Origin of the sequence: uncultured Bradyrhizobium sp., from assembly GCF_936928535.1 — a bacterium.
Taxonomy (GTDB): Bacteria; Pseudomonadota; Alphaproteobacteria; order Rhizobiales; family Xanthobacteraceae; genus Bradyrhizobium.
In genome coordinates, this window is record NZ_CAKZHY010000120.1 from 1 (window position 1) to 56,428 (window position 56,428).

Here is a 56,428-nt window from a genome sequence, read left to right on the forward strand (position 1 = left end):
GCCCCGGGTGGCCGCAACCCCACCGCCGCGTCCGGCCCCGCCGCCACCGCGTCCCGCGGCTCCGGCTCCAAAAAAATGCCCGCCGAACCAGCCAAGGTGCTAGCGGGCAGGGCGGAAATCCCGGAAAGGGCCTTGTCGAGGCGGTAAAAGCCCCGAAAGGCCCTTATTTCCTTGCTTCTGGCCGAAATGGCGCTATATAGCGCGCCATCTCACACGGAAGCATGGCTCACAAGGCCGTCCGGTGGCAGCCGGGGCGACATCGCTCCGTTTTGCTCACACGCTTCCGGAGGAACCAACCGGAGAATTAAAACGATGGCACTGCCCGATTTCACTATGCGTCAGCTGCTCGAAGCTGGCGTGCACTTTGGTCACCAGTCGCACCGCTGGAATCCGAAAATGGCTCCGTTCATTTTCGGCACCCGTAACAACATCCACATCGTCGACCTCGCCCAGACCGTGCCGATGCTGCACGGCGCCCTTCAGGCCGTCAGCGACACGGTTGCCAAGGGCGGCCGCATCCTGTTCGTCGGCACCAAGCGCCAGGCGCAGGACGGCGTCGCCGACGCTGCCAAGCGCTGCGCGCAGTATTTCGTCAATTCGCGCTGGCTCGGCGGCACGCTGACCAACTGGAAGACGATCTCGGCCTCGATCAAGCGTCTGCGTCATCTCGACGAAGTGCTGGCCAGCGGCGACGCCAGTTCCTACACCAAGAAGGAGCGCCTGACGCTTCAGCGCGAGCGCGACAAGCTCGACCGCTCGCTCGGTGGCATCAAGGACATGGGCGGTCTTCCCGACATGATCTTCGTGATCGACACCAACAAGGAAGACATCGCGATCCAGGAAGCCCAGCGGCTCAACATCCCGGTCGCCGCGATCGTCGATACCAACTCCGATCCGAAGGGCATCACCTATGTGGTGCCGGGCAATGACGACGCCGGCCGCGCGATCTCGCTGTATTGCGACCTGATCGCCCGTGCTGCGATCGACGGCATTTCGCGCGCCCAGGGCGATTCCGGCATCGACATCGGTGCCTCGGCCCGTCCGGTCGCCGAAGAGCTGCCCTCGACCGCCGGATTCCAGGGCCTTGCCGGTCCGCGCGGCACTGCCGACGACCTCAAGAAGCTCCCGGGCGTGTCGGGTGCGATCGAGAAGAAGTTCAACGACCTCGGCATCTTCCACTATTGGCAGCTCGCCGAGCTCGACCACGACACCGCGCACAAGATCGGCGAAGAAGTCGGTCTGCCGAGCCGTGCGGACGCCTGGGTGGCCAAGGCCAAGGCGCTGACCGCGGAAGCGGAATAGTCAAAACGGCGGTGGGTTGGCCGGACCGGATCCGGCCACCATTTCATTCAGTTGACGCGAATTCCTGAGATGGACCGCGGCGGGGCAATTGGAGCCGCGCCGCGGCAAACCGGCAGGCAAGAAGGATTTTCAAATGGCAACGATCACAGCTGCGATGGTCAAGGATCTGCGCGAGTCGACCGGCGCAGGCATGATGGACTGCAAGGCCGCACTGACCGAGAACGACGGCAACATGGAAGCGGCGCAGGACTGGCTGCGCAAGAAGGGCCTGTCGAAGGCCGCCAAGAAGTCCGGCCGCGTCGCGGCCGAGGGCCTCATCGGTGCGCTCACCAAGGCCAACAAGGGCGTCGTGGTCGAGGTCAACTCCGAGACCGACTTCGTCGCGCGTAACGGCCAGTTCCAGGGCCTGGTCAAGATGGTCGCCCAGGTCGCGTTCGACGCTGGCGCCGACGTCGAGAAGATCAAGGCCGCCAAGGTCGGCGACGTCACGGTGGAAGCCGCGATCAATGACGCGATCGCCACCATCGGCGAGAACATGACGCTTCGCCGCGCCGCTTCCCTCGAAGTGAGCCAGGGCTTGGTGTCGAGCTACGTCCACGGCGCAGTCGTCGACGGCGCCGGCAAGATGGGCGTGATCGTGGCGCTCGAATCGGTCGGCAAGGCCGACGAGCTCGCAGCTCTCGGTCGCCAGATCGCGATGCATGTCGCAGCCGCCAACCCGCTTGCGCTCGACCCGTCCGGTCTCGATCCGGCCGTCGTCAAGCGCGAGAAGGACGTGCTCGCCGACAAATATCGCCAGCAGGGCAAGCCGGAGAACGTGATCGAGAAGATCGTCGAGTCCGGCCTGAAGACCTACTACAAGGAAGTCTGCCTGCTCGAGCAGGCCTTCATCCACGACACCGGCAAGTCGGTGGCGCAGGCGGTGAAGGAAGCCGAAGGCAAGGTCGGCGGCGCGGTGAAGATTGCCGGCTTCGTGCGCTATGCTCTCGGTGAGGGCATCGAGAAGCAGGAATCGGACTTCGCGGCCGAGGTCGCGGCGGCCAGCGGCAAGAAGTAAGCGCTGGAACACCTCCTTCCGGCGTGCCGCCGGAAGCGGCGCCCGGACAAGGAAAGTGCTCATGACTGATCCGGTCTATCGTCGCGTCGTGATCAAGCTGTCCGGCGAGTATCTCGCAGGGCAGCAAGGCTTTGGCATCGATCAGCCGACCATGGACCGGGTTGCGGACGATCTGATCGCTGCCCGCCAGCTCGGATGCGAGGTGGCGGTCGTGATCGGCGGCGGCAATATCTTTCGCGGCGTCGAGGTCTCCTCGCGCGGCGTGTCGCGCACGACCGGCGACACCATGGGCATGCTTGCGACCATGATGAATTGCCTGGCGCTGGAAGCCACGATCGAGCGCAAGGGCACGCCGGCGCGTACGCTGTCGGCGTTTGTCATGCCCGAGATTTCCGAGCTGTTCACGCGCACCGCGGCGCACAAATACCTCTCGGAGGGGCGAATCATCGTGCTCGGTGGCGGCACCGGCAACCCGTACTTCACCACAGACACGACGGCCGTGCTGCGCGCCGCCGAGATCGGCGCCGAGGCGGTGCTGAAGGCCACCAATGTCGACGGGGTCTACTCGGCCGATCCGAAGCAGGATCCTTCGGCCAAGCGATTCGACCGGCTGACGCATTCGCAGGCGATCGAGGGCGGCTACAAGGTGATGGATGCGACCGCCTTCGCACTTGCCCGTGAGACGTCCCTGCCTATCATCGTATTTTCGATCGCGGAGCCCGGTTCGATCGGCGCGATTCTGCGCGGCATCGGCCACGGGACTGTTGTCGCAGGCTGACGGCTCGTCTGGGCGCCCCAAAGCAGGGGCGCGGGTCGGGTCGCCGGACTATTGAAGGAGAAACGTGATGGCCACGGGTAATTTCGACCTCAACGAAGTGAAGCGCCGCATGCAGGGCGCGGTCGCATCGCTCAAGCACGAACTTGGCGGCCTGCGGACGGGCCGTGCATCGGCCTCGATGCTCGATCCGGTGCAGGTCGACGCCTATGGCAGTCATATGCCCCTCAATCAGCTCGCCACCGTCAGCGTGCCGGAGCCGCGCCTGATCTCGGTGCAGGTCTGGGACAAGTCGATGGTCAAGGCCGTCGAGAAGGCGATCGTCGACTCCAATCTCGGCCTGTCGCCGGCAACCGAAGGCCAGGTGCTGCGCCTGCGCATCCCCGAACTCAACGAGGAGCGTCGCAAGGAGCTGGTCAAGGTCGCGCACAAATACGCCGAAGCCGCCAAGGTCGCGGCGCGCCACGTCCGCCGCGACGGCCTCGATGTCCTCAAGAAGCTCGAGAAGAATCACGAGATGTCGGAGGACGACCAGAAGCGTCACGCCGACGAGGTGCAGAAGGCCACCGACGGCACCATCACCGAGATCGACCAGCTGCTGGCCGCCAAGGAAAAAGAAATCCTCACCGTCTAAGGCCGTTTTTCATGTCCAACGCCGCCGCGCCCGCAACGGACGGACCTGATCGGTCCGATGTGCCTGCGCATGTCGCCATCATCATGGATGGCAACGGGCGTTGGGCGGCCGCGCGCGGTCTGCCGCGGGCCGAAGGCCATCGCCGCGGCGTCGAAGCGCTGCGGCGGGTGGTGCGTGCCTCGCACGAGCTTGGCATCCGCTATCTCACCATCTTCTCGTTCTCGTCCGAGAACTGGTCGCGCCCGGCAAGCGAGATCGGCGATCTCTTCGGCCTGCTCAGACGCTTCATCCGCAACGACCTCGCGAGCCTGCACCGCGACGGCGTCAAGGTGCGCATCATCGGCGAGCGCGCCGGGCTCGAGGGCGACATCTGTGCACTGCTGAACGAGGCCGAGGAACTGACGCGCGACAACACCCGTCTCACGCTGGTCGTCGCCTTCAATTACGGCTCGCGGCAGGAGATCGCGAAGGCCGCGCAGAAGCTCGCCCGCGAAGTCGCTGCCGGCACGCGCGACCCTGACACGATCGATGCCGACGCGCTCGGCGCCCATCTCGATGCGCCCGACATTCCCGATCCCGATCTCATCATCCGCACGAGCGGCGAGCAGCGACTCTCCAACTTCCTGATGTGGCAGGCCGCCTATAGCGAGCTCGTCTTCGTGCCGGTCCACTGGCCGGATTTCGACAAGGCTGCGCTCGAAAGCGCGGTCGCCGAATTCGCCAGGCGCGAGCGCCGTTTCGGCGGCCTCGTCGCGAAATCAGCCTCGTGAGCGAACCCGACGCCGCACCGGCGGGCACGGCGCCTGCCCCGAGCAATCTGGTGATGCGAGTTCTCGCGGCACTGGTGCTCGCGCCGATCGCGCTTGCGCTCGCCTATGCGGGCGGCTGGCTGTGGGCACTTCTCGTCATCCTGATATCGATCGGGCTGTTCACGGAATGGCTGACGGTGGTGGGCGCAGCCTCGACCGCTCTGACCGGGGTGGGGACGATCGTCATTGCCATGATGGGCTTGTGCGTTGCCGCCGGCGCGCTCAAGACCGCCATCATCGTGGGCTGTGTCGGCGGCGCGATCGTGACGCTGATCGCGCGCGGCAAGTTCATTTGGACCGCGAGCGGATTTGCCTATGCTGCGGCGGCGCTGCTGGCCTCGATCCTGGTGCGCAAGGACCTGTTGCACGGCTTCGCCGCGCTGATGTTTGTACTGCTGGTGGTATGGGCGACCGATATCGGCGGCTATTTTGCCGGCCGCGGGATCGGTGGACCGAAGCTCTGGCCGCGCGTCAGCCCGAAGAAGACCTGGGCCGGCGCGTTGGGCGGCTTTGTGGCCAGCCTTGCCGTTGCGGGCGGCTTTGCCGCCTTCGGCATCGGAAAGGCGGTTCCGCTTTTAGCCATCAGCGCTGTCCTGTCGGTGGTCTCGCAAGGCGGCGACCTGTTCGAATCCGCCGTGAAAAGGCGCTTCGGCGTCAAGGATTCCAGTCACTTAATTCCCGGCCATGGCGGGCTATTGGACCGCCTGGACGGCTTTGTCGCTGCCATCCTGGTGGCATGGATTATCGGCTTTCTCCGCCATGGTGTGCATAGCGCCGGAAGCGGTCTTATGGTTTGGTGAGGATATGAGCGCAGTCCCATTGCGTAACAACAGGCTTGCTGCGACCGACATCCGCAGCGTCACGGTGCTCGGCGCCACCGGCTCGATCGGCGACAGCACGATGGATCTGCTGCGCGCTTCGCCCGAGCGCTATCGCGTCGAGGCGTTGACGGCGAACAGCAACGTCGAAGCGCTGGCAAAACTCGCGAAGGAATTTTCCGCGCGCTTCGTTGCGATCGCAGACAGCACCAAGCTCGCCGATCTGAAGGCCGCACTTGCGGGCACGAGCACGGAATGCGGTGCCGGCGAAAGCGCTGTCATCGAGGCCGGTGCGCGTCCGGCCGATTGGGTGATGGCGGCAGTGAGCGGCGCGGCGGGGTTGAAGCCGGCTTTGGCCGCTGTCGATCGCGGCGCGCATGTTGCGCTGGCCAACAAGGAATGCCTCGTCTGCGCCGGTGATTTCTTCATGCAGCGCGCGGCGAAAGCGGGCGCCTGCATTCTGCCTGCCGACTCTGAGCACAACGCACTGTTCCAGGCGCTGGCATCGGGCAATCGCGACGAGCTGGTTCGCGTCATCATCACTGCATCGGGCGGCCCGTTCCGGACCTGGAAGCCCGCGGACATCGAGAAGGCGACGCTCGAGCAGGCCCTGAAGCATCCGAATTGGAGCATGGGGCAGAAGATCACGATCGACTCCGCCTCGATGATGAACAAGGGCCTCGAGGTGATCGAGGCGTCCTATCTGTTCGCCCTGACGCCCGACGAGATCGACGTGCTGGTGCATCCGCAGTCGATCATCCACGGCATGGTCGAGTTTTCGGACCGCTCGGTCATGGCCCAGCTCGGCTCGCCCGACATGCGCACGCCGATCGCCCATTGTCTCGGCTGGCCCGACCGGATCAAGGGACCGGCGGCCAAGCTCGATCTGGCCAAGATCGGCCAGCTGACCTTCGAGACTCCGGACTTCGAGCGGTTCCCCGGGCTTCGCCTGGCTTTCGATTCGCTCCGGAGCGGGAAGGGGGCGACCACCGTCTACAACGCCGCCAACGAGGTTGCAGTCGCGGCCTTCATCGCCGGCAAGATCCGCTTTGGCGCCATCGCCCGCCTGGTCGAGGCGACGCTGGAGGACTGGATCCGGGGCGGCAACCAGGGCCCCATGACGTCAGCGGATGATGCAATAAACGTTGACCATGTTGCGCGAAATAAAGCTGCCGCCCTATTGCCTCAAATTGCCTTAAAGGCATCCTAGACAGTTCGGGGCCAGGGCCTTGCGGCGCTGGATGAGGGAATTCGATGATCGACTTTTTTACCCATAGTTTCAACACGTTGAGCCATGGGCTCCTCGGCTACGTCGTTCCCTTCCTGTTCGTTCTGACCATCGTCGTGTTCTTCCATGAGCTCGGCCATTTTCTGGTCGCGCGCTGGGCTGGCGTTCGGGTGTTGACCTTCTCGCTGGGGTTCGGACCCGAGCTGGTCGGGTTCAACGACCGCCACGGCACGCGGTGGAAGATCTCGGCGATCCCGCTCGGCGGTTACGTCAAGTTCTTCGGTGACGAGAGCGAGGCCTCGACGCCGTCGGCCGCGACGCTGGAGGCGATGACGGCGGAAGAGCGAGCCGGCAGCTTCCACCACAAGAAGGTCGGTCCGCGCGCCGCCATCGTTGCCGCCGGACCGATTGCCAATTTCATCCTCGGCGCGCTGATCTTCGCAGGCATGGCGCTGTATTACGGCAAGCCGAGCACGATCGCCCGCGTCGACGGCGTCGTCGCCGACGGCGCTGCGGCCGCCGCCGGCTTCAAGATCGGCGACGTCGTCGTGCAGATCGACGGCAAGCCGATCGAGAGCTTTGCCGACATGCAGAGGATCGTCGCGACGAGCGCCGGTTCAGCACTGGTTTTCGAGGTGAAGCGGGATGGCGGCCTCGTGTCCCTGACGGCGACGCCGGCGCTGCTCGAGCGCAAGGATCCGTTCGGCAACAGCCACCGGGTCGGCGTGCTCGGCGTCGAACACAAATCGCAGGCCGGCGAGGTCTCGACCACGCCCGTCAGTTTCGGTGAGGCGCTCAAGATCGGGGTCGAGCAGGTCTGGTTCATCATCACCAGCACCTTCAAGTTCCTGGGCTCGCTGTTCGTCGGGCAGGGCAATCCGAACGAGGTCAGCGGCGTCCTTGGCATCGCCAAGATGTCGGGACAGGCAGCCAGCGCCGGGTTCCAGTTCGTGATCAACCTGTGCGCGGTGCTGTCGGTCTCGATTGGCCTTCTGAACCTGTTCCCGATTCCGTTGCTCGATGGCGGTCACCTTCTGTTCTACACGGCCGAAGTTGTCCGTGGCCGCCCGCTGTCCGAGCGGACTCAGGAGATGGGGTTCCGAATCGGGCTTGGTCTTGTGCTGATGCTGATGGTCTTTGCGACCTACAACGACATCTTGCGGATGGCCGCTTCGTGATCGGGGCTTTTTTGTGGCGTTGCTGATGAGCAACGTCTTGGAATGAAATTGAAATTACCCTGTCAGCTGCCGTTTGCGATGTCGGGGAAATTGGCTACAAGCGGCTAGAACTTGGGGAATCTCCCAGACCGGCTTTGGGGTTGGGTCTGGTAAGTTGATAAGGGCGCGTTGCGCATGAAGTTTGGACTGCGACTCCGGGGGGGCTTGCTCGCAACCCTGATCATGTTCGGCGCGCCGGCGGTTGCCCCGGTTGGGGCTGTTTTGGTGTCTTCGTCTGCGTTCGCCCAGACCGTGCAGTCGATTTCCGTCGAAGGAAATCGCCGCGTCGAGGTGGAGACGATCCGGTCCTATTTCAAACCTGGCCCCGGTGGGCGCCTCGATCAGGGCGCCATCGATGACGGCCTCAAGGCGCTGATCGAGACCGGCCTGTTCCAGGACGTGAAGATCAACCGCGGCGCCGGCGGTCAGATCATCGTCTCCGTGGTGGAAAACCCCGTGATCGGTCGCATTGCCTTCGAGGGCAACAAGAAGATCAAGGACGAGCAGCTCACCGCCGAAGTGCAGTCCAAGGCCCGCGGTACGTTCTCCCGCGCCATGGTGCAGTCGGACACGCTGCGAATCGCCGAGATCTATCGCCATTCCGGCCGCTATGACGTGACCGTCGTCCCTGAAATCATCGAGCAGCCGAACAACCGCGTCGATCTCGTCTTCACGATCAACGAAGGTGCCAAGACCGGCGTCAAGTCGATCGAATTCGTCGGCAACAATGCGTTCTCGTCCTACCGCCTGCGTGACGTCATCAAGACGCGCGAAACCAATCTGCTGAGCTTCCTCGGCAGCGGCGACGTTTACGATCCCGATCGCGTCGAGGCCGACCGCGACCTGATTCGCCGCTTCTACCTGAAGAACGGCTTCGCCGACGTTCAGGTCGTCGCCGCGCTCACCGAATACGATCCCGACAAGAAGGGCTTCAACGTCACCTTCAAGATCGAGGAAGGCCAGCAGTACCGCGTCGGCACCGTCGATTTCCGCACCAGCATCCCGAATTTCGACGCGAGCACGTTGCGCTCATTCTCGCGCGTCAATGTCGGTTCGCTCTACAATGTCGAAGCGGTCGAGAAGTCGGTCGAGGAGATGCAGATCGAGGCCTCGCGCCGCGGCTATGCCTTCGCGGTGGTGCGTCCCGGCGGCGATCGCAATTTCGATGCGCACACCGTCGCCGTCGTGTTCAACATCGACGAGGGTCCGCGCACCTATATCGAGCGCATCAACATCCGCGGCAACACCCGCACTCGTGACTACGTGATCCGCCGCGAGTTCGACATCTCCGAGGGCGACGCCTACAACCGTGCGCTGGTCGACCGCGCCGAGCGTCGCCTGAAGAACCTCGACTACTTCAAGACCGTGAAGATCACGACCGAGCCGGGCTCGTCCAGCGACCGTGTGATCCTGGTCGTCGATCTCGAAGAGAAGTCGACCGGCGATTTCTCGGTCTCGGGCGGTTACTCCACGACGGACGGTGCGCTCGCCGAAGTCTCGGTCTCCGAGCGCAACCTGCTCGGCCGCGGCCTGTTCGCCAAGGCGTCGGTCACCTACGGCCAGTATGCGCGCGGCTATTCGCTCTCGTTCGTCGAGCCATATCTGCTCGACTATCGCGTCGCGCTGGGCCTCGACCTTTATCAGCGCCAGCAGCTGGCCAACAGCTACATCTCCTACGGCACCAAGACGCTCGGCTTCTCGCCGCGTCTCGGCTTCGCTTTGCGCGAGGACCTGTCGCTGCAGCTGCGCTACTCGATCTATCAGCAGGAAATCTCGCTGCCGTCCTATCTGGCGAACTGTAACAACATTCCGACCTCAGGGGCGTTTAACCCGAGCCCGGCCTATGCTGCCGTCAACGGCATTGACCTGAGCTCGACAGGTGGCCTCGGCTGCTACATCGACGGCGAAGCCTCTCTGCCCGTCCGCAAGGAGCTTGCGAACGGCAAGACGCTGACCTCGGCGCTCGGCTACACGCTGACCTACAACACCCTCGACAACAACAAGAACCCCACCGACGGTCTGCTCGTCGACTTCAGGCAGGACTTCGCCGGCGTCGGCGGCGACGTCTCCTACCTGAAGACCGCCCTGGATGCGAAGTACTACCAGTCGCTGGTGTCCGACCTCGTCGGCCTCGTCCATCTCCAGGGCGGTGTGCTGAACAAGATCGGCAGCAAAGACCTGCGCATGCTCGATCACTTCCAGATGGGTCCGAACCTCGTCCGTGGCTTCGCGCCGAACGGCATCGGTCCGCGCGACATCAACCCGTACGACACGCAGGACGCGCTCGGCGGCACCAAGTACTGGGGCGCTTCGCTCGAATTGCAGATGCCGTTCTGGTTCCTGCCGAAGGAAGTGGGTCTGAAGGGCGCAGTCTATGCCGACGCCGGTGGTCTCTACGACTACCAGGGCCCGACGACCTGGGCGCTGACCGGCGAAAATACGACGACCAAGAACTCGAACTGTATTCCGTCGACCATCAATCCGAACTCGACCGGAACCTGTACCGGCCTCGTCTATGACGACAGCAAGGTCGTCAGATCGTCGGTTGGTGTCGGCTTGATCTGGGCGTCGCCGTTCGGTCCGCTGCGCTTCGACTACGCAGTGCCACTCACCAAGGGCAAGTATGACCGTACGCAGGAATTCCGGTTCGGCGGCGGCACCTCGTTCTAATTCGATCAGCAGGGCATGACCTGGTCCCTCGGGAATTCCTTCTCGGAATTCCTTGGGGCCGGCGGCCAAAAAGATCGTGCTCAATCCATGAGATAAGGCATGATGCGGCCTGACCGCTTCATGCCGAAGCCGGACCGCGACGGGGTGGAATGGCGCAGCCGACCTTCTTCAAGAAACCGCCTGCTACAGCGCTGGCCGACATCGCCACGCTGACCAAGGCGCAACTGGTCGACCCCGAGAGGGGCGGTCATGTCATCACGGGTCTCGCTTCGCTCGACGAAGCCGGTCCGATGCATCTGGCGTTCTTCGACAACCTCAAATACGCCGATCAGCTCAAGGCGACCAAGGCTGGCGCCTGCCTGGTGAGCACGCGCTTCGAGGCGCAGGTGCCCGCGCATACGGCCGTGCTGCGGGTGGCGCAGCCGTTCCGGGCCTTCGTCAGGATCGCCCGGGAATGGCACGCGGACGCATTGCGCCCGCAGTCCTGGTCCGGCAATACCGGCATTGCGCCATCGGCCATCATCGACCCGTCGGCACGGCTGGAGGACGACGTCATCGTCGAGCCGTTGACCGTCATCGGTCCTGATGTGGAGATCGGCAGCGGCACCGTGATCGGGGCGGGCGTGGTGCTCGGTCCGGGCGTCAAGATCGGCCGGGACTGCAATGTCGGCGCACGCACGGCGATCCAGTGCGCGCTGATCGGCAACAACGTGCTGATCTACCCCGGCTGCTCGATCGGCCAGGACGGCTACGGCTTCATCTTCTTCGGCCCCGAGGGCCACCTGAAAGTGCCCCAGACCGGTCGGGTGCTGATCCAGAACAATGTGGAAGTCGGTGCCGGCACCACCATCGATCGCGGCTCCCTGCGCGACACCGTGATCGGGGAGGGGACCAAAATCGACAATCAGGTCCAGATCGGCCACAATGTCACGATCGGTCGGAATTGCCTGCTGGCGGCCCAGATCGGGCTCGCGGGCAGCCTGACCATCGGCGACAACGTGGCGCTGGGAGCGAAGGTTGGTATCAACAATCACCTCAAGATCGGCGATGGAGCCCAGGTGACCGCCATGAGCGCGGTCAAGGACGACATTCCGCCGGGAGGGCGTTGGGGCGGGCACTTCGCCAAGCCGACCAAACAATGGTTCAAGGAGATCATCGCGGTGGAGCGTCTGGTACGCGACAGCAAGACCGATCCGAAGGATGAGGGACGGGAATGACGGAGGAATCACCGATCAAGTTTGCGCTGGTGGATATCAATGCGATCCTCCAGACCCTGCCGCATCGGTTTCCGATGCTGCTGATCGACCGGGTGATCAACATCCGCGCCGATTACAGCGGCATCGGCATCAAGAACGTCACTTTCAACGAGCCGGCCTTCCAGGGACATTTCCCCGAGCGCCCGGTTTATCCCGGCGTCATGATGATCGAGGCGATGGCGCAGACCGCAGGCGTGATCGGCATCAAGTCGGTCGAGGGCACCGAGAAGCCGCGTGCGGTCTATTTCCTCACCATCGACAAGTGCAAGTTTCGCAAGCCCGTGCTTCCAGGCGATACCATCGAGTATCACATGCGCTCGCTCGGCCGCCGCAAGGCCATGTGGTGGTTTCACGGGGACGCCAAGGTCAATGGGCAGGTCGTCGCTGAAGCCGATGTCGGAGCCATGCTGACCGACTGAGCCGGGCGCGCCGTCGTTCAAGTGTTGGATGAGGTCGTTGACGCGAGCTGCGCGGCTTGTTCAGCCAACCTCTGAAACACGCCGAGATCATACGTCACTGGACAGATCGGGCGCAGTCGCGCTAACCAGCGGAAAGCCGAGCAAGTTCAAAGCATAGTCAGACCTTCTTCATGAGTAAGATCGACCCCACCGCGCGGGTGGAAGACGGCGCCGTGATCGGCGAAGGCACCGAGATCGGGCCCTTTTGCATGATCGGCCGCAATGCCCGGATCGGGGCCAATTGCAAGCTGATCGGACAGGTCACAATCATCGGCCACACCACGGTCGGGGACGCCTGCGTGATCTCGCCGTTCGCGGTGCTCGGCGGCGCGCCGCAGGATCTCAGCTACAGGGGGGAGCCGACCACGCTCGACATCGGGTCCGGCAACGTTATCCGCGAAGGCGCCACGATGAACGTCGGCACCGTCAAGGGCGGCGGCAAGACGCGCGTCGGCAACGACGGCTACTTCATGAACAACAGCCATGTCGGCCACGACTGCGTGGTCGGCAGCAACGCGATCTTCGCGACCTCGGCGACGCTCGGCGGGCATTGCGAGATCGGCGACGCCGTCTACATCGGCGGGCTGTCCGCGGTGCACCAGTTCACCCGCATCGGCAACTATGTGATGGTCGGCGGCCTCTCGGGCGTGCGCGACGACATCATCCCCTATGGCCTCGCCAACGGCCAGTATGCGGTGCTCGAGAGTCTCAATCTGATCGGCATGAAGCGGCGCAAGTTCACCAGGCAGCGGCTTGCGACCGTGCGTGCGTTCTACCAGAAGCTCTTCCACGGCTCCGGCACGTTCGCCGAGCGGCTGGAGGCGGTGCAGCCGCTCACAAGCGAGGATCCCGCGATCGCCGAGATCCTCGGCTTCATCGGCAAGGGCAAGCGCCCGCTCTGTCTTCCCACCATCGAAAAGTGATGCTGCGATGGCCGCGGACATGACATCGGCGGCTCCTGCGATTTCATCACCGGTCGGCGTGGTCGCCGGCGGCGGCGCCATGCCGTTCGCGGTTGCCGACTCGCTCGCCGCGCGCGGGATCACGCCGGTGCTGTTTCCGTTGCGCGGCGCGTGCGATCCGGCGCAGGTCGAAAAATTCCGCCATCGCTGGATCTCGGTCGGCCAGCTCGGCCGCGCCATGCGGCTGTTCCGCGAGGAGGGCTGCCGCGACCTGATCTTCATCGGCACCTTGGTGCGGCCCTCGCTCACGGAGATCCGCTTCGACATCAAGACGCTGCGATTGCTCGGCAACGTCATCCGTGCCTTCCGCGGCGGCGACGATCATCTGCTGTCCGGCGTCGGGCGAATTCTCGAGCAGGACGGCTTTCGCATGGTCGGGATCAAGGACGTTGCGCCCGACCTCCTGATGCCCGAGGGCTGCATCAGCCGGGCCTGGCCGGCGGACAATGCCAAGGGCGACATCGAGCGCGGGCGCGCGGTGCTGACCGCGCTCGGGCCGTTCGATATCGGGCAGGCCACCGTCGTGATCGACGGCCATGTGGTGGCGGTCGAGGACATCGAGGGCACCGATGCGCTGCTGGCGCGCGTGGCGCGCCTGCGCGAAGAAGGTCGCATCCGCGCGGCCACAGGGCGCGGTGTGCTGGTGAAGGCGCCGAAGAGCGGCCAGGACCTGCGCTTCGACCTGCCGACGATCGGCCCGCGCACCATCGAGGGCGTCGCGAAGGCCGGCCTTGCCGGCGTCGCTGTTATCGCCGGCAACACCATCGCCGCCGAGCCGCAGGCGATGATCGCGCTTGCCGACGCCAAATATCTCTTCATCGTTGGTCTCTCAGCGTGATGCAGGTTCGCGATCCCATCAGGAAGATCTTCCTGATCGCCACGGAGGAGTCCGGCGACCGGTTGGGCTCGGCGCTGATGAAGGTGCTGCGTCAGCGGCTCGGCGACGGCGTGGAGTTCGAAGGCGTCGGCGGCCTCACCATGGCGCGCGAGGGGCTCGAGACGCTGTTTCCGATCGAGGAGCTCTCGATCGTCGGCCTTGCCGCGGTGGTGCAGCAGCTGCCAAAAATCCTGCGGCTGATCCGCGAGACCTCGGACGCCGTCACCGAGGCCGCGCCGGACGCGCTTGTCATCATCGACAGTCCCGATTTCACCCATCGGGTCGCCCGCCGTGTCCGCGCGAAGAACCCGTCAATCCCTGTGATCGACTATGTCTCGCCCTCGGTCTGGGCCTGGCGGCCGGGGCGGGCGCGCGCCATGCTCGGCTATGTCGATCATGTGCTCGGCCTGCTGCCGTTCGAGCCGGAGGAATATCGCAAGCTGGGCGGGCCACCTTGCAGCTATGTCGGCCATCCCCTGACCGAGCAACTGGGCTCGCTCCGGCCAAACGCCGATGAGCAGAAGCGCCGCGCCGGCGAGCCGCCGGTGCTGCTGGTTCTGCCGGGGAGCCGCCGCAGCGAGATCCGTCATCACCTCGATGTGTTCGGCGCGGCGATCGGCCGGTTGCAATCCAGCGGCGTCGCATTCGAATTGATACTGCCGACCATGCCGCATCTCGAAGCCACCATTCGCGCGGGCGTCGCGAACTGGCCCGTCAAGCCTCAAATCGCGATCGGCGAAACCGAAAAGCGCGCCGCGTTCCGGATCGCGCGCGCGGCGCTGGCAAAATCAGGCACGGTGACGCTCGAACTGGCCCTGTCTGGCATTCCGATGGTGACGGCCTATCGCGTCGGTGCGATGGAGGCCTTCGTCCTGCGACGCGCGATCCAGGTGTCGTCGGTGATCCTCGCCAATCTCGTCATCGGCAAGGATGTGATCCCCGAATTCCTGCAGGAAGACTGCACGTCGGAGAAGCTCGCCGGCGCTCTGTCCGAGGTGCTGAGCGACACGCCGATGCGCCGGCAGCAGGTCGAAGCCTTCGCGCAGCTCGACGCCATTATGTCGACCGGCAACACATCGCCGAGCGCGCTCGCTGCCGATATCGTGCTCGCGACGATGCGGAAGGGGCGGCGCTAAGCCAAGCCGCCGTCCACCCGGAAACACTGGCAGCTGATGCGCTGACTGGCGTCGGAGGCAAGGTACAGCGCCATGCCGGCGATATCCTCGGGCGTCACCGCATCGGGTATGGCCTGGCGCGTGCGCATCTCTTTGATGAGAGTCTCGTCCGGATACCACAGCCTGCGCTGCCGTTCGGTGATCACCATCCCCGGCGCAATCGCGTTGACGCGGATGCGGTCCGGACCGAACTTGCGGCCGAGCGAATTGGTGAAGCCGACGATGGCTGCCTTGGCCGCGGCGTAGACCGGCAACCCCGGAGCGCCGCGCATCCAGGCGATCGAGGACATGTTGATGATCGAGCCGCCGCCGCGCGCCTGCATCTGCGGCACCACGGCCTGCGCGGCGAAGAAGACGTGCTTGAAATTGACGCCCATCGTCCAATCGAATTCCGTCGGCGTCACATCGGCCAGCAGCTGGCGCTGGTCATTGGCGGCGTTGTTGACGAGGACCGCGGCATCGCCAAGCGATGCGTGGACCTTGGCCAGCGCGGCGCGCAAGGCGTCGATGTCCATGAGGTCGCAAGGCACGAACAGTGGCGCTGTGCCGGAGGTCTTCGCAATCTCTTGCGCCAGCGCTTCGCCGGCCTGCGTGTCGATGTCGAGAAAAGCGACGCGAGAGCCCTGAGCGGCGAAGGCGCGCACGAAGGCGGCGCCGATGCCGCTGGCGCCTCCTGTAATCACCACCACGCGATTGGCGAGGTCGGCATAAGTCGACTGGGTCATGCGATCAGTCGCTCCGTCTCGGGGTCGAACAGGCAAATGCGCCTGATATCGAGGGCAAAGGAGGTTGTGGCACCCGGCGTCGGGCGGATGTCCGGCGAGATGCGCGCTTGAGCGGGCTCGCCGCCAAGCCGCAGCAGGACGATGGTCTCGGCGCCCGTGGGCTCGACGAGCTCGACGGGTGCGGTGACGATGACGGGCGGGCCCACGGCTCCGGAGAACACACGGTCGCCCTCAGCGATGCATTCGGGCCTGATCCCGAGCACCACGTCGCGGCCGACATAGGAGGCCGCCGCGTCGTAGCCCTGCAGGCGAAGCCGGACCTCGTCCGGCCGGCCCGCGCCGATCACCACGACGGGTCCGCCGCTATCTGCCTCGAGACGGGCCGGCATCGTGTTCATCGGCGGTGAGCCCATGAAGCGGGCGACGAAGATGTTGGCGGGATAGCGGTACACGGTGTCGGGGTCGGCGAATTGCTGCACCACGCCGCGATGCATCACGGCGATGCGGGTCGCCATCGTCATCGCCTCGATCTGGTCGTGGGTGACATAGATGATAGTGGCGCCGATGCGCTGGTGCAGCCGCTTGATCTCCATGCGCATCTCGACGCGCAGCTTGGCATCGAGATTGGAGAGCGGCTCGTCGAACAGGAAGAGCAAGGGATCGCGCACCAGGGCGCGTCCCATTGCCACGCGCTGGCGCTGGCCGCCCGACAATTGCGAAGGCTTGCGGCCGAGCAGCGGCTCGATCTGGAGCAGTCTTGCGACGTTTGCCAGCGCCTTCTCTTGCTCGGCCTTGGCAACGCCCCGGCATTCCATGCCGAAGGTGATGTTCTGGCGCACCGTCATTGAGGGATAGAGCGCATAGGACTGGAACACCATGGCGATGTCGCGGTCCTTGGGCGGAACGTCATTGACGACGCGGCCGCCGATCTCGATGGTGCCGTCGCTCGCGCGATCGAGCCCGGCGACGATGTTGAGCAGCGTGGACTTGCCGCAGCCGGACGGTCCGACCAGCACGGTGAATTCGCCGCTCTCGATGTCGAGGTCGATGCCTTTCAGCACCTCCAGGTTGGCGTAGCGCTTCGACAGGGCGCGAATGCTCAGTGCTGCCATGACATATCCATCATTTCACGGCCCCGGCAGTAAGGCCGCGTACGAAATACCTGCCGCCGAAAAGATAGATCAGCAAAGTGGGCAGGGCTGCGATGATCACCGCGGCGCTCTGCACGCCTTGCTTGGGGATATCTGCGACCGGAGTAGACAGTGCGATGAGCGCGGCAGTCACGGGCTGCTGCTGGCCGGTCGTGAAGGTTACGCCGTAGAGGAATTCGTTCCAGATATGGGTGAACTGCCAGATCACGGTGACGATCAGGATGGGTGCCGAGAGCGGCAGGATGATGCGCCAGAAGATGCGGAAGAAACCGGCGCCATCGATGCGTGCGGCTCTGATCAGCTCGTGCGGAATGGCGACATAGTAGTTTCGGCAGAACAGCACCGTGAAGGAGAGCCCCTGGATCGTGTGGATCAGCACGAGACCCGACAGCGTGTTGATGAGCCCGATGTCCCGCAACACGATGGTCCAGGGCAAGAGGCGCATCTGCTGGGGCAGGAAGAGGCCGAGGGTGACGATGCCGTAGATCCAGTTGTCGCCGCGAAATCGCCAGAGCGACACGGCGTAACCGGCGACGGCACCGAGCAGGGTCGAGAAGATCGTCGCCGGGATCGTGATAAGCGCTGAGTTCAACATGTACGGCCGGATGCCGGCGCAGGTCTCGGCAACGCAGAAGCCGCTCCAGGCCATGGCGTAATTGCCAAAGGCCCAGTGTTGCGGCCAGCCGATCATCGAGCTCTGCGCGATCTCCTCATTGGTCCGGAGCGAGTTCAGGACGACGACGACCAGCGGCGCAAGGTAGGCGGCCGCGAACAAGGTCACGATCAGATAGATGAGAGCCCGGCTTGGGGCGAAGCTTCGGTCACGCATGGGCTGCCCGCCGTTGCCGGACATAGCGCCACGCCGCATAGGGCAGCAGCACTGCAAGAAGGATGAGCAACATCAGAACCGCCGCCGCCGCGCCCCGCCCGAGCTGGCTGCGTTGGAACATCAAATCGTAAACGACAAGGGCCGGCAGCTGGGTCGCGATTCCCGGTCCGCCATTGGTGAGTGCGCGGACGAGGTCGAACGCCGAGATCGCAAACTGCAACTGGACAACGATGACCGTGACGGTGATCGGCCAAAGCGTCGGCAGAATGACGCGCCAATAGGTTCGGATCGGCCCGGCACCGTCGATCTGTGCCGCCTTGATGATATCGGAATCGACGGAGCGGAGGCCAGCCAGGAAGAGGGCCATGGCAAAGCCCGAGGATTGCCAGATTGCTGCGATGACAATGGTCCAGATCGCCATGTCGCGGTTGACCAGCCAGTCGAAGTGGAAGGAGGTCCAGCCGAGATCATGGGCAAGCTTCTCGATGCCGATGCCGGGATTCAGCAGCCAGCTCCACACCGTGCCGGTGACGACGAAGGACACGGCCAGGGGATACAGGAAGATGGTCCGCAGCACGTTCTCGCCGCGAATGCGCTGATCGAGCAGGATCGCAAGCAGGAGGCCGGTCGTCAAACTGAGCAGCACGAAAGCGATGCCGAAGAGCAGCAGATTGTCGAAGGCGATCTGCCAGTTTCGCGACGCCAGGACCGAATTGTAGTTGTGCAAACCGACCCAGCCCGAGACGGGAATAAGGGTGGAGGGCGTGAACGAAATCCAGATGGTCCAGATCGAAAACGAAATGAGGTGCGCTGCCGATAGCAGCAGCGGCACCCAGATCATCAGAAATTCGGGCAGCCGGCGCACCATCTCTGATGTCGCCGACCGGCCCGGCCGTGTTGCTATCGAGACGATTTCGGTCAACGTGCGCCCTCGACGGCCTCGGCGAGGCGGCTGACGGCCTCATCCGGCTTGATCGTCTTGTTCTTCACATATTCGGTGATGACGTCGATTATCGCGGCGGTCAGGCCGTTTTCCTGGGCCATGTTGTGCGCGAGGCTCAGGACGGCCTGGTTGTTGCCCATGGCATTCTTCAGTGCGGCCGCGGTTGTCCGTTGACCATCCGACCAGCCCTCGCCGGTCAAATCGACATCGGTACGCACGGGGATCGATCCCGTGATCTGCGAATACATGGTCTGGATCGCCGGATCCATCACGAGCTGCGCCATCAGCATCTGGCCGGCCTGGAGATCGGCCTCCTTGCGCTGCCAGAAGATGAAGGCATCGGCATTCAACAGGAAGACAGGCTTGCTGTTGTCGCTGGGACCGGGGGTGATGACATAGTCGTCAAACTTGAAACCGGCATTTTTCAACACGCCCTGCGCCCAGCCGCCCATGATCAGCATGCCCATGTCGCCGTCGACGAAGCGCTTCAAATTGGTGGCATAGGGTTGGACGCCGACATTGGGATCACACCAGTCGGAGATCTTGCGCGTCTGGGCGAACGCTGCCTTCATCTCGGGGCCCTCCAGCGCCTTTTTGTCGAGATTCATGCAGGCGGCGCGGTATGCTGTCGGACTGATGCCGGCCAGCGACGCCTCGAATTTCTGCCCATCGTCGGCGCGGGTGCCGCCGTTGGCGATGGGATAGGCCATTCCTGCCGATTTCATTTTCTCGGCGAGTTCGTTGAAGTCAGCCCAGGTGACGGGGACCTTGTCGGCCTTGGCCTTGTCCATGCCACGCTTGGACAGAAACAGCATGTTGGTGCTGTAGATTTGCAACGGCAGTGCGATCCATTTGCCTGCCGGCTTGTGCAATTTCGCAAGGTCCGGCGCGACGACCTTCTCGTAGCCGGCAGCCGCAACCACGGCGTCGAGATCGACGGTCGGAGCAATCTTCGACCAGGCGGCGATCTCGGGGCCCTTGAGCTGCGAGCAGGCCGGGGGATCGCCGGCGATGATCTGCGCACGCAGCTTGTTCATCATGTCCGTGGTGAAGCCGGGGACGGGCGAGTGCTGCCAGATGCCGCCTTTCTCCTCGAATTTCTTGCCGAGCGCGGTGATGGCAGCACCGTCGCTGCCTGCGGACCATTGCGAGATTGCGGTGAGGCGCGGCTTGACCGCGCCTTCCGCGCGGGCAAAGGCCGGCAGCGCCAGTGCAGCAGCAGATCCAGCGAGCAGACGGCGCCTTGTTGTTGTGATCGGCATGGCTAGTTCCTCCCGGGTGTGAAGTTGTTTGCGCCGTTTTGGCGCTGATGTTGGCGTGCGCGAGCCGCACGCGGCTGAGGTCTTGTCAGGCGGCCTCCGTCGATGCGGCGGGCATGCCACCAGATCTCGCCAGGCAGAAGGCAGCGAAGGCGAGAGCGGCCTGTGGGTCGTTGCCGGTCGAGGGTGGCACGAAGGCGAGCGACACTTGTGCCAGCTTCCGGCCGCCGAGCAGGCAGGAATCGATGCCGTCGCCAACGGCTTTTCGATCGTCTTCCGCAAGAAGCGATGGCCAGCCGCTGACGACAACGCCGCGGCAGGGCTTGACGTTCAAAGTGTTGCCGATGGCGAGACCCAGCCGGAACAGCCGCTGGCGCAATTCCTGGCGCAGCCGCGCCGTGAGGGGGATCGTTGTCATCCCATCGGAGCCAAGCTGGAGCAACTCCGCTTCGCTCATGGGCAGCAGTTCGGCCAGCGCCGGCAACGACGTGTAGGCTTCGACGCAGCCATGATGTCCGCAGCGACATTGCGGGCCGTCGGTTCCAAACACCATGTGGCCGAGTTCGACCGGCTCGAGTGCGTCGTCCTCGATCGGATCATCGATCCAGGCACCTGCGACACCCTGGCCGACAAAGACGAACAGATGCGCGTCGGTGAACGGATAGTTTTCGGTGCGGCAGCGATGAAAGGTGGCGTGCGCCACCACCGAATTGGTGAAAGTAACCGGGACGCCTTCAAACATTTCGCCGAACATGTCGCCGATCTGTTCGATGTCACAGGGAATGATCGGATTGACCGATACGCTGAGACGACCGAGGCCCGGAACGGTCACGCCAATTTGTGCGAGCCTGATGCGGCGGCGGCGCGTCCAGTCGCGCAGCAGATTCAGAGCGTCGCGGAAGACCCGGCCAACGGATTCGACGGTCGGCTTCCGCGGCAGCGGCACACGCTCGATGTAATGCAACTCGCCCGGCAAATTGCCAACGCCGACGCTGAGCCATTCTCCTGTCAGCTCGAGGGCGGCAAGCGCCACCGTGCGATCGAGCGACACCAGGCCGGTCGGGCCGCCGACATAAGGGGCAGGGCGCCTGACTTCCTCGATCAGGCCCTCGGCCTTCAGGTCGAACAGGATGCGCGAGAGGCTCGGCTCGGACAGACGCACGGCTTTCGCCAGCGGCGGCCGGAACGAGCCGCCGGACTGCAGCAGATGAGTCAAAATGGCAGCGCGCGTCTGCCGCCGACTTCTCGGCTGCTCCGGCATTTCCATCCCTATCGTCATTCTTACTTAGTGTAAGAATTTGCCTGCGGAGCGTTTCAACTGTCAAGCTCTCGAAGGTAGCATACGCCGACTTGTTGTTGTGCGGAGCAACACGGTGCGTGGTTGGTCTCAACGGCGGGCAAACAAAAACGGCGCCATCTTGCGATGGCGCCGTTCCGTTGGACGCTCCGGTCCGATCTTACTTGCGATCCTTGATCGCGATGTAGTCGCGGCGGGTGGTGCCGGTGTAGAGCTGGCGCGGACGACCGATCTTCTGGTGCGGGTCCTCGATCATCTCGCTCCACTGGCTAATCCAGCCGACGGTGCGGGCGACCGCGAACAGAACGGTGAACATCGAGACCGGGAACCCCATCGCCTTCAGCGTGATGCCCGAATAGAAGTCGACGTTCGGGTACAGCTTGCGGTCGATGAAGTACTGGTCGCTCAGCGCGATCTTCTCGAGCTCGAGCGCGACCTTCAGCATCGGATCGTCGCCATGGCCGGTCTCCTTGAGCACGGCGTGACACATCTTCTGCATGATCTTGGCGCGCGGATCGTAGTTCTTGTAGACGCGGTGGCCGAAGCCCATCAAGCGGACTTCGGAGTTCTTGTCCTTCACCTTGGCGATGAACTCGGGGATCTTGTCCACCGAGCCGATCTCGGCGAGCATCGCGAGCGCAGCTTCGTTGGCGCCGCCATGCGCCGGGCCCCAGAGGCAGGCGATACCGGCGGCGATGCAGGCGAACGGGTTAGCGCCGGAGGAGCCGGCGATACGCACCGTCGAGGTCGAAGCGTTCTGCTCGTGGTCGGCATGCAGGATGAAGATCTTGTCCAGTGCGTCAGCAAGCACCGGGTTGATCTTGTAGTCCTCGCACGGCACGGCGAAGCACATGTGCAGGAAGTTCTCGGCGAACTTCAGCGAGTTTTTCGGATACATGAAGGGCTGGCCGATGGTGTATTTGTAGGCCATCGCCGCCAGCGTCGGGATCTTCGCGATCATGCGCATGGAGGCGATCATGCGCTGCTTGGGATCGTTGATGTCGGTCGAGTCGTGATAGAACGCGGCGAGCGCGCCGACCGAGGCCACCATGACAGCCATCGGATGGGCGTCGCGGCGGAAGCCCTGGAAGAAGCGGGCCATCTGCTCGTGCACCATCGTGTGATGGATCACGCGGTCGTCGAAATCCTTCTTCTGCGCGGCGGTCGGCAGGTTTCCGTAGAGCAGCAGGTAGCAGGTCTCGAGGAAGTCGCCGTTCTCGGCGAGCTGCTCGATCGGATAGCCGCGGTATTCCAGCACGCCCGCATCACCGTCGATATAGGTGATCTTGGACTGGCAGCTCGCGGTCGAGGTGAAGCCGGGATCGTAGGTGAACAGGCCCGACTGGCCGTAGAGCTTGCCGATGTCGACGACGTCTGGCCCGACGCTGCCGCTGAGGATCGGGAGATCGTAGTTCTTGTTTCCGACCGTCAGCGTCGCGGTCTTTGGGCTTTCTTTTGCGTCCATCGTTGGTCCCCGATGTGTGGTGAAACGGGCCGGAGCCGGAGGCCCCCAAGGGAGAAGATGGGGCAGGCCGGATGTTCCAGAATGTACGGGGAGATGGGTATATTATTGCTGTGTGCGCTGCAAGATCATGGCAGCCATGGTCAGCTCATGGCCTACTTAGGTCGTAGATTGATCCTTAAGCCGGGCGAGGCTTTCCTGGCATCCGAGCACGTCCAAAACCTCAAATATACCAGGCGACGTGGTGCGGCCGGTCAGCGCCGCCCGCAGCGGCTGGGCGACCGCGCCGAGCTTGAGGCCGTTTTCCTCGGCAAAGGCGCGCAGCGCAGCTTCGGTGGCAGCGCCGCTCCAGGTCTCGACTTTCTCCAGCGCGGAATGAAGCTGGCCGATCAGCCTGCGATTGTCAGGCGTCAGCAGACCCGCCGCCTTCGGGTCGAGCTGCAGGGGACGGTCGGCGAAGATGAAATAGGCGCCGTCGATCAGCTCGAGCAACGTCTTGGCGCGCTCCTTGAGGGACGGCATGGCCTTGAGCAGCTGGGCGCGCGTGGTGTCATTTAACTTGGCCTTAATCTCGTCGCGCGCGGGCACGACGTGGTCGAGCACGTCCTCGAACATCTTCACGAGCGATTGATCGTCGGCGTGGCGGATGTAATGGCCGTTGAGGTTCTCCAGCTTGGCGAAGTCGAAGCGGGCAGCGGCGCGGCCGACATTGGCAAGGTCGAACGCTGCGATCATCTCCTCTGTCGAGAAGATCTCCTGATCGCCATGGCTCCAGCCGAGCCGGACGAGGTAATTGCGGAGCGCGGCCGGGAGGTATCCCATGGCACGGTAGGCGTCGACCCCGAGCGCACCGTGGCGCTTGGATAGTTTCGAGCCGTCCGGGCCATGGATCAGCGGGATGTGGGACATGTTCGGGAGCGACCAGCCCATCGCATCGTAGATCTGCTTCTGGCGGGCGGCGTTGATGAGGTGGTCGTCGCCGCGGATGACGTGGGTGACGCCCATGTCGTGGTCATCCACGACTACCGCGAGCATGTAGGTCGGGTTGCCATCGCCGCGCAGCAGGACGAGGTCGTCGAGATTCTCGTTCTGCCAGACCACGCGGCCCTGAACCTGATCCTCGATCACGGTCTCGCCGGTCTGCGGCGCGCGCAGGCGGATGGTCGGCTTGACGTCCGAAGGGGCGGTCGCGGGATCGCGGTCGCGCCACATGCCGTCATAGAGGCGGGTGCGGCCTTCCGCGCGCGCCTTCTCGCGCATGGCGGCGAGCTCCTCGGCGGTGGCATAGCAGCGATAGGCCTTGCCGTCGGCAAGCAGCTGCTCGGCGACCTCGCGGTGACGGGCGGCACGGCTGAACTGATAGATGACGTCGCCATCCCAGCCGAGCTCCAGCCACCTCAAGCCGTCCAGGATCGCGCTGATCGCGGCCTCGGTGGAGCGCTCGCGGTCGGTGTCCTCGATCCGGAGCAGCATCTTGCCGCCGTGCTTCTTCGCATAGAGCCAGTTGAACAGCGCCGTGCGGGCGCCTCCGATATGGAGGAAGCCGGTCGGAGAGGGGGCAAAGCGGGTGACGACGGAATCGGTCATTCTTGGAAGGGCCTATGCATTGGAGGCGGTGGTATATAACAGGACCGGGACATAACTAAAGCCCGGCGGCAGTCCCTCAAGCCCTTGGCTCAGCCACGCGAATTTGGCAGAAGGACCGCTGATTTCCCTACAGGATTTTCGTAATGACAGAACCGGTGGCACCTGAGGTTGGGCGCGATTTCATTCGTGACATCATCCAGGCCGACCTCGATCAGGCCAAGTACAAGGAGATCGTGACCCGGTTCCCGCCGGAGCCGAACGGTTACCTGCATATCGGCCACGCCAAGTCGATCGCGCTCAATTTCGGCATCGCCCAGGAGTTTCCGGGCCGCTGCCATCTGCGCTTCGACGACACCAACCCGGTCAAGGAAGAGCAGGAATATATCGATTCCATCCAGGCCGACGTGCACTGGCTCGGCTACGACTGGGGCAAGAACCTGTTCTATGCCTCGGATTATTTCGACCGCCTGTACGAATGGGCCGAGAAGCTGATCCGCGACGGCCTCGCTTATGTCGACGACCAGTCCCAGGAGGAGATCCGCACTTCGCGTGGCACGCTGACCGAGCCCGGCAAGAACTCGCCGTTCCGCGACCGCAGCGTCGACGAAAACCTCGACCTGTTCCGCCGCATGAAGGCGGGCGAATTCCCCAACGGCGCGCGCGTGCTGCGGGCCAAGATCGACATGTCCGCCGGCAACATCAATCTTCGCGATCCCGTGCTGTACCGCATCCTGCACGCGCATCATCCGCGCACCGGAACCAAGTGGAGCATTTATCCGAGTTACGACTATGCCCACGGCCAGTCGGACGCGATCGAAGGCATCACGCACTCGATCTGCACGCTGGAGTTCGAGGACCATCGGCCGCTCTACGACTGGTTCATCGACAAGCTGCCGGTGCCGTTCAGGCCGCACCAGTACGAAATGGCGCGGCTCAATTTGACCTATACGCTGCTGTCCAAGCGCGTCTTGACCCAGCTCGTCCGCGACGGCCATGTCGCGGGCTGGGACGATCCGCGCATGCCGACCATGGCGGGGATGCGCCGCCGCGGCGTGCCGCCGGCGGCTCTTCGCGAGTTCATCAAGCGGATCGGCGTTGCCAAGGCCAATAGCGTGGTCGACGTCGGCATGCTCGAGTTCTGCATCCGCGAGGAGCTGAACCGCACGTCCCAGCGGCGTATGGGCGTGCTGCGGCCGCTGAAGGTCGTGATCGAGAATTACCCGGAGGGGCAGACCGAGGAGCTCGAGGCGATCAACCACCCGGATGATCCGAGCGCCGGCACGCGCAAGATCACGTTCGGCCGCGAGCTCTATATCGAGCAGGACGACTTCATGGAAAATCCCCCGAAGAAGTTCTTTCGCCTGTCGCCCGGCAACGAGGTGCGGCTGCGCTATGCTTATTTCGTCAAGTGCACCGGCGTGATCAAGAACGACAAGGGCGAGGTGGTGGAGCTGCGCTGCACCTACGATCCCGCGACCAAGGGCGGCAACGCGCCGGATGGGCGCAAGGTCAAGGCGACCATGCACTGGCTGCCCGCGGCCAATTCGGTGCCGGCGGAGATCCGCATCTACAACCAGCTCTTCGCCAATCCGAGCCCGGACGCCTCGAACTTCGCGGCCGATCTTAATCCGAACTCGCTGGAGATCCTGTCCGACGCGCGGATCGAGGCCTCGGTTGCGGAGAGCAATTCAACCGAGCCGATGCAGTTCGAGCGCCAAGGCTATTTCGTGCGCGACAAGGACTCGAGGCCGGGCAAGCCGGTGTTTTCGCGCACCATCGGCCTGCGCGACACGTTCGCGAAGGAAGTGGCCAAGGGCTGAGGTAAAGGCAAATGAGCAACGAGGCCGACGCCATCGTTTCCGCCATCATCGCGAAATGGTGCGCCGGTTTCGCCACGCTCGATGTGGCTGCGCTGTCATCGCTTTATGCGAAGGGCGCGTTCTTCTTCGGCTCCAATCCAAGGCTCTATCGGGGCAAGGATGGCGTCGCCGACTATTTCAACGGCCTGCCGCGCTGGCGCCAGCCGAGCGCGGTATTTTCGGAGGTGCAGGCGACGCAGGCCGGTCCTGACCTCATCAACATGGGCGCGTCAATCACGTTCAGCTTCGCCGGCGAACGGGCGGATCTCATCGTCAAGATGAGCTGGGTCATCATCCGCGAGGATGGCGACTGGAAGATCGTCAACCACCACGCCTCGGCGAAGGCGCCGTTGATCTAGCGGGCGCGCACGACATCGTCATCGCGGTGATCGAACGAACGCGCAGCCGCTGCGTTGAGTGGATCCAAACGAGGATCCCACCATGCAGAACATCGCAGAGCATATGGAAGTCATCGGCGCCGACGGCGTCCACGTCGGCACCGTCGACAAGGTCGAAGGCAACCGCATCAAGCTGACCAAGAAGGACAGCGGCGAGGGCAGCCACAAGGGGCATCATCACTTCATCGACAAGGGGCTCGTTGCCGGTGTCGAGGGCAACAAGGTCCGACTGTCGGCCAAGGCGGATGTCGCCGTGACGATGGAAGAGGAAAAGTAGGGCCGCGACGCTTTCGTTCCCGATCCGTACCGCTATTCGACGACCTGCACGTTCCGGTAGCCTCTATCCTGTCGCGTATCGCAGGGTTGCCAAGGAATGGCGGAGCCGGGCCGGCCGCAGCGTCTCTCGCAGGGCATCGCCGGGACTTGGCCGACTGGCCGGGCCGCGACCGCCGGCGGCTTTTTGCCGGCAGGGTCTGGCCTATCTCCTGCGATCATTGGAGCCTTGCACGAATGGGCCAGGGGCGAGGCCGGCGCAGGCCGGCTGTTCCCTTGGGTGCCCGTTGCCTTCGGCTGCGGCATTGCGCTCTACTTCACCGCCGATCATGAGCCGGTGCAGTGGGTTACGATCACGACGGCAGCAGTGCTGGCGCTTGGCGCGATCCTGTTGCGGCGAAGCCGGTGGTTTGCGGCCGCGATCATGATCGCGGCGGTCGCGGCGGGTTTCGCGGCGGCAACGTGGAAGACGGCACGCATCGCGCACCACGTGCTCGTCAAGCCGCTTTATTCCGTGTCGCTGTCGGGCTTCGTCGAGACCCGCGACATCCGCGAACGCACCGACCGGTTCGTGCTGCGCGTCACCGCGATGGAGGCCCAGCGCAGCGACGTGACGCTCGACCGCGTCCGCCTCTCCGTGCGCAAGGGGACTGCGCCCGATGTCGGCAGCTTCGTGCAGCTGAAGGCGCGGCTGATGCCGCCGCTGTCGCCATTGCGGCCGGGCAGCTACGATTTCTCGCGCGACATGTTCTTCCAGGGCATCGGTGCCTCCGGTTTTGCGATGGGGGCCATCAATGTGGTGGCGCCGCCCGTTTCAGGTGGATTGCAGCTGCGCTATGCCGCGATCATGCAAGGCCTGCGCGATGCGATCGACGCGCGCATCCGCGCGACACTCGACGGCGACAACCGCGCCATCGCGACTGCGCTGCTCACCGGCCGTCGCGATGCGATCACCACGCCCGTCAACGACGCGATGTTCATCTCGGGGCTCGGTCACGTCCTCTCGATTTCAGGCTATCACATGGCGGTCGTCGCCGGCGTCGTGTTCTTTGCCGTGCGCGCGCTGCTGGCGCTGATCCCCGGGCTTGCCGTCGGCTTTCCCATCAAGAAATGGTCCGCCGCCGCCGCGCTGGTTGCCTCCGCGTTCTATCTGCTGCTCTCGGGCGCCGAAGTCGCCACGCAGAGATCGTTCTTCATGACCGCGGTGGTGCTGATCGCGGTCATCGTCGATCGCCGCGCGATCACATTCCGTACCCTGGCGGTGGCCGCGCTGATCGTGCTCGCGGTCGCGCCGGAAGCGCTGGTGCATCCAAGCTTTCAGATGTCGTTCGCGGCAACGCTCGGGCTCGTCGCCATGGTGCAGATCGGCATGCCGAACTTGTTTGCCTCGCCCGATCATTCGGCGACCGCGCGCATCGCCCTGTGGGGCGGCCGCGAGATCGCGATGTTGTTCATGGCCTCGATGATCGCGGGACTGGCGACCACGCCTTACGCCGCCTTCCATTTCCACCGTGTGACCCCTTACGGCGTGCTCGCCAATCTCGGCGCGATGCCGGTGGTTTCGGCGCTGGTGATGCCAGCCGGGCTGCTCGGGTTGCTCGCAGCTCCCTTCGGGCTGGACGCGGTGTTCTGGTGGTTGATGGGGATCGGCATCGACTGGATGATCTTGGTCACGCGCTGGGTTGCGGCACTGCCGGGCGCGGTCGGTCACGTCGGCGCCTTCGGCACGGCGCCGCTGGTCGCTGCGAGCCTTGGCCTGATCGTGATGGGTCTGCTGCGCACGCCGCTGCGCTGGTCGGGAGCGTTCGTGCTGGTGGCGGCGACCATCTGGGGTCTTTCCGTCCGGCAACCCGATATCCTGATTGCGGGTGACGGCCAGAACGTCGCGGTGCGGGGCAGGGACGGGCAGCTGCATCTGATCAGGATGAAGAAGGACAATTTCCTGTTGAAGGAGTGGCTGGCGGCGGACGCCGATCCCCGTGATGCGGCCAGCGCTTCGCTCGGTGACGGCGTGTCGTGCGACGATGCCGGCTGTGTGACGCCGCTTGCCGACGGCCGCATGGTTGCGCTGGCGCTGCGCATCGACGCGCTGGCTGACGATTGCAGTCGCGCGGCCCTGGTGGTGACGGCAAGGCCTGCGCCGCCTGAGTGCACCGCGATGGTGGTCGACCGGCCGCGTCTGGTGAGCCAGGGCGCGCTGGCGCTGACACGTCGCGGCGACGGTTTTGCGATTGTGTCGGTGAGGGCGAGGGGCGCAAACCGCCCCTGGTCGCCGGCGGCGGCCGGCGATGGAGATTTCGAAGGGACCCTCATGCCACGGTCCGCAGCTCTGCGCGCCAAGGACGCAACACCGTCCGAGGCGGACCTTCAGGCCGAGGATTAATATTCAACTTCAACCGATCGGCAGGCCCGGCGGTGTCGGCTGTCGCTCGGCGATGATCTGCGGCTTGTGCTCGCGCTCACCGAGCGGCTGGATCACCGGCAGCTGCAGCACGGTTGCGCGCTGGCCTTCGACGAGTTGCGTCACCAGCACGTATTTGCCATCGGGGAATTCGATCGCATCGTGATGACGATCGGGAATGTGCGGATCGACCTTGCCGAACTTGCCGACGCGCGAATTGATGGTGCGCGTCCAGATCCACCTGTTGTCGTAGCGGACGTTGTCGGCGAAGGCCAGCTCCGTTCCCGGCAGCAGGCAGACCGCGACCGACATGTCGGCCTCGGAGGCGAAGCCGCGCGTCGAGGTGCCGCGGAATGTTGTCGTGACGATCGTCTCGCCGACTTCTGCGGGACGTGTCGCGACGGCATGCAAGCTATAGTCACACATCGGGTGCTCCTCATCAGCGATAGAGCACCCGCGCCTCCTCTGAGGCGCAGGCCTCTATCAGAGTGGAAGCCGCCAAGACTCTGCTTGGTTGTAGGCAAATCTGCGGCTCGGATCCGCAAGGCCCAATCACAATATCTTTCCCGAACTGCCAGGAACAAAGCCTGCTTCGGTGCATTAAGCGCGCTTCTCTCTCAGCGCCCGGCCGGTGCAGACCAGCCGGAATAGGGCCAGGCCGGCTGTGCGGGCTGCGCGACGGCATTGCGCGTACCGGGCCATTGCTCGCTGGTCGCTCGCGTTACCTTGCGAACGTGATGCTGCGGCTGCGCAGCAAAGGCGTGCGACGCTGATGCTGCGATCAGCGCCGTCGTGACGGTGTTCAACATGAACTTGCGCATGACTGTCTCCTCGGTCTGTCAGAGGCCCATCGAAGCGATGCGTGCTTCGTGATGGCGTGCCGGGGAGGTAGCGCTGGAGAGGGGGCCGGATAATCTGTGCAGGACCAGAAAGACTATCCAGCCGGAGCGGACAATCGTCCGCTCCATTCGCAAATATGCGCGCGCCAGCTGGCGGCGCGCAACAAGTCAGTACTTCCGGTACAGCCCGATCAGCTTGCCCTGGATCTTGACCCGGTTGGGCGGCAGGATCCGGACCTCGTAGGCGGCGTTGGCCGGCTCCAGCGCGATCGAGGCGCCGCGACGGCGGAAGCGCTTGAGCGTGGCTTCCTCGTCATCGATCAGGGCCACCACGATATCGCCGGTGTCGCAGCTCTCGTTACGCTGGATCAGGGCCATATCGCCATCGAGAATACCGGCGTCGACCATGGAATCACCGCGCACTTCGAGCGCGTAGTGCTCGCCTGCGCCGAGCATGTCGGGCGGGACGCTGATGGTGTGGCTGCGGGTCTGCAACGCCTCGATCGGCGTACCCGCCGCGATCCGGCCCATCACGGGAACCGCGACAGGACGCTCGCCCTCATCGGCTGAGGGGCTCGACGTCGTGCGCACCTTACCGAGATTGCCTTCGATGACGCTCGGCGTGAAGCCGCGGCGGCTGCCGGCGGCCGCTTGCAGCTCGGGCAGCTTGATCACTTCGATTGCGCGCGCGCGGTTGGGCAGGCGGCGGATGAAGCCGCGCTCCTCGAGCGCGGTGATCAGGCGATGGATGCCCGACTTGGAGCGCAGGTCGAGCGCATCCTTCATCTCGTCGAAGGAGGGCGGCACGCCGCTTTCCTTCAATCGCTCGCTGATGAACCGCAGGAGCTCGTATTGTTTGCGCGTTAACATCTCGACCAAAATCCCCCTGACGATGTCGTTCGATTCCGAGACGGTGAACTCGGCAATAAGCCGCTACATGCTCGAAACAAATCATGAACGGACACTATATGTTCGATACATGTTCCGCAACTGCTTAATTTACCGTGAACGCGACAAAGTTCGCGGAACGCACGCGAACGAAGCGGTCACACGGGCAGTCGCAACACCTCGCAAGGCGAGCCGGCTTCGGCCTTCGGCGCGAACGGCGCGCGCACGAGAAGTGCCTGTGCCGCAGCGAGATTCGCTAGCAGTGAGGAATCCTGGTGATCGACGGGAAGTGCGACAAGCGTGCCATCATCCCGCGTCTGCAGACGCGCGCGCAGATAATCCTCGCGCTGGTCATTGGCACTGAGGTCGCGGCCGAGCACCGCGCGTTCGCGGCGATGATGAATCACCTGACGGCCCGACATCGCGCGAATCAGCGGCACCAGAAACAGGAAGCCGCAGACATAGGACGACACGGGATTGCCGGGCAGGCCGATTACGCGCATGGGTCCAAGCTGCCCGTTCATCATCGGCTTGCCCGGCCGCATCGCGATCTTCCAGAACGCCATCGAGATACCTTCGTCCGTCAGCGCCTTCTGCACCAGATCGTGGTCGCCGACCGATGCTCCGCCGGTCGTGATCAGGATATCGGCGCCGGATTCGCGCGCGCGGCGGATGCCCGATGTGGTGGCGGGAAGGGTGTCGGCGGCGACGCCGAGATCGATGGTGTCGGCACCCTCGCTGCGGGCGAGGGCGTGCAGGGCGTAGCCATTGGAATAAACGATCTGGCCGTGGCCGGGCGTCGAACCCGGCATCACCAGCTCGTCGCCGGTTGCGAGAATTGCGACCTTGGGGCGACGACGGACGGCGAGTTCCGGGTGGTTCATGCCGGCGGCGAGCGCGAGGTCGCGCTCGGTGAGCCGGGCGCCTTGGCGCAACAGGACCTCACCCTCGCGGAAGTCGATCCCGGCGGGACGGATGTGCCGCCCGGTGACGGCGGCTTCCTTGATCGTGATGCGCTTGCCGTCTGCGACGGTGTCCTCCTGGATCACGACCGCATCCGCGCCGGCGGGAACGACGCCGCCGGTGAAGATCCGCACGGCATCGCCCGCGCCGACCGTTCCTGCGAACGGACGTCCGGCTGCGACCTCGCCGATGACGGTGAGCTGCGCATCGACGTTCGCCGCATCGGCTGCGCGCACCGCATAGCCATCCATCGCCGACATCGCTTCGGGCGGCTGCGTCCGCCGCGCGGCAACGTCGCGCGCGAGCACGCGGTGGTAGGCTTGATCGAGCGCGACCATTTCCTCAGCCAAGGGCTCCGCACCGGCGAGCACGGCAGCAAGCGCATCGGATACCGGCATGAGGGCCACGGTGAACTCCCGCAACAACAGCGAAGGACTCGGTCGGCAGGTTCTAGCCGAGCGCGGAGGCCGACGCAAAAAGGGCCAGGGATGACCCAGCAATGTCTGCCTGCCGTCGTCGAAGGAGATTTATTTCTGCAGCAACAGCCGCACCAGCTCGGCCTGCCGGCTCACACCGGTCTTGTCGAAAATCTTCGACAGATGGCTTCGCGCGGTTCCGTCGGCGATGCCGAGGCGCTCCGCCGTTGCCCTGCGCCCGCCGCCCTTGACGATCTCCAGCGCAAAAGCGGCCTTGGCGCGGGTGACGCCGTAGCGCAGGCACAAGGCCTCGTGTTGCGCCCTGACGCCGGGTTCGGGGTCGGTGATGAGCACCATCGCGCTCGATCGCCAGCCCGAGGCGAGGGGAACGGCGCTCTCGGCCCACTCGCTGCCGACCGGCATCACCTGCACGTGCAGCGGCATGAAGGCCGCGAGAGGCTCATCTCGCCGCCGATGCGATCGGGATTGTCGAGGCTGGCCATGGCGGGATGAGAATGACAACCGCCTTGGCCGGCACCGTCATTGCCTCGTTATTTCACCCAGACTGACGTCGGGTGCCTGGGGACCTTGATCCTTGTCGGGCAGCGGATCGGCTTGGGATTTCAGGTCGGCGGCCTTGCTGATCAGTTTCGCAGAAAGGTCCGAATCGGAGGTAGTTCTTGCCAGCTTCAGGAGAAGCGAGGCCTGCTTGGTGAGGTAGGTTTTGCCCAACACGATGATATGTCCGTCCGTAGAAGTCCCAACGGACTTAAGAGTCCGGGAGGCGGTATTCCGTTCCCGGAACTCTGTACAAAAATGCACAAAGTGCTTTGGTTCCTCACTTCAAGGCGAAATTGTTCCGAAAACCTGCCCGGATCATATCCCCAGCGCCTTGAGCGCGATGCCGACGTCGTGGGGCGAGGTCACGTGAACCGCGGTGAGGCCCCGGGCCCGCGCGCCTTCGATATTCTCGGCGAGGTCATCGAAGAACACGATCCGGCTGGCCGGCACGCCCATCGCGGCGACGACATGGTCGAATGCTTCCGCATCCGGCTTGCGCAGGCCGATGCTGGAGGACAGGTACAGCTCGCGGAAATGGCCGAGCAGGTCGGCATATTCCTTCGAGAAATAGTCCACGTGCGGGCGGTTGGTGTTGGAGAAGGCGTAGACCGGCATCTGCTTTGCCGCGCGCGGCAGCAATTCCGCGATACCGGGCATCTCGCCAGCGAAAATCGCGTTCCACCCCTCGAGGAACTGGAGATCCGAAATGGAGATTCCGAGTGATGCGCGCAACGAGGCAAAATAGTCCTCGTCGCTGATCTTGCCGACCTCGTGCAGGCGGTAGGCCTCGTCGCGCACATAACGCGCGACGATGGCGTCGTGCCTGCAGCCCGCATGTCTCGCCCAGCAGGCGATCGCCTGGGAGAAATCGATGTCGAGCACGACGCGTCCGAGATCGAACAGAAGCGCATCGGCGCTGCCGGGAGAGAGCGAGGTCACCTGCATCCTTTCGGGTCAGTAGCGATAGGGTTCGTGGTCGAACAGCGGGAATGCGCTGAACACGCTCGGCGCATTGGTTGCGGTGGCCGGGTGCAGGCAGGATTTGTTGACCTCGCCAAATGAGGTGGCCCCTAGCAGACCGAGGCAGCGCAGCACCTCGTCCTCCAGCAGTTCCAGCATTCGCGTCACGCCGGCCTCGCCGGCGGCCGCCAGTGCCCAGCATTGCAGCCGGCCGATGCCGACGAGGTCGGCGCCCGCCGCGATCGCCTTGACGATATCGGTGCCGCGGCAGAAGCCGCCGTCGACCATGATCTTGGCGCGGCCCTTCACGGCGTCGACGATCTCCGGCAGCACGTGCATGGCACCGCGGCCGTGATCAAGCTGGCGGCCGCCATGGTTGGAGACATAGATCCAGTCGACGCCGTGATCGACCGCGATCTGCGCGTCCTCGGCGGTCGCAATGCCTTTGATGATCAGCGGGATCTTGAACTTGTCCTTGACCATCTTCACGGTCCGCCACTCCAGACCTTTCTGGTAATCGCCGCCGGTGGCCCGCAGGCGGCTCTCGCGAACGTAGCGTTTGGCGATGTCGCGCTCACGACGGCTGTAATGGGCGGTGTCGACGGTCAGGCAGAAGGCTGCGTAATTGGCCTTCTGCGCGCGGCTGACGACGTCAGCCACGAATGCGTCATCGCCACGGACGTACAGCTGGAACATGCGCAGCGCATCGGGTGCGGCTTCGGCGGTCTTTTCCAGGCCGGGCTCGGAGACGGAGCTGAGCATGTGCGATGCGCCAAAGGTGCCCGCGGCGCGGGCGACGCTGGCGGCGCCGTGTGGATCGAAGATCTCCAGTGCGCCGACGGGGGCGAGGACAACCGGCAGTCGCATCCTGCGGCCGAACTGCTCGACCGAGCCGCTGACCTTGCGCACGTCGCGCAGCACACGCGGGCGGAACGCGATCTCGTCGAGCGCCATGCGGTTGCGGCGCATCGTGGTCTCGGTCTCGGCCGCACCGACGATGTAGTCCCAGGCGTTCTGGTTGAGGTTGGAACGCGCCTTCCGGATGAATTCGTGCAGGTTCTGGAACGGCTCGTCGCTGGCGCCGAGTTCGAAGTTCCGTTCCGGCCGGAGTGCTTCGTTCATTATTGTCCTCCCGAGAATTTGAAGCCTTATGCCATCGCCTATCCCGTCCGGCCCTCCAAAACCATCCTAAAATCGCATAGCTGCGAGGCGCCGTCCGACCGACTGATTCCCGTCATGCGGGGCCGGTCTTGCGAACGTTGCCAAATGTTTAGGTTCGGGCGAAGGGAAATTTACGGCGTACCCGCCGGCGTGGCAGGCCGGCCTTGAAGAAACCAGAATGATATTGTGAGAACCGGCTTGGATCGCCACTTGCATGGCGGCTGCCCAAGCCTCAAAAGAACCGCTAAGCGAAAAGGCCACCCATTCCATGCGGAAAACCCTGCTCTTCCCACTGGGCGCGCTCACCGGCGCATGTCTGACCCTCCTCGTATCCGGTCCGCAGGGCGGACTATGGGCGGCACGAGCGGCGGCAAGCGCGGATGACGCCTATTCCCAGCTCAATCTGTTCGGGGAGGTCTTCGAGCGGGTGAAGGCGAGCTATGTCGAGAAGCCAGACAATGCCAAGCTGATCGAAGGCGCCATCACGGGCATGGTGACCTCGCTCGATCCGCATTCGCGCTACATGAATGCCAAGGCCTGGACCGAGATGCAGGAGACCACCTCCGGCGAGTTCGGCGGTCTCGGCATCGAGGTCACGATGGAGGAGGGCCTGGTCAAGGTCGTCTCGCCAATCGACGACACGCCGGCGTCCAAGGCCGGCATCATGTCCGGCGACCTCATCAGCAAGATCGACGGCGAAAACGTGCAGGGCCTGACGCTCGAGCAGGCCGTCAACAAGATGAAGGGGCCGGTCGACACCCAGACCAAGCTCACCATCGTGCGCAAGGGCGCCGACGCGCCGCTTGATGTCGCGATCAAGCGCGAGATCATCCATGTGCGGCCCGTGCGCTTCCATGTCGAGAACGGCGACATCGGCTATATCCGCGTCACCTCGTTCAACGAACAGACCACGGACGGCCTGAAGAAGGCGATCGCCTCGATCTCCAAGGACGTGCCGCAAGACAAGCTGGTCGGCTATGTGATGGATCTGCGCAACAATCCGGGCGGCCTGCTCGACCAGGCCGTGTCGGTGTCCAGCGCGTTCCTGCAGCGCGGCGAAGTCGTCTCGACCCGCGGGCGCAATCCGGAAGAAACCCAGCGCTTCACCGCGCATGGCGGTGACCTCACCAAGGGCAAGCCGCTCGTCGTCCTGATCAACGGCGGCTCGGCCTCCGCCTCGGAGATCGTCTCCGGCGCGCTGCATGACCACAAGCGCGCGACCCTGATTGGCACGCGCTCGTTCGGCAAGGGCTCGGTCCAGACCATCATTCCGCTCGGCTCTGGCAACGGCGCGCTGGCGCTGACCACGGCGCGCTACTACACGCCGTCGGGTCGCTCGATCCAGGCGCAGGGCATCGCGCCCGATATCGAGATCCTCCAGGACGTTCCGGCCGAGCTGAAAGGCCGGGTCGACACCATCGCGGAGTCCCAGATGCGCGGGCATCTCCAGAACACCGAGGGCGCCGAGCAGACCGGATCGCAATCCTATGTCCCGCCGGAAGAGAAGGACGACAAGGCGCTGCACGCGGCCTTCGACTTCCTGCACGGGGTTACCGTGAACGCGGCCGCCGCCAAGCCGGCGCCGAAGGCGACGGTGCCGAACTAAGCGTCATAGGCCCTCGCGGCCTCGAGGCTTCGCCCGGGAGTGGTTCACCACTCCCGGGCGTTGTCGTTTGCAGGCCGCCTCAGGCTCGGCTCGATTGCGGCAGAGGTCGCCGCGCAGCGGCCCTCGCGCTCGGCCTTACTGATGCCAGCCGGCACGGAGCCAATCGAGCACCGCGCGGCCGGAAGAAGTCCGTGAGTAATTGAGCCACGCAAAAGCCGGGTGATCGCCCCTGCCGTTGCGACTTTCGGCAATGTATCAGACCGTGTCCCTCGATGGCCTAGCTTGCCTCGCGCCGGCGGCTTCCGCTGCCTTCGCGCTGGGCGAGGCGGCTGCGATGGAGCGCGAACAGCTCCATCACCTTGTCGGCCGGCCTTGCGGCGCTGAACAGATAGCCCTGCATCTCCGTACAGCCGAGCGTGCGCAGCAGGCGCTGCTGTTCCTCGGTCTCGACGCCTTCGGCCGTGGTGGCCATGCGGCGGGCGCTGGCGAGGTTGACCACGGCCTGCACGATGCTGGCGGAGCCGTCGGGACCTGCGATGTCGCTGACGAAGCAGCGATCGATCTTGATCTTGTCGAACGGGAAGCGATGCAGATAGCTCAGCGAGGAGTAGCCTGTGCCGAAATCGTCAAGCGCGATGCGCACGCCGATGGCGCGGAGCTGGTGCAGGATCGCGAGCGCAGTGTCATCGTCGCGGATCAGCACGGCCTCGGTGATCTCGAGCTCGAGCCGGCTCGCCGGCAGATTGGAGGCGGCCAGCGCCGCCATGATCTTCAGTGCCAGCGTGTCGCTCTTGAACTGCACCGGCGAGACGTTGACAGCGAGCCTGATGTCGTCGGGCCAGGTGGCCGCGTCGCGGCAGGCGGTCGACAGCACCCATTCGCCGATCTCGTTGATCAGCCCGGTATCCTCAGCGATCGGGATGAATTCTGCTGGGGAGACCATGCCGCGCTCGGGATGGCGCCAGCGCACCAGCGCTTCGCAACCGGTGATGCGGTCGTCCTTCAAGCTGAGGCAGGGTTGATAATAGACCTCGAGGCCGCCTTCGCGCCCGCCGTCACGTCCGCTTTGGGCGATGGCATGGCGCAGGTCGATCTCCAACTGGCGGCGCTCGCGCACCTTGGCGTCCATCTCCGGCTCGAAGAAGCGATAGGTGCGGCGCCCGGCAGATTTGGCGGCGTACATCGCCATGTCGGCGTTCTTCAGGATCTGGTCGAGCGCGTTGCCGTGTCCCGGCGCCAGCGCGATGCCGATGCTGGCGTCGGTGGTGAGGTGATGGCCCATGCAATCGAACGGCATGCGGATCGCGGCGAAGACCCGGGCAACGAGCTCGCTGACCTGGTCCTGCGAGGTCACCGCGCTCTGCACGATCGCGAATTCGTCGCCACCGAGCCGAGCGACGAAATCAGTCGGCCCGGCGCAGCGACGCAGCCTCTCGGCGACCGACTTCAACAGCTCGTCGCCGACGAGATGGCCGAGCGCGTCGTTGACGCCCTTGAACTCGTCGATGTCGATGTAATGCACCGCAAGCTCTTCGCCGTGGGCGATGGCGGCCAGCTCCTCGCGCAAATGTTCGTGGAACTTGGCGCGGTTGGGCAGGTCGGTCAGCGCGTCGTAATGGGCGAGGTGGGTGATGCGCTCCTCGGTGCGGCGACGCTCGGTGATGTCCTCATGGGTTGCGACCCAGCCGCCATCGTTCAGAGGCTCGTTCACGATCTGGATCGAGCGGCCGTCGCTGGTGTCGACCACCATGGAGTTGCGCACCTGAATGTCTCGCAACACGCGCGCGGCATATTGGTCGACGTCGCCGGTGAACGAGCCGGTCGCCTTGCGGTGCGCGATGATGTCGTGGAAACTGCAGCCAGGTTTGACGATGTCGGCCGCCAAGCCGTACATCTCGATGTAGCGTTGATTGCAGATCACCAGCCGCCGCTCGGCGTCGAACAGCAGCAGACCCTGGGTCATGTTGTTGACGGCGCGATCGAGGCGTTGCTTCTCCAGCGTCAACCGTTCCCGGGACAGACGGTGCTGCTCCAGGAGCTTGCGCACGATCGCGGTCAGCACGCCCGCGATCGCGAGCGCGGACGCGCCTGCGACCGAAATCAGGATTCCGATCTGCTCGCGCCAGTCGGCGAGCGCTGCGGCGCGCGTTGTCGTCGCCATCATCAGGATCGGGAAATGGGGCAAAGCACGCGCCGACACCAGCCGGTCCTCGCCGTCGATCGGGCTCACGATGCGTCCGGCGAAATGGTCGAGCGCGAAGATCTGCTGCTGCTCGGACGAACCGTTCCTGAAATTGCGTCCCATCATGTGGCTGGAGGAGGGATAGCGGGCGAGCAGCGTCCCATCCCGGTGCAGCATCGAGATCGTCGCGCCTTCACCGAGCATGACGGTCTCGAAGAATTTTTCGAAATTGGCCGGCTCGATGCCGCGTCCGATCAGGCCCATGAATTCGCCGTTCGGGCCCATGATCCTGCGCACGATCAGGATAGTCCAGGCGCCGGAAATGCGGCTGTGCACCGGTTCGATCAGCACGTCGGGCGCCTGCGGATCGTATCGGAAGCTGCGGTAGTAGGCGCGGTCGGACACGTTGACTTTCGGAGCCGGCCATGCCGTCGAGGAGTTGATCAGATTGCCGTCGGCGTCGATGACGTTGACGCCCCCCATGTAAGGCAGCGCATCGATCTTCGAGCGCAGCATCTGGTGCACGTCCTGGCCGGAGAGGCGCTTGCGGAAGTCCGCTGCGGTCGTGATTCCGTTCAAGCGCACGTGGTCGACGAAATCCTTCTGGATGACCGCGAAATCCTGCAATTGCTGATCGAAATGATGCGCGAGCAGCAGTACGGTGTTTTCCAGCTCGCGGTTGGAGTTGCGCAGCGCGCGCTCGCGGAAATTCTGCGCCATCAGCACCGCGCCGACGGCGATCGCGGCGATCAGCAGTGTGCCTCCCACCACGAGCCAGCGGATCGGTCCGCTGCGCGCGAAGGCCTGGTCGAAGAGGCGGCTGCCGTATCCTGTCATCATGTCGTTCGTCGCCGTACACACGTCAGGGTCAGTTCTTGATCCCCATGACATCCGTCGGTTTACGGGCTCGATATGGAGGCGACGTTAGGAAGCGCGGTTAACGCGACATAAACCTAAACGCACAAATGCGATCGATGCGCGTGGCGAGAGGCGTGCAGGTTTTGCCCGAGACGATCGCGATGCCGGTCAGTTTTTGCCGGTCGCGGCGAAATCAATCAATGCTTAACCATCTAACCTGCTGACGATCCTCGAGGCCACATTGGCACGCGATTTGCGAACCCAGGTCCGCCGACGCAGAGAGGACACGATCATGAAAAAGACTTTGAAGAACTTCTGGACCGACGAAACCGGTGCAACCGCGATCGAGTACGGCCTGATCGCCGCCGGCATCGCACTTGCCATCATCACGGTCGTGAACGGGCTGGGGAGCAAGCTCAACGCCAAGTTCGGATCGATCAGCTCGTCACTGAAATAGGCAGGGATCAGGCGCGGTAATGGCCCGACTTGCCGCCCAGCTTTTCGACGAGATGGATGCCCTCGATGCGCACGCCACGCTCGACCGCCTTGATCATGTCGTAGATGGTAAGGCAGGCGACCGATACGGCCGTCAATGCTTCCATCTCGACGCCCGTCGGGCCGGTCACCTTGACGCTGGCGCGGACCACGCAGCCCGGCAGCTTCGCGTCGGGCTCGATCTCGACCGTGACCTTCGACAGCGCCAGCGGATGGCAGAGCGGGATCAGCTCCGAGGTCCGTTTCGCGGCCATGATTCCGGCGATGCGTGCGGCGCCGAGCACATCGCCTTTCTTGGCGTTGCCGGAGACGATCAGGTCGAGCGTTGCCTTCTCCATGACGACGCGGCCTTCGGCAATTGCGAGCCGTTCCGTGGCGGCCTTGTCCGAGACGTCGACCATCCGCGCCTCGCCGGATGCGCCGATATGGGTGAGGGCAGGGCTCGCCTTCCTTGAAGGCTTCGCCTTGGACGGCTTGCGCGCCAGAACCTTGCGCGCCAAAATCTTGCGTGCCATGTCAGCGCGTGCCCGTGGCGCGGACTTTGGTCTCGCGCGCGAGCAGCGTGCGCGTGGCGGCAGTGACGTCGGCCTGGCGCATCAGGCTCTCGCCGACCAGGAAGGTCGACATGCCGACGCGCTCGAGCCGCGCGAGGTCTTCAGGCGTGAAGATGCCGCTCTCGCCGACCATTAACCGCCCCGCGGGGATCAGAGGCGCCAGCATTTCGCTGGTCGCCAGCGTGGTCTCGAAGGTGCGCAGGTTCCGGTTATTGACCCCGATCATCGGCGAACGCAGCTTCAGCGCCCGATCGAGCTCGGCCCGGTCGTGGATTTCGATCAGCACGTCCATGCCGTAGGCGATCGCGGCGTCTTCGAGATCCCTAGCGGTGGCGTCATCGAGCGCGGCGATGATGATCAGGATACAGTCGGCGCCGTGCGCGCGCGCCTCGACGACCTGATAGGTGTCGAACAGAAAATCCTTGCGCAGCACCGGCAGCGAGGTCGCCGCGCGTGCCGCAACCATGAAGTCGAGATGGCCGTGGAACGAGGGCGCATCAGTCAGCACCGATAGGCAGGCCGCTCCGCCCGCCTCATAGGCCTTGGCGAGCAGGGGCGGATCGAAATCGGCGCGGATCAGTCCCTTGGAGGGCGAGGCCTTCTTCACCTCGGCGATCAGCGCGTAATCGCCATTGGCGTGCTTGGCTCTGATCGCGCGCACGAAGCCGCGCGGCGCGCCTTGCGCCTTGGCCTGTGCCTCGACCGCCGAGAGCGGGCGCGCGCGCTTGGCCGCCGCGATCTCCTCGCGCTTGTAGGCCTCGATCTTGGTCAGGATATCAGACATGACAGGCTCAGCTGTTCGAGACCGCGATCAGATGTTTCAACCGGGCGTTCGCAGCGCCGCTGTCGAGCGATTTTGTACCGATCGCAACGCCTTCCCTCAGGTCCTTGGCGCGGCCGGCGACGACCAGCGCCGCCGCGGCGTTGATCAATGCGACATCGCGATAGGGGCTCGGCTTGCCGTCGAGCACGCTTTGCAGCGCCATCGCATTGGCGTCGGCGTCACCGCCCTTCAGTGCACCGGGCTCGCAGCGCGGCAGGCCGACATCCTCGGGCGCCACCTCGAAATTCCTGATCTCGCCATTGTGGAGCGCCGAGACGAAGGTCGGGCCGGTGAGGGTGATTTCGTCGAGGCCATCGGAGCCGTGCACGACCCAGGCCGATTCGGAGCCGAGATTCTTCAGCACCTGCGCCAGCGGCTGCACCCATTGGCGCGAAAATACCCCGACCATCTGCCGCTTCACGCCGGCCGGATTGGACAAGGGGCCAAGCAGATTGAAGATCGTACGCGTTGCGAGCTCCACCCGGGTCGGGCCGACGTTCTTCATGGCTGGATGATGGGCCGGGGCGAACATGAAGCCGATGCCGCATTCGCGCACGCAGCGGCCGACCTGCTCAGGCTTGAGGTCGATCTTGACGCCGAGCGAGGCCAGCACGTCGGCGGCGCCCGAACGCGACGACAGCGCGCGGTTGCCGTGCTTGGCGACGGGCAGGCCCGCGCCCGCGACGATGAACGAGGCGCAGGTCGAGACATTGACCGAGCCCGAGCCGTCGCCGCCGGTGCCGACGATGTCGACGGCGTCCGCGGGCGCATCGACCGTGAGCATCTTCGAGCGCATCGCCGTGACCGCGCCGGTGATCTCCTCCACGGTCTCGCCGCGCACGCGGAGCGCCATCAAGAGGCCGCCCATCTGCGAGGGGGTGGCCTCGCCGGACATCACGGCGTCGAAGGCGGATGCGGCTTCCTCACGCGACAAGCTGGCGCCGGTCGCGACTTTTCCAATGATCGATTTCAGGTCGTCCATCGCGTGCTTTCAACTCACTGGTTCGCGCCGGTCACTTGCGCGAAGGCGGCCTGATTAATGGTGGTTCCGATGTCGGTTTCAAGCTTGTTGACGTAGGAGGCGACCTGCTCGTCGACCAGCGACTTGCCGACGCTCTCCTTCAGCTTCTTGACGGCGTCGGAGGCGGCGTCGACCGCGGGATCGACGATGTCGGTGACGCGGTAGACGATGACTTCGGTGCCGCCGGTCACGGGCGCCTGCCCGACGCCGTCCTTGGCGGCGCGGAAGGCCGCCGCAACGATGTTGGCGGGCACGCCGGCCGGAGTGTCGTCGCGCTTGAAGCCGCTGGCCGTCTCGACCTTGGCGTTGATCGCGGCGGCCTCGTCAGCGAGCTTGCCGCCCGCCTCGAGCTTCTGCACCATTTCAGTCGCCTTCGCCTTCAGCTTGGTGGCGATCTGGTCCTGGCGCCAGCGCGCCTCGACCTGATCGTGGACCTCGTCGAGATTGCGGTCCCGCGACGGCGTGATGGCGAGCACGTCGTACCAAACATAGCCGCCCTTGAACGAGATCGGGTCGTTGTCGACGCCGACATCGCTGTTGAAGGCCTGCGACACCACATCGAGGCCCTGCGGAATGTTCTCGACCGGCTGCCCGTTGGGCGCGCGGCCGGAGCGGTCGACGGCATCGATGGTCACGGCGGCGAGCCCGAGCTTCTGGGCGGCGTCGGCGACGCTGGTGCCGGCACCGCGTTCGTCCTCCATCTTGTCGCGGAGCTCGCCAACCTTGGCACGAGCGCGCTCGGTCGCGATCTGGCGCTTCACGTCGGGCGCGAATTTGGCATAGTCGGCCTCCGCGCCCGGCTCGATCTTGTCGACCTTGACGATCGAGACACCAATCGGGCCCTGGATCGGCTGGCTGATTTCGCCAACGGGAAGCGCGAAGGCCGCATTGCCGACCGCGGGTTCGAGCGAGGATTTGGCCACGAGACCAAGATCGACGTCGGTGGCGCTCAGCCCGCGCTCTTTGCCGAGATCTTCAAAAGACATCCCGCCGACCAGGCGCTCGCGCGCGGCCTGGGCCTCGGCGGCGTTCGGAAACACGATCTGCTTGATCTGGCGCTTCTCCGGCGTGGAGAGTTGGCTCTTGCGCTGATCGAACAGTTTCTTGGCGTCGTCGTCGGAGACGTCGCTCCACTTGGCGATGTCCTCCGGCGAGATCACGGCGAAGACGATCTTGCGGAATTCGGGCGCACGGAACTGGACCTTGTGGTCCTCGAAATAGGCGGCGAGCGCCTCGGGCGAGGGGGCGTCGATGGTGCCGGCCTGCGCCGTATTGAGCCTGACGAACTCGATCGAGCGTTGCTCGTTCTGGAACCGCGTTGCGACGTCGAGCATGGTCTGCGGCGGTTCGAGGCCGGCGCCGATCGTGCCGGTGATCTGCCGGCGCAGCGCCACCTTGCGCTGCTCGGCCACGTAGCGCTGCTCCGTGTAGCCGAAATTGCGGATCAGCCCCTGGAAGCGGTTCGCATCGAATTTGCCGTCGACGCCCTTGAAGTTGGGGTCGTTCATGATGAGCTGGCGGATCTGCTCATCGGACTGGCCGAGCCCGAGCTGACGCGCGTTCTCGTCGAGGGCCGCTTCCGCAATCGTCTGCTGGAGCACCTGGCGGTCAAGGCCGAAGGCACGCGCCTGGTCGGGCGTGAGCGGCCGGCCGAACTGGCGGCCGATCTGCTGGAGGCGGTCGGTGTAGATCTGGCGGAACTCGTTCAGCGAAATCTCGGTGTGGCCGACCTTGGCCAGCGTGGATTGTCCAAAGCCCCGGAAGATGTCGGCGATGCCCCAAATGCCGAAGCTGATGATCAACACGCCCATCACGACGGCCATGATGGTCTTGCCGACCCAGTTTGATGAGGCCTTGCGCATTCCTCGAAGCATTTGGTCCAACTTGTCTGAAAGGAGGGGAACGGAGCGCGTCTTAATGCAGATTCCGCAAAAGCGCGTCACCAAATTGATAAGCCATCATAAAGTGGCGGCTTTCTCCCCGCAACCTCAGGTCCGGCCGCCCTTACGAGCTGCGGTTAAGAGCCTGTCTTCTCTGGAACTGCGGCGGCAGCTCTGCTAGCGCATGCGCAAACCTCAATTTGCTGGACATTGACATGACCGATGCCATCCGCCCCTTGATCGCCGGCAACTGGAAAATGAACGGCCTGAAGGCTGCCGCCGCCGAATTCGACGCCATGCTCAATGGCGCGGCAGAGGTATCAGGCAAGGCCGATCTGCTGGTTTGTCCGCCGGCGACCCTCATCGCCTCTTTCGCCGACAAGGCGCGCGGCAAGAAGGTCACCGTCGGGGCCCAGGATTGCCACCCCAAGGCCTCCGGCGCCCACACCGGCGATATCGCGGCCGAAATGCTGGCTGACGCCGGGGCGAGCGCCATCATCGTCGGCCATTCCGAGCGTCGCGCCGACCACGGCGAGGGCGATGCCCTTGTCAGGCAGAAGGCGGAGGCGGCTTGGCGGGCAGGGACGGTCGCGATCGTTTGCATTGGCGAGACGCAAGCCCAGCGCGATGCCGGCCAGACCCTGGACGTCGTCCGGGGCCAGCTCGACGGCTCGCTGCCTGATGGATCCACGGCCGCCAATCTGGTCGTGGCCTATGAGCCGGTCTGGGCGATCGGCACGGGCCTCACCCCAACAGCCAAGGATGTTGAGCAAATTCATGGCTTTATCCGCGAAAACCTGACCTCCCGGTTCAAGGCGGATGGGGCGAAAATGCGAATCCTCTATGGCGGCTCGGTCAAGCCGTCCAATGCGGCGGAGCTGATGGCGGTCAAAAACGTCAACGGCGCGCTGGTTGGCGGTGCCAGCCTGAAAGCGGCCGATTTTCTTGCGATTGCGAAGGGCTGCCCCTAGCTAACCCAAAGCTTTAATCCGGGGGCGATCGGGGGTGGCAAAGCCCCTGCCGATCGTGTAACACCGCGCAACTTCAGGAAAACCCGCGAAGCGCGATCGGCCGCCGTCAGGCGCCGCCCGCTTGTGACGGAAGGATCGCATGCAGACCGTTGTCATCGTCATCCACCTCATGATCGTTGCCGTCATGATCGGCGCCGTGCTGCTCCAGAAGTCCGAAGGCGGTGGCCTCGGCATGGGTGGCGGCGCGGGCTTCATGTCGAGCCGCGGCACTGCGAATCTGCTGTCGCGGACCACTGCGGTCCTCGCGGCAGGATTCTTCCTCACCAGCCTGTTCCTGTCCTGGTATGCCGGTTACAACCGCGCGCCGTCCTCGATCATCGGCCAGCCCGCCTCGCAGACCCAGCCGGCCGGCGGCATCCCGATCACCGCGCCGACGTCGGGCGGTATCCTGGATACGCTGAAGAAGGCGGACGAGCAGCAGCAGGCTCCGGCGGCACCGAGCGGCCCGCAGGTGCCTCGCTCGCAATAAAGCTGGGGGGCCATGCAGGACGAAGGCTAGCGTCCTGCATCAAAGATCCCCATCAAGGCACTGTTACCACTCTTCGTTTTGGTTCACCCACAGGCCCGCAGATTCTTTGGGGCTGAATACGAATCGCTTTGGCGAATCGGGTTCGAGGGATTAGAGGTTAGGTCCCATGGCGCGGTACATATTCATCACCGGCGGCGTGGTTTCTTCGCTCGGCAAGGGTCTGGCTTCAGCGGCACTCGGTGCCCTGCTGCAGGCCCGGGGCTACAAGGTCCGCCTCCGCAAGCTCGACCCTTATCTCAACCTCGATCCCGGAACGATGTCGCCGTATCAGCACGGCGAAGTGTTCGTGACCGATGACGGCGCGGAGACCGATCTCGATCTCGGTCATTACGAGCGCTTCACCGGACGTCCCGCGACCAAGCAGGACAACATCACGACCGGGCGCATCTACCAGGACATCATCTCGAAGGAGCGCCGTGGCGATTATCTCGGCGCGACCATCCAGGTGGTGCCGCACGTCACGAACGCCATCAAGGAGTTCGTGCTGTCAGGCAATGACGATTACGACTTCGTGCTGGTCGAGATCGGCGGCACCGTTGGCGACATCGAGGGCCTGCCGTTCTTCGAGGCGATCCGCCAGCTCAAAAACGAGCTGCCGCGCGATCACGCCGTCTACATTCATCTGACGCTTTTGCCCTACATTCCGAGCGCCGGCGAACTCAAGACCAAGCCGACACAGCACTCGGTGAAGGAGCTGCGCTCGATCGGCATCCAGCCGGATATCCTGCTCTGCCGTACCGATCGCGAGATCCCGAAGGAGGAGCGGCGCAAGCTCGGGCTGTTCTGTAACGTGCGCGAAAGCGCCGTGATCGAGGCGCGCGACGTCGACAACATCTACGCGGTGCCTGAGGCCTACCACAACGCCGGCCTCGACGACGAAGTGCTCGCCGCCTTCGGCATCGGCTCGCGGATTCCGCCGGCGCTGCAGAGCTGGCAGAAGATCAACGAGCGCGTCCGCAACCCTGAAGGCAACGTCACCATCGCCATCGTCGGCAAGTACACCGGCATGAAGGATGCGTACAAGTCGCTGATCGAGGCACTCTCGCATGGCGGCATCGCCAACAAGGTGAAGGTCAATCTCGACTGGATCGAGAGCGAGATCTTCGAGAAGGAAGATCCGGCGCCGTTCCTCGAGCACGTCAACGGCATCCTGGTGCCCGGCGGCTTCGGCCAGCGCGGTGCCGAAGGCAAGATCAAGGCGGCGCAGTTCGCGCGTGAGCGCGACGTGCCGTATTTCGGCATCTGCTTCGGCATGCAGATGGCCGTCATCGAGGCCGCGCGAAATCTCGTCGGCATCGAGGACGCCAACTCCACCGAGTTCGGTCCGACCAAGGAGCCGCTCGTCGGCCTGATGACCGAATGGCTGCGCGGCAACGAGCTCGAGAAGCGCTCGAAGGCCGGCGATCTCGGCGGCACGATGCGGCTCGGCGCCTATCCCGCCGCGCTTAGCCGCGGTAGCCGCGTCTCGCAGGTCTATGGCGGCGCGACCGAGATTTCGGAGCGCCACCGCCATCGCTATGAGGTCAACACCGCCTACAAGGATCGCCTCGAGCAGCACGGCCTGAAATTCTCCGGCCTCTCGCCGGATGGCGTGCTGCCTGAAATCGTCGAGTACGAGGATCACCCCTGGTTCATCGGCGTCCAGTTCCACCCCGAGCTGAAGTCGCGGCCGTTCGAGCCGCATCCGCTGTTCGCCTCGTTCATCGAGGCGGCGGCGAAGCAGAGCCGGTTGGTCTAGCCGTGATTTGCGGCGAGGCGGCTCGGCGAGGGTCGCTTGTCAGATCGCCGCCGGTGAGAACGACAACGGTTTTGCCATAGCCAACACCCGGCGTGGCAGTGTTTCGGCTCCGACTGCAATCACCGGTGGTGTTGGAATGCCCTACCTTGTTGGCGAAGGTTCGCCCGAATGGGACCTGTATCTCGAGCAGGCCGAATCCGAAGGCATCGAAGCGCCCGCCATATCCGCGTTTGAGTATGTCGAACCTTGGCGCGCCAAAACCAGCGTGCTGTCGTTTCCGGACACGCCCGGTCCCGAACCCATCATTCCTGCCCAGCCGCAATCTCCGTATGTCGGACGGCCCGTCGCGCCTCAGGGCTTCTTTGCACGCCTGTTCGGCCGGCGACCAACGCTTGCGCCGGCTCCTCAGCCGTCGCCCGAGCAATGGCAGGATTGGCGATCGAAATTTGAGGAACGGGAAGACGCGAGCGCTAAACACGCGCTGTGGCAAATATCGGGGCTTGTCGCCAAGTTTCGCGCCGCCGGTGTCAAGCGCGTTATCGGCGCCTACGACGGTGGCGGCGACGAAAGCTTCACCCACTTTCGTTCAGTCGAAATGAACGACGGCCGCGTGATCTCGGAGGTTGGCAACGGGGGGCTCGATTATTCGGCACTGATCGACGAGGCGGCCAGCGCGATCATGGGCAGATTCGATGCCGGCGAATTCATGCTGCGTGGTGTTCTGACGATCGATTTTGACGCCTGTACGATTACGGACGAGAAGAATGCGGACGTCGTGTTTGGCCCTTCCGCTGAAGACCTTGGTTGATTATGGCGCATCCCTACCATCATGCGGTCCGATCCGCCAAACTGTTCGGGGGAAGCCCGGAAGACTATCTCGCGATCCACGACTGGTTCGACGAAAGCAAAGCGCATCTGGCCGATGTTCGCCATCGCGCACTCCGCCATCACAGCGAAGGTATCTTTCTCTGTGAGTCCATTTTCGGAGCAACCATCGCGAACAGCAACGGGAAGCGCGTTCCGGTGCGCACGATCGGCGAACAGCATGTGATGGACGATTTGGGCTGGATTCCGTCCGTAAAGGATTGGCTCCAATGTATTCAGCCGCAGCCCTGGATGGGACGAACACCCTTCCGTCCTCAAACCGATGAACAAACGGCCGCCGCAGATGCTAGCGTCGCCGATCCGGGGAAGTAACGGCGGGGGCGCTGCGCCGCCGGCGATCGTGGCTCACGCGGTCGCGCTAGGCGGCCGCCATGTCCATCCTGCGGCAGAAGCAAGATGCCTTGATTTGCACTTCCGCTCGCGCCTGGGCGAGCTCAAGCCGCTGCTTGATTAGCGGCGTCTCGGTCTTGTCGCCGCGCCGCATCAGGCATTCGTGCAATCCATGTAGCGACCAAAGATTGTCGGGATGCTGGCAGGCCCGGCTTAATTTCCCATCGAGGCCGAGGTCAGAGCGGTACACGGATTCGGCTTCCTCGATCCGTCCCTGCTCCAGAAGCAGCGCGCCGAGCGCGTGGCGCGGTGGCTGCATCCAGCCCCAGGGTTCGTCATAGGGCAACGCGTCGCTGAGCGCGACCGATCTGCGCAGCTCTGCGAACGCGACGTCGTAGTTGCCCTTGCGATATTCCAGTTCGCCATTCAGCATGGCTTCGGCCACGCCGAGCAGGTGCACGACCTTGTTGTTGTGCACGAGCCGGCTCTCCGGTACGCGCGCCTTCGCCTGTGCGAACAATGCCTTCTCGGTTTCGGCCTCAGTGACGTGGCCAAGCGCCGAGTGGGCCACCGCCTTGGCGTAGTGGATCATGGCGGTCACCGAGCAGTACAGCTGGCTATCTTCCGGCAGCTTTTGGGCAATGATGTCGTTCCATTTGCCGAAGCGCACGAGAACGTGCTGCTTCATCGTCAAATAGCCTTCCAGGAAGTCCGCCATGGGCGGCGACTGAATGCGCAGCACCTGTTCGGGCACCGCGGCAATGAGCTCCTCGGCAGCTGCGATGGCGGGAGCGTATTGACCCAGGAACATCGCGCCATAGATCGCGAAGTGGAAGTTATGAATGACGTAGATCAGGTAGACACCTGGATCGTCCGAATAAGCGAGGAACTTTCGATCTGTCTCCAGCGCTTTTTGATTGTAGGTCAGGACGTCGTTGTACTGCCCGCACAGCACATCGAGATGTGTCGGCATGTGGATCAGATGTCCGCTGTCGGGGGCGATCGTGCGCAGCCGGTCGCCGGCCCGCATCGCTCGTTGCGGGAAGGGCGACATCTCCATCAGGTGGACGTAGAGATGCAGCAGCCCCGGATGATCCCACGCCGCCGGGATTCTCTCGAAGGCCTGTTCGAGAACTGTCCTGCATTCCTCGGTGCCGGCCCCCCGAGGGTTTTCCTGAAGCCAGGTCCCACATCAGCCACGGCGTCTCGTTCATGATGGCTTCGGCGAAAATGGCTCGGACATCGAGGTCATCGGGATATGTCGCGAAGACCTTGCGCATCTCGTGGGTGAAGGCCTTGTCCCACGGCGCCATGTCCTCGATCGTCCCACGCTGTGGGTAGCGCGCGGGCAAAGCACGGATCAATGCCTGCTCGACCGGACTTGTCTTTCCCGCATGCGCGAGCGCATCGTGCGTCGCGTCGTAGGACGCCGAGAGCGCGAGTTGACGGCCGTTTGTGTCATAGCGAACCCAGGGCAAATTGTAGTTGGGGCCCGCGGCATAGGCGATGCCCCAGTGCGCCATTGCACAGCTTCCGTCATGCTCGAGCGCTTTGCGGAAACACTTGATCGCTTCGCCGTGATTGAATCCGAACACCCAGTTGAGCCCTCGGTCGAACCAGAGCTGGGCGTCGGGCGACGACGTGGAGATTTTACGGCTGTAGGGTCCGAGATCAAAATAGGTCATTGCTTCCGCCTCCTTTGATCGCGACGGCGGCGCCGCCGATTGCCCTTCGGCCTCAGCGACTGACGCGAAGACCGGGCCGCGACCTTAACAAGGACATCAGCTGAGCGCCATTGAGCCATGCGCGAAACGCCGCGGAGGGCGGCCGGGGAGGGCTCAAGACAGCGTCGCGGCCGATCGCTATAACCGCCACACCTGTTCAGGAGGAAAACAAGAATGATCTACGAGATGCGCCAGTATCGTTGCGTGCCCGGCCGTCTGCCGGCGCTGCTCAAGCGGTTCGAGACCATCACGCTGAAGATCTGGGAAAAGCACGGCATCAAGCAGGCCGGGTTCTTCACCACGCTGATCGGTGACTCCAACCAGGAGCTGACCTATTTCCTGGCCTGGGAGTCGCTCGCCGAGCGCGAGAAGAAGTGGGGCGCCTTCGCGACCGATCCGGACTGGCTGGAGGCGCGCGCGAAGACCGAGGCCGATGGTCAGATCGTCGCCAACATCGTCAGCCAGATTCTGGCCCCGACCGCGTTCTCGTCGGTCAAGTAGCACCTTCAGGGCAGCGCGCTTCGGCGCAACCCAGATATTCGAAGGACAGATATTCGAAGGATACGGCCGAATGGGGTTGATCCCACCCATTCGGCCGCTATGGTCGCGCCGAAACAGGGATTTTCCGCCTTGAGCACCAGTCATCCTGCAGCCCCGGTCGTCAGCGTCGGCACGGTCAAGTTCGGCAATGATCTGCCGATCTCGATCATTGCAGGACCATGCCAGCTCGAAAGCCGCCAGCATGCGCTGGAAGTGGCCTCCGCGCTGAAGGAGATCGCGGCGCGGCTGAAAATCGGCCTCGTCTACAAGACTTCCTTCGACAAGGCCAATCGCACCAGCGCCTCGGCTGCGCGCGGCCTTGGCCTTGCGCAATCGCTGCCGATCTTCGCCGAGATACGTTCCTCGCTGGGCCTGCCTGTCCTGACCGACGTCCATGATGCCGGGCAATGCGCCGAGGTCGCGCAAGCCGTCGACGTCCTGCAGATCCCGGCGTTCCTGTGCCGGCAGACCGATCTGCTGCTGGCCGCAGCCGCCACCGGCAAGGTCGTCAACGTCAAGAAGGGCCAGTTCCTCGCGCCCTGGGACATGGCCAATGTCGTCGCCAAGATCACCAGCGCTGGTAATCCCAACGTGCTCGTCACCGAGCGTGGCGCCTCGTTCGGCTACAACACGCTGGTCTCGGACATGCGTTCGCTGCCGATCATGGCGCGCACGACCGGCGCGCCCGTGATCTTCGATGCCACCCATTCGGTGCAGCAGCCGGGCGGGAAGGGGGCATCCTCCGGCGGCGAACGCGAGTTCGTGCCGGTCCTGGCGCGCGCGGCCGTCGCGGTCGGCGTCGCCGGTGTGTTCATCGAGACGCATCCCGATCCTGACAGCGCGCCCTCGGACGGGCCCAACATGGTGCCGCTGCGCGAGTTCGAAGGGCTTCTTCGTACCCTGATGGCGTTCGACGCGCTGGCCAAGAGTCGCGCGCACTGATGCACGAGCCGGTAGCCAGGCCGTCGTCCGTCCAGAAGTTTCCGCCTGCGATCAACATCATCGCGCTCGCCAGCTTCTCCGCCGCGTTGTCGACACGCGCGCTCGACCCAGTGCTGCCGCATGTCGCGGAAGAATTCTCGATCAGCATCACGACGGCGGCGAGCATCGCGGCCGGCTATGCCCTGATCTACGCGCTGATCCAGCCCATCGTCGGCGCGGCCGCCGATCTGTTCGGCAAGGCACGGCTGATGACGTTGTGTCTGGCGCTGCTCGGTGTCGCCTGTATTCTGGGCGCACTCTCGACCTCCTTCTCGGGCCTGTTCGCCAGCCGCATGCTCGCGGGCATCGCCTCGGGTGGCGTTTTCCCGGTTGCGCTCGGCCTGACCGCCGACCTGGTCGCGCCGGCGAAGCGGCAGGTGGCGATCGGGCGCACGCTGGCGGGCTCGATGACGGGCAACCTGCTTGGCGCGACCGCCTCGGGCATCATCGGCGATCTCGTCGGCTGGCGCGGCGTGCTGGTGATCATCGGTGCGCTCGGGCTGATCGCGGCCGTCGCGGTCGCGGCCGGCTTTCGCGGCGCCGCCCTGACCACACCGCCGAAGAGCGATCTGCGGACCTTGCGGCAGGGTTATCGCACCATCCTTGCCAATCCCAACGCGCGCTATTGCTATTCTGCCGTGTTCGTCGAGGGCTGCTGCGTGTTCGGGCTGTTTCCCTTCATCGCTGCGCTGCTGTTCGATCTCGGCGAGACCTCGCTGTCGATCGCAGGCATCGTCATCGCAGGGTTCGCGGTCGGCGGGCTGTTCTACACATTCACGGTCTCGCGCTTCCTGCCGCGACTGGGCGTCAAGGGCATGATGATCGCAGGCGCGAGCCTCGTCGCGCTCCAGCTCGCAGCGCTCGCCCTCGGCCCTGGCTGGAAGGCCCAGTTCGGCATCATGCTGCTGATGGGCTGGGGCTTCTACATGATCCATGGCTGCCTGCAGGTGTTCGCCAGCGAGCTGTCGGTCGAGGCGCGGGCGACAGCGATGTCGCTACACTCGTTCTTTTTCTTCATGGGCCAGACCGTGGGTCCACTGGCCTACGGGTTCGGGCTTGCGCATACGGGCAAGGCGCCGACCCTGGTCGCGAGCGGCGTGCTGATGCTGCTGCTGGGCCTTGCCTGCGCCGCGCTGCTCAAGCCGCGGGCGCCGTCCGACGCGCGAGCCTGAGGGCGCTATTCCGCTACCAATCCCCGTATTTTTGCGGAAGCGGACGGCGGCTCAATCCCTTTAATCTTAAACCAAATCAAACCGTTCGCTCCATAGACTGCCGGCTAAACCGCCAGCCGGCGGCAACATCTCTTGAAACAATTCTTGGATCAGTCGATGCAAAAGCAGCGTTCGGTCGCCCGCATTCTCGGGGCAGTGGTTGGGTCTCTCGGTCTCATCCTGGTTGTCATCTGCGCCTATGCCTTGAAGCTGGCGGTGACACGTTATGCGGACAGCAACCACATCGTCTCGCTGACGGTCGCGAGCCGCGACCTGACCAACACGCTGGTGATCTTTCGGCTGGAGCGCGGTGACACGCTGAGCTACCTCTCCTCGGCCGCTCCCGCGCCCGACAGCGTCATGAGCAGCCTGGCCGAGCAGCGGGCCACCGTGCAGAAGAATTATACGCAGGCCCTGCAGAGCCTCGCCGCCGTCGATGCGCCCGGTCTTGCCGAGAAGCTCGACAAGCTCCGCGGCATCTGGGCCCAGCTCGAGGAGCTGCGGCCGCGTGCGATCACCGCTCTGAAGCAGGAGAAGGGCGCGCGTGAAGCCAGCCTGACGCCAGCCTGGGCCAAGATCAGCGACGCCTTCATGGATGCGATCGGCGACGTCACCGCCCATGTCGACAATGCGATGGCGCTGATCGATCCCGTCGTCGATCGCCTGCTGGTCGCCAAGCAGGCCTCCTGGCAGGCCCGCGCCAATGCCGGCCAGACCATCCTCGTCCAGTTCTCCTCGATCCTGGCGAACAAGACCTGGACCGCGGCCGATGGCGTTGCCTTCGCCGATCTGCGCGGCCGCATCCAGCAGTCCTGGCTGGTGGTGCGCGATCTCGGCCCGAACGTGGCTTCGCCAGAGCTGTTGCAAGCGATCCGGACCGCCGAGCCTGAGATATCCGGCGCGCTCAGCGACGAGCGCAATGCGATTGCGACCAGGCTGCTCGCGGGTGAACCCGCCGGCGTTGTCGGCATCGACTACCGCGATCGCCAGCTTGTCGGCGCCAACAACGTCGTCATCGTCACGCAGACCGCGCTCGCCAACATGATCGCGCGGGCCGAGGAGGGCGCCTCGCGCGCCCGCTTCAGCCTGATCCTGTTCGGCCTGTTGATGCCGGCCTCGCTGGCGCTGATGATCGGTGGGTTGATGCTGATGCGCAACCGCGTCACCCGTCCGCTGACGGCGATCACCAGTGTAATGACGCGCTTTGCCGATCATGATTTCGCCAGCGAAGTCCCGGGCCTCGACCGCAACGACGAGATCGGCCGCATGGCGTCCGCGTTGCAGGTGTTCAAGGACGCAATGATCAAGGCCGAACGCCTCTCGGGCGATCAGGCCGCCGAGCGCGCCGAGAAGGAGAAGCGCGCGGGCGAACTCACGGGGCTCGTGCGCCAGTTCGAAAGCCGGATCGGCCAGATGGTGCAGACACTGTCGAGCGCCTCGGGCGAGCTGGAGACCACGGCGCGCTCGATGTCGGGCACGGCGGCGGAAGCCCAGGCCCAGGCCGGTTCAGCGTCGACGCTGGCCGATCAGGTCGGCGGCGGCGTGCAGACCGTCGCGGCCGCGGCCGAGGAGCTAAATGCCTCGATCCGCGAGATCAACCGTCAGGTCGAACAGGCGAGCCGCGCCACCGAGCATGCGGTCGTCACCGTCAGGGAGACCGACAGCACCATGCGGGCGCTCGCCGATGGCGCCGACCGGATCGGCGAGGTCATCGGCCTCATCACCTCGATTGCGGGCCAGACCAATCTGCTGGCCCTCAACGCGACCATCGAAGCCGCGCGCGCCGGCGAATCCGGGCGTGGCTTTGCCGTCGTGGCGAGCGAGGTGAAGAACCTCGCGTCGCAGACGGCGAAAGCGACCGAAGAGATCAGCGCGCAGATCACCGAGATCCAGGGCGCGACGCAGAAGGCTGTCTCCGCCATCGACGGCATCGTCAAGACCATCGAGGAGGTTTCGACAATCAATCGCACCATCGCGGCGGCGATCGAGGAGCAGAACAAGGCAACTGCCGAAATCGCCAACACCGTGCAGCACACGGCCGAAGCCACCTCGACCGTGACGCGCAACATTGCGACGGTCTCGTCGGCGGCTGACGAGACCGGCCGCGCCGCCACCGGCGTGCTGAAGGCAGCCGCCGACCTGTCCAGTCAGTCCGCCTCGCTCACGGGCGAGGTGGACAGCTTCATCACCAGGGTGAGGGAGGTGGCGTAAGGCCGATGCCGGAAGAGCAGCAGGCTCCGAGCCTGCTGCAAGCTCCTCGCGCAACGCGACGTGAATGCATCGCTGCGCCATGCGCCGGGATATCGAGATTAAGACAAAAGCGAATAGACCGGTAGCGAAGATCGGATCATATTCACGCGGCATCACTTGCGAGGAGCGTGCGGGGGCAATCAACAAGGAGCCACCGAATGTACGCCAATCTTCTCTTGAGCACCGATGGTTCCGACGTCGCCAGAAGAGGCGTCGAACATGGAATTGCTCTGGCAAAGGCCTTGAAGGCCAAAGCGACGATCGTCACCGTGACTGAACCGCTGCCGATCGATTATGGCGGCGGACACGATTCGGGATGGATCCCTTCGCAAGGCGAGATTGAACGTTTTGACGAGGCCTGCAAGGAGCGGGCAGGCCAGGTGCTCGATCAAGCGCGGGCCATGGCGGAGCAGAGCGGGATGTCGGTCGAACTCCTGCACGTTCCGAATTCGCACCCGGCCACTGCGATCGTCGAAACGGCAAAGTCCAGAGGCTGCGATTTGATCGTCATGGCCTCTCATGGCCGCCGCGGCCTCAGGAAGCTGTTCTTGGGAAGTCAGACATCCGAGGTCCTGGTGAA

The 56,428-nt window shown here is 64.3% G+C and carries 52 protein-coding genes (1 of these 52 cut by a window edge); 30 read left to right on the forward strand and 22 right to left on the reverse strand.

Annotated elements, in window-relative coordinates; genetic code table 11:
• Positions 1 to 312: 312 nt before the first annotated feature.
• The 14 genes from Q0687_RS24295 to lpxB all read left to right on the forward strand — a co-directional run bounded on the left by Q0687_RS24295 (position 313) and on the right by lpxB (position 15,199).
• On the forward strand, positions 313 to 1,302 hold the full coding sequence (locus Q0687_RS24295; RefSeq protein ID WP_298882463.1) for a 30S ribosomal protein S2: 990 nt from the start codon (positions 313 to 315) through the stop codon (positions 1,300 to 1,302).
• A gap of 133 nt (positions 1,303 to 1,435) precedes the next feature.
• A complete protein-coding gene (gene tsf, locus Q0687_RS24300) occupies positions 1,436 to 2,359 on the forward strand; it encodes a translation elongation factor Ts (protein WP_298882465.1) in 924 nt (307 codons plus the stop codon).
• Positions 2,360 to 2,420: 61 nt separating this feature from the next.
• Positions 2,421 to 3,137, forward strand: coding sequence for a UMP kinase (gene pyrH / locus Q0687_RS24305; protein ID WP_298882467.1), 717 nt, complete (start codon positions 2,421 to 2,423; stop codon positions 3,135 to 3,137).
• Between the two features lie 67 nt (positions 3,138 to 3,204).
• Entirely contained in the window at positions 3,205 to 3,768 is a 564-nt protein-coding gene (gene frr / locus Q0687_RS24310; protein WP_128951567.1) for a ribosome recycling factor, read from the forward strand.
• 11 nt (positions 3,769 to 3,779) lie between these two features.
• Positions 3,780 to 4,538 (forward strand): isoprenyl transferase, encoded by a 759-nt coding sequence (locus Q0687_RS24315; protein ID WP_298882483.1) that lies wholly within the window; start codon positions 3,780 to 3,782, stop codon positions 4,536 to 4,538.
• Positions 4,535 to 5,377 (forward strand): phosphatidate cytidylyltransferase, encoded by an 843-nt coding sequence (locus tag Q0687_RS24320; RefSeq protein ID WP_298882484.1) that lies wholly within the window; start codon positions 4,535 to 4,537, stop codon positions 5,375 to 5,377. The genes Q0687_RS24315 and Q0687_RS24320 overlap by 4 nt, the downstream gene beginning before the upstream one ends.
• 4 nt (positions 5,378 to 5,381) lie before the next feature.
• Entirely contained in the window at positions 5,382 to 6,605 is a 1,224-nt protein-coding gene (gene dxr / locus Q0687_RS24325) for a 1-deoxy-D-xylulose-5-phosphate reductoisomerase (protein WP_298882486.1), read from the forward strand.
• Positions 6,606 to 6,649: 44 nt separating this feature from the next.
• Positions 6,650 to 7,801: an RIP metalloprotease RseP gene (gene rseP / locus Q0687_RS24330; protein WP_298882489.1), complete on the forward strand. Its 1,152-nt coding sequence runs from the start codon at positions 6,650 to 6,652 to the stop codon at positions 7,799 to 7,801.
• Between the two features lie 174 nt (positions 7,802 to 7,975).
• The gene (bamA, locus tag Q0687_RS24335; RefSeq protein WP_298882492.1) at positions 7,976 to 10,510 is read left to right on the forward strand and encodes an outer membrane protein assembly factor BamA; all 2,535 of its coding nucleotides are present in this window, start codon (positions 7,976 to 7,978) and stop codon (positions 10,508 to 10,510) included.
• A gap of 149 nt (positions 10,511 to 10,659) precedes the next feature.
• A complete protein-coding gene (gene lpxD / locus Q0687_RS24340; RefSeq protein WP_298882495.1) occupies positions 10,660 to 11,727 on the forward strand; it encodes a UDP-3-O-(3-hydroxymyristoyl)glucosamine N-acyltransferase in 1,068 nt (355 codons plus the stop codon).
• Entirely contained in the window at positions 11,724 to 12,185 is a 462-nt protein-coding gene (gene fabZ, locus Q0687_RS24345; RefSeq protein WP_057756061.1) for a 3-hydroxyacyl-ACP dehydratase FabZ, read from the forward strand. Before lpxD ends, fabZ begins: the two co-directional genes overlap by 4 nt.
• Before the next feature lie 170 nt (positions 12,186 to 12,355).
• Positions 12,356 to 13,147, forward strand: a complete 792-nt coding sequence (lpxA, locus tag Q0687_RS24350; protein ID WP_298882501.1) for an acyl-ACP--UDP-N-acetylglucosamine O-acyltransferase — start codon at positions 12,356 to 12,358, stop codon at positions 13,145 to 13,147.
• Between the two features lie 19 nt (positions 13,148 to 13,166).
• Positions 13,167 to 14,024: a UDP-2,3-diacylglucosamine diphosphatase LpxI gene (gene lpxI, locus Q0687_RS24355; RefSeq protein ID WP_298882614.1), complete on the forward strand. Its 858-nt coding sequence runs from the start codon at positions 13,167 to 13,169 to the stop codon at positions 14,022 to 14,024.
• On the forward strand, positions 14,021 to 15,199 hold the full coding sequence (gene lpxB, locus Q0687_RS24360; RefSeq protein WP_298882504.1) for a lipid-A-disaccharide synthase: 1,179 nt from the start codon (positions 14,021 to 14,023) through the stop codon (positions 15,197 to 15,199). The genes lpxI and lpxB overlap by 4 nt, the downstream gene beginning before the upstream one ends.
• Here lpxB and Q0687_RS24365 read toward each other — a convergent pair.
• From Q0687_RS24365 to gltX, 8 genes are all read right to left on the reverse strand, one after another.
• Positions 15,196 to 15,963 (reverse strand): SDR family oxidoreductase, encoded by a 768-nt coding sequence (locus tag Q0687_RS24365; protein WP_298882507.1) that lies wholly within the window; start codon positions 15,961 to 15,963, stop codon positions 15,196 to 15,198. The two genes, lpxB and Q0687_RS24365, sit on opposite strands and share 4 nt — an antisense overlap.
• Complete coding sequence (ugpC, locus tag Q0687_RS24370) at positions 15,960 to 17,075, reverse strand: sn-glycerol-3-phosphate ABC transporter ATP-binding protein UgpC (RefSeq protein ID WP_298882510.1); 1,116 nt, start codon at positions 17,073 to 17,075, stop codon at positions 15,960 to 15,962. The genes Q0687_RS24365 and ugpC overlap by 4 nt, the downstream gene beginning before the upstream one ends.
• A 10-nt stretch (positions 17,076 to 17,085) precedes the next feature.
• On the reverse strand, positions 17,086 to 17,943 hold the full coding sequence (locus Q0687_RS24375) for a carbohydrate ABC transporter permease (protein ID WP_298882513.1): 858 nt from the start codon (positions 17,941 to 17,943) through the stop codon (positions 17,086 to 17,088).
• Positions 17,936 to 18,811 carry a sugar ABC transporter permease gene (locus Q0687_RS24380; protein ID WP_298882616.1) on the reverse strand — a complete coding sequence of 292 codons (876 nt, stop codon included), beginning with the start codon at positions 18,809 to 18,811 and terminating at the stop codon, positions 17,936 to 17,938. Before Q0687_RS24380 ends, Q0687_RS24375 begins: the two co-directional genes overlap by 8 nt.
• A 50-nt stretch (positions 18,812 to 18,861) precedes the next feature.
• On the reverse strand, positions 18,862 to 20,148 hold the full coding sequence (locus Q0687_RS24385; RefSeq protein WP_298882516.1) for an ABC transporter substrate-binding protein: 1,287 nt from the start codon (positions 20,146 to 20,148) through the stop codon (positions 18,862 to 18,864).
• Between the two features lie 85 nt (positions 20,149 to 20,233).
• On the reverse strand, positions 20,234 to 21,412 hold the full coding sequence (locus Q0687_RS24390; protein ID WP_298882518.1) for an ROK family transcriptional regulator: 1,179 nt from the start codon (positions 21,410 to 21,412) through the stop codon (positions 20,234 to 20,236).
• A 190-nt stretch (positions 21,413 to 21,602) separates the two neighbouring features.
• The gene (gltA, locus tag Q0687_RS24395) at positions 21,603 to 22,907 is read right to left on the reverse strand and encodes a citrate synthase (protein WP_298882519.1); all 1,305 of its coding nucleotides are present in this window, start codon (positions 22,905 to 22,907) and stop codon (positions 21,603 to 21,605) included.
• 156 nt (positions 22,908 to 23,063) lie between these two features.
• Entirely contained in the window at positions 23,064 to 24,491 is a 1,428-nt protein-coding gene (gene gltX / locus Q0687_RS24400; RefSeq protein ID WP_298882521.1) for a glutamate--tRNA ligase, read from the reverse strand.
• 143 nt (positions 24,492 to 24,634) lie between these two features.
• Between gltX and Q0687_RS24405 the strand changes: the two genes are divergently transcribed.
• From Q0687_RS24405 to Q0687_RS24420, 4 genes are all read left to right on the forward strand, one after another.
• Entirely contained in the window at positions 24,635 to 26,311 is a 1,677-nt protein-coding gene (locus tag Q0687_RS24405) for a glutamine--tRNA ligase/YqeY domain fusion protein (protein WP_298882525.1), read from the forward strand.
• A gap of 11 nt (positions 26,312 to 26,322) precedes the next feature.
• Complete coding sequence (locus Q0687_RS24410; protein WP_298882527.1) at positions 26,323 to 26,709, forward strand: nuclear transport factor 2 family protein; 387 nt, start codon at positions 26,323 to 26,325, stop codon at positions 26,707 to 26,709.
• Between the two features lie 82 nt (positions 26,710 to 26,791).
• On the forward strand, positions 26,792 to 27,025 hold the full coding sequence (locus tag Q0687_RS24415; RefSeq protein ID WP_015685840.1) for a DUF2171 domain-containing protein: 234 nt from the start codon (positions 26,792 to 26,794) through the stop codon (positions 27,023 to 27,025).
• Positions 27,026 to 27,121: 96 nt separating this feature from the next.
• A complete protein-coding gene (locus Q0687_RS24420) occupies positions 27,122 to 29,404 on the forward strand; it encodes a ComEC/Rec2 family competence protein (protein WP_298882528.1) in 2,283 nt (760 codons plus the stop codon).
• A gap of 9 nt (positions 29,405 to 29,413) precedes the next feature.
• On the opposite strand, the gene Q0687_RS24425 is transcribed toward Q0687_RS24420, so the two are convergent.
• From Q0687_RS24425 to Q0687_RS24460, 8 genes are all read right to left on the reverse strand, one after another.
• The gene (locus Q0687_RS24425; RefSeq protein WP_298882529.1) at positions 29,414 to 29,848 is read right to left on the reverse strand and encodes a hypothetical protein; all 435 of its coding nucleotides are present in this window, start codon (positions 29,846 to 29,848) and stop codon (positions 29,414 to 29,416) included.
• Positions 29,849 to 30,039: 191 nt separating this feature from the next.
• Complete coding sequence (locus Q0687_RS24430) at positions 30,040 to 30,243, reverse strand: hypothetical protein (RefSeq protein ID WP_298882530.1); 204 nt, start codon at positions 30,241 to 30,243, stop codon at positions 30,040 to 30,042.
• A gap of 186 nt (positions 30,244 to 30,429) precedes the next feature.
• Positions 30,430 to 31,131 (reverse strand): transcriptional repressor LexA, encoded by a 702-nt coding sequence (lexA, locus tag Q0687_RS24435; RefSeq protein ID WP_298882532.1) that lies wholly within the window; start codon positions 31,129 to 31,131, stop codon positions 30,430 to 30,432.
• A gap of 176 nt (positions 31,132 to 31,307) precedes the next feature.
• Complete coding sequence (gene glp, locus Q0687_RS24440; protein WP_298882534.1) at positions 31,308 to 32,519, reverse strand: gephyrin-like molybdotransferase Glp; 1,212 nt, start codon at positions 32,517 to 32,519, stop codon at positions 31,308 to 31,310.
• A 120-nt stretch (positions 32,520 to 32,639) separates the two neighbouring features.
• Positions 32,640 to 32,972, reverse strand: a complete 333-nt coding sequence (locus tag Q0687_RS24445) for a LuxR family transcriptional regulator (protein WP_298882536.1) — start codon at positions 32,970 to 32,972, stop codon at positions 32,640 to 32,642.
• 96 nt (positions 32,973 to 33,068) lie between these two features.
• The gene (locus Q0687_RS24450) at positions 33,069 to 33,263 is read right to left on the reverse strand and encodes a hypothetical protein (RefSeq protein ID WP_298882539.1); all 195 of its coding nucleotides are present in this window, start codon (positions 33,261 to 33,263) and stop codon (positions 33,069 to 33,071) included.
• 141 nt (positions 33,264 to 33,404) lie between these two features.
• Positions 33,405 to 34,034, reverse strand: coding sequence for an HAD-IA family hydrolase (locus tag Q0687_RS24455; protein WP_298882542.1), 630 nt, complete (start codon positions 34,032 to 34,034; stop codon positions 33,405 to 33,407).
• A gap of 9 nt (positions 34,035 to 34,043) precedes the next feature.
• A complete protein-coding gene (locus Q0687_RS24460) occupies positions 34,044 to 35,171 on the reverse strand; it encodes an alpha-hydroxy acid oxidase (protein WP_298882544.1) in 1,128 nt (375 codons plus the stop codon).
• A 307-nt stretch (positions 35,172 to 35,478) separates the two neighbouring features.
• Here Q0687_RS24460 and Q0687_RS24465 point away from each other — a divergent pair, with 307 nt between their 5' ends.
• Positions 35,479 to 36,816 carry a S41 family peptidase gene (locus tag Q0687_RS24465; RefSeq protein WP_298882546.1) on the forward strand — a complete coding sequence of 446 codons (1,338 nt, stop codon included), beginning with the start codon at positions 35,479 to 35,481 and terminating at the stop codon, positions 36,814 to 36,816.
• A gap of 277 nt (positions 36,817 to 37,093) precedes the next feature.
• Here Q0687_RS24465 and Q0687_RS24470 read toward each other — a convergent pair whose 3' ends face one another.
• On the reverse strand, positions 37,094 to 39,838 hold the full coding sequence (locus tag Q0687_RS24470; RefSeq protein WP_298882548.1) for an EAL domain-containing protein: 2,745 nt from the start codon (positions 39,836 to 39,838) through the stop codon (positions 37,094 to 37,096).
• 310 nt (positions 39,839 to 40,148) lie between these two features.
• On the opposite strand from Q0687_RS24470, the gene Q0687_RS24475 reads away from it, so the two are divergent.
• Positions 40,149 to 40,313, forward strand: a complete 165-nt coding sequence (locus Q0687_RS24475; protein WP_298882551.1) for a Flp family type IVb pilin — start codon at positions 40,149 to 40,151, stop codon at positions 40,311 to 40,313.
• Positions 40,314 to 40,320: 7 nt separating this feature from the next.
• On the opposite strand, the gene moaC is transcribed toward Q0687_RS24475, so the two are convergent.
• The 4 genes from moaC to Q0687_RS24495 are packed head-to-tail and all read right to left on the reverse strand — an operon-like array spanning position 40,321 to position 44,623.
• Positions 40,321 to 40,836, reverse strand: coding sequence for a cyclic pyranopterin monophosphate synthase MoaC (gene moaC, locus Q0687_RS24480; RefSeq protein WP_298882618.1), 516 nt, complete (start codon positions 40,834 to 40,836; stop codon positions 40,321 to 40,323).
• Between the two features lie 31 nt (positions 40,837 to 40,867).
• Entirely contained in the window at positions 40,868 to 41,689 is an 822-nt protein-coding gene (trpC, locus tag Q0687_RS24485) for an indole-3-glycerol phosphate synthase TrpC (protein WP_298882554.1), read from the reverse strand.
• Positions 41,690 to 41,696: 7 nt separating this feature from the next.
• Complete coding sequence (gene trpD / locus Q0687_RS24490; RefSeq protein WP_298882556.1) at positions 41,697 to 42,710, reverse strand: anthranilate phosphoribosyltransferase; 1,014 nt, start codon at positions 42,708 to 42,710, stop codon at positions 41,697 to 41,699.
• A gap of 14 nt (positions 42,711 to 42,724) precedes the next feature.
• Entirely contained in the window at positions 42,725 to 44,623 is a 1,899-nt protein-coding gene (locus Q0687_RS24495) for a SurA N-terminal domain-containing protein (RefSeq protein WP_298882559.1), read from the reverse strand.
• Positions 44,624 to 44,844: 221 nt separating this feature from the next.
• Here Q0687_RS24495 and tpiA point away from each other — a divergent pair, with 221 nt between their 5' ends.
• The 5 genes from tpiA to Q0687_RS24520 all read left to right on the forward strand — a co-directional run bounded on the left by tpiA (position 44,845) and on the right by Q0687_RS24520 (position 49,124).
• Positions 44,845 to 45,600 carry a triose-phosphate isomerase gene (gene tpiA / locus Q0687_RS24500; protein WP_298882561.1) on the forward strand — a complete coding sequence of 252 codons (756 nt, stop codon included), beginning with the start codon at positions 44,845 to 44,847 and terminating at the stop codon, positions 45,598 to 45,600.
• A 139-nt stretch (positions 45,601 to 45,739) separates the two neighbouring features.
• Entirely contained in the window at positions 45,740 to 46,129 is a 390-nt protein-coding gene (gene secG / locus Q0687_RS24505; protein ID WP_298882563.1) for a preprotein translocase subunit SecG, read from the forward strand.
• A 166-nt stretch (positions 46,130 to 46,295) separates the two neighbouring features.
• On the forward strand, positions 46,296 to 47,927 hold the full coding sequence (locus tag Q0687_RS24510) for a CTP synthase (protein WP_298882565.1): 1,632 nt from the start codon (positions 46,296 to 46,298) through the stop codon (positions 47,925 to 47,927).
• 136 nt (positions 47,928 to 48,063) lie between these two features.
• A complete protein-coding gene (locus Q0687_RS24515) occupies positions 48,064 to 48,735 on the forward strand; it encodes a hypothetical protein (protein WP_298882568.1) in 672 nt (223 codons plus the stop codon).
• Between the two features lie 2 nt (positions 48,736 to 48,737).
• Positions 48,738 to 49,124, forward strand: coding sequence for a hypothetical protein (locus tag Q0687_RS24520; protein WP_298882571.1), 387 nt, complete (start codon positions 48,738 to 48,740; stop codon positions 49,122 to 49,124).
• Positions 49,125 to 49,170: 46 nt separating this feature from the next.
• On the opposite strand, the gene Q0687_RS24525 is transcribed toward Q0687_RS24520, so the two are convergent.
• On the reverse strand, positions 49,171 to 50,202 hold the full coding sequence (locus Q0687_RS24525; protein ID WP_298882574.1) for a hypothetical protein: 1,032 nt from the start codon (positions 50,200 to 50,202) through the stop codon (positions 49,171 to 49,173).
• A gap of 838 nt (positions 50,203 to 51,040) precedes the next feature.
• On the opposite strand from Q0687_RS24525, the gene Q0687_RS24530 reads away from it, so the two are divergent.
• From Q0687_RS24530 to Q0687_RS24550, 5 genes are all read left to right on the forward strand, one after another.
• Positions 51,041 to 51,367: an NIPSNAP family protein gene (locus tag Q0687_RS24530; protein WP_298882576.1), complete on the forward strand. Its 327-nt coding sequence runs from the start codon at positions 51,041 to 51,043 to the stop codon at positions 51,365 to 51,367.
• A 129-nt stretch (positions 51,368 to 51,496) separates the two neighbouring features.
• Positions 51,497 to 52,348, forward strand: a complete 852-nt coding sequence (kdsA, locus tag Q0687_RS24535; RefSeq protein ID WP_298882578.1) for a 3-deoxy-8-phosphooctulonate synthase — start codon at positions 51,497 to 51,499, stop codon at positions 52,346 to 52,348.
• Positions 52,348 to 53,559, forward strand: a complete 1,212-nt coding sequence (locus Q0687_RS24540) for an MFS transporter (protein WP_298882581.1) — start codon at positions 52,348 to 52,350, stop codon at positions 53,557 to 53,559. Before kdsA ends, Q0687_RS24540 begins: the two co-directional genes overlap by 1 nt.
• A gap of 156 nt (positions 53,560 to 53,715) precedes the next feature.
• Entirely contained in the window at positions 53,716 to 55,809 is a 2,094-nt protein-coding gene (locus tag Q0687_RS24545; protein WP_298882584.1) for a methyl-accepting chemotaxis protein, read from the forward strand.
• 197 nt (positions 55,810 to 56,006) lie between these two features.
• A protein-coding gene (locus tag Q0687_RS24550; protein WP_298882586.1) for a universal stress protein crosses the window boundary here: on the forward strand, positions 56,007 to 56,428 show its 5' portion. 31 nt of this gene lie beyond the right edge of the window; only the first 422 of its 453 coding nucleotides appear in the window; its start codon is at positions 56,007 to 56,009; its stop codon lies off the right edge, out of view.

What these genes read in the sequence shown, in the direction of transcription:
- Q0687_RS24295 (WP_298882463.1), top strand. Translation starts at nt 313, where the DNA reads ATGGCACTGCCCGATTTCACTATGCGTCAGCTGCTCGAAGCTGGCGTG.
- tsf (WP_298882465.1), top strand. Translation starts at nt 1,436, where the DNA reads ATGGCAACGATCACAGCTGCGATGGTCAAGGATCTGCGCGAGTCGACC.
- pyrH (WP_298882467.1), top strand. Translation starts at nt 2,421, where the DNA reads ATGACTGATCCGGTCTATCGTCGCGTCGTGATCAAGCTGTCCGGCGAG.
- frr (WP_128951567.1), top strand. Translation starts at nt 3,205, where the DNA reads ATGGCCACGGGTAATTTCGACCTCAACGAAGTGAAGCGCCGCATGCAG.
- Q0687_RS24315 (WP_298882483.1), top strand. Translation starts at nt 3,780, where the DNA reads ATGTCCAACGCCGCCGCGCCCGCAACGGACGGACCTGATCGGTCCGAT.
- dxr (WP_298882486.1), top strand. Translation starts at nt 5,382, where the DNA reads ATGAGCGCAGTCCCATTGCGTAACAACAGGCTTGCTGCGACCGACATC.
- rseP (WP_298882489.1), top strand. Translation starts at nt 6,650, where the DNA reads ATGATCGACTTTTTTACCCATAGTTTCAACACGTTGAGCCATGGGCTC.
- bamA (WP_298882492.1), top strand. Translation starts at nt 7,976, where the DNA reads ATGAAGTTTGGACTGCGACTCCGGGGGGGCTTGCTCGCAACCCTGATC.
- lpxD (WP_298882495.1), top strand. Translation starts at nt 10,660, where the DNA reads ATGGCGCAGCCGACCTTCTTCAAGAAACCGCCTGCTACAGCGCTGGCC.
- fabZ (WP_057756061.1), top strand. Translation starts at nt 11,724, where the DNA reads ATGACGGAGGAATCACCGATCAAGTTTGCGCTGGTGGATATCAATGCG.
- lpxA (WP_298882501.1), top strand. Translation starts at nt 12,356, where the DNA reads ATGAGTAAGATCGACCCCACCGCGCGGGTGGAAGACGGCGCCGTGATC.
- lpxI (WP_298882614.1), top strand. Translation starts at nt 13,167, where the DNA reads ATGACATCGGCGGCTCCTGCGATTTCATCACCGGTCGGCGTGGTCGCC.
- Q0687_RS24365 (WP_298882507.1), bottom strand. Translation starts at nt 15,963, where the DNA reads ATGACCCAGTCGACTTATGCCGACCTCGCCAATCGCGTGGTGGTGATT.
- ugpC (WP_298882510.1), bottom strand. Translation starts at nt 17,075, where the DNA reads ATGGCAGCACTGAGCATTCGCGCCCTGTCGAAGCGCTACGCCAACCTG.
- Q0687_RS24375 (WP_298882513.1), bottom strand. Translation starts at nt 17,943, where the DNA reads ATGCGTGACCGAAGCTTCGCCCCAAGCCGGGCTCTCATCTATCTGATC.
- Q0687_RS24380 (WP_298882616.1), bottom strand. Translation starts at nt 18,811, where the DNA reads ATGGTGCGCCGGCTGCCCGAATTTCTGATGATCTGGGTGCCGCTGCTG.
- Q0687_RS24385 (WP_298882516.1), bottom strand. Translation starts at nt 20,148, where the DNA reads ATGCCGATCACAACAACAAGGCGCCGTCTGCTCGCTGGATCTGCTGCT.
- Q0687_RS24390 (WP_298882518.1), bottom strand. Translation starts at nt 21,412, where the DNA reads ATGGAAATGCCGGAGCAGCCGAGAAGTCGGCGGCAGACGCGCGCTGCC.
- gltA (WP_298882519.1), bottom strand. Translation starts at nt 22,907, where the DNA reads ATGGACGCAAAAGAAAGCCCAAAGACCGCGACGCTGACGGTCGGAAAC.
- gltX (WP_298882521.1), bottom strand. Translation starts at nt 24,491, where the DNA reads ATGACCGATTCCGTCGTCACCCGCTTTGCCCCCTCTCCGACCGGCTTC.
- Q0687_RS24405 (WP_298882525.1), top strand. Translation starts at nt 24,635, where the DNA reads ATGACAGAACCGGTGGCACCTGAGGTTGGGCGCGATTTCATTCGTGAC.
- Q0687_RS24410 (WP_298882527.1), top strand. Translation starts at nt 26,323, where the DNA reads ATGAGCAACGAGGCCGACGCCATCGTTTCCGCCATCATCGCGAAATGG.
- Q0687_RS24415 (WP_015685840.1), top strand. Translation starts at nt 26,792, where the DNA reads ATGCAGAACATCGCAGAGCATATGGAAGTCATCGGCGCCGACGGCGTC.
- Q0687_RS24420 (WP_298882528.1), top strand. Translation starts at nt 27,122, where the DNA reads ATGGCGGAGCCGGGCCGGCCGCAGCGTCTCTCGCAGGGCATCGCCGGG.
- Q0687_RS24425 (WP_298882529.1), bottom strand. Translation starts at nt 29,848, where the DNA reads ATGTGTGACTATAGCTTGCATGCCGTCGCGACACGTCCCGCAGAAGTC.
- Q0687_RS24430 (WP_298882530.1), bottom strand. Translation starts at nt 30,243, where the DNA reads ATGCGCAAGTTCATGTTGAACACCGTCACGACGGCGCTGATCGCAGCA.
- lexA (WP_298882532.1), bottom strand. Translation starts at nt 31,131, where the DNA reads ATGTTAACGCGCAAACAATACGAGCTCCTGCGGTTCATCAGCGAGCGA.
- Q0687_RS24445 (WP_298882536.1), bottom strand. Translation starts at nt 32,972, where the DNA reads ATGCCGCTGCACGTGCAGGTGATGCCGGTCGGCAGCGAGTGGGCCGAG.
- Q0687_RS24455 (WP_298882542.1), bottom strand. Translation starts at nt 34,034, where the DNA reads ATGCAGGTGACCTCGCTCTCTCCCGGCAGCGCCGATGCGCTTCTGTTC.
- Q0687_RS24460 (WP_298882544.1), bottom strand. Translation starts at nt 35,171, where the DNA reads ATGAACGAAGCACTCCGGCCGGAACGGAACTTCGAACTCGGCGCCAGC.
- Q0687_RS24465 (WP_298882546.1), top strand. Translation starts at nt 35,479, where the DNA reads ATGCGGAAAACCCTGCTCTTCCCACTGGGCGCGCTCACCGGCGCATGT.
- Q0687_RS24470 (WP_298882548.1), bottom strand. Translation starts at nt 39,838, where the DNA reads ATGATGACAGGATACGGCAGCCGCCTCTTCGACCAGGCCTTCGCGCGC.
- Q0687_RS24475 (WP_298882551.1), top strand. Translation starts at nt 40,149, where the DNA reads ATGAAAAAGACTTTGAAGAACTTCTGGACCGACGAAACCGGTGCAACC.
- trpC (WP_298882554.1), bottom strand. Translation starts at nt 41,689, where the DNA reads ATGTCTGATATCCTGACCAAGATCGAGGCCTACAAGCGCGAGGAGATC.
- trpD (WP_298882556.1), bottom strand. Translation starts at nt 42,710, where the DNA reads ATGGACGACCTGAAATCGATCATTGGAAAAGTCGCGACCGGCGCCAGC.
- Q0687_RS24495 (WP_298882559.1), bottom strand. Translation starts at nt 44,623, where the DNA reads ATGCTTCGAGGAATGCGCAAGGCCTCATCAAACTGGGTCGGCAAGACC.
- tpiA (WP_298882561.1), top strand. Translation starts at nt 44,845, where the DNA reads ATGACCGATGCCATCCGCCCCTTGATCGCCGGCAACTGGAAAATGAAC.
- secG (WP_298882563.1), top strand. Translation starts at nt 45,740, where the DNA reads ATGCAGACCGTTGTCATCGTCATCCACCTCATGATCGTTGCCGTCATG.
- Q0687_RS24510 (WP_298882565.1), top strand. Translation starts at nt 46,296, where the DNA reads ATGGCGCGGTACATATTCATCACCGGCGGCGTGGTTTCTTCGCTCGGC.
- Q0687_RS24515 (WP_298882568.1), top strand. Translation starts at nt 48,064, where the DNA reads ATGCCCTACCTTGTTGGCGAAGGTTCGCCCGAATGGGACCTGTATCTC.
- Q0687_RS24520 (WP_298882571.1), top strand. Translation starts at nt 48,738, where the DNA reads ATGGCGCATCCCTACCATCATGCGGTCCGATCCGCCAAACTGTTCGGG.
- Q0687_RS24525 (WP_298882574.1), bottom strand. Translation starts at nt 50,202, where the DNA reads ATGGAGATGTCGCCCTTCCCGCAACGAGCGATGCGGGCCGGCGACCGG.
- Q0687_RS24530 (WP_298882576.1), top strand. Translation starts at nt 51,041, where the DNA reads ATGATCTACGAGATGCGCCAGTATCGTTGCGTGCCCGGCCGTCTGCCG.
- Q0687_RS24540 (WP_298882581.1), top strand. Translation starts at nt 52,348, where the DNA reads ATGCACGAGCCGGTAGCCAGGCCGTCGTCCGTCCAGAAGTTTCCGCCT.
- Q0687_RS24545 (WP_298882584.1), top strand. Translation starts at nt 53,716, where the DNA reads ATGCAAAAGCAGCGTTCGGTCGCCCGCATTCTCGGGGCAGTGGTTGGG.